Raw genomic sequence first — 55856 nt, forward strand, 5'->3', positions numbered from 1 at the left:
ACTTGGCCGAGTCCGGCAGGGAGGCGAAGTTGGCGCTGGGGCCGATGACCGGGCCCATGCCCGGGCCCACGTTGGCCACGGCGGTGATGGAGCCCGAGATGGCGGTCAGGGGATCCAGCCCGATGGCGCCGAGCAGGGCGGCGATCAGCAAGATGATGGCGAAGTAGGCCAGCACGAACGAGATCATCGAGCGGATGATGGCGTCGTTGACCGGTCGGCCGTTGTACTTCTGCGGGAAGACCCCGGAGGGGTGCATCAGCTGGCGCATCTGCTTCTTGAACAGGGCGAACGCCACCTGCACCCGGAAGATCTTGAGGCCGCCGGCGGTGGAGCCGGAGCAGGCGCCGAGCGCCAGCAGCACGATGAAGATGATGCTGGTGAGCGGGCCCCAGGTGCCATAGTCACCGAGGCCATAGCCAGTGGTGGTGAGCACGGAGACGATGTTGAAGCTGCTGATGCGCAGGGCATCCGTGAAGTCGTAGGTGCCCCGCAACCAGAGATAGACAGTGACCACCAGGGTGACCCAGACCACCAGCCAGAAGAAGCCCCGCACCTGGGCATCCTTGAGCAGGCTGTGATCGCGCCGGCTCAGACTCTGCACGTAGAGCAGGAAGGGCAGGCCGCCGAGAAACATGAAGAGGGTGCCGATCCAGTGCGCCGAGTTGGAGAAGTGGGACATGGATTGATCGGAGGTGGAGTAGCCGCCGGTACTCAGGGTGGTCATGGCGTGATTGACCGCCTCGAACAGGGTCATGCCACTCACCCAGTAGGCCAGGAAGCAGAGCATGGAGAGCACCAGGTAGACCAGCACTATGTTGTTGGCCACCGTCTTGGCGCGCGGGGCACTTTTATCCGACCAGTCCGAGCTCTCGGTCTGGAACAGCTTCATGCCCCCCACGTTGAGGTAGGGCAGTACCGCTACCGCCATCACGATGAAACCCACCCCGCCCAGCCACTGCAGGATGGAACGCCACAACAGGATGCTGTGGGCCATGTTGTCGAGCCCGGACAGCACGGTGGAGCCTGTGGTGGTCACCCCCGACATGGTTTCGAAGTAGGCGTCGGTGAAGTTGATGTGGGTGATGAAGAAGAAGGGCAGGGCGCCAAAGATGCAGGCCACCACCCAGACCGAGGTGGTGAGCAGGAACATCTCCCGCACGCCGAGGTGAAACTCCGCCTTGCGGCCGTAATGAAGGCAGAGCAGGGCCGCGCCGTGGGTGATCAGCACCGACTTGAGAAACTCGACGAACCCCTCTGAACCGGTCAGCAGGGCCAGTAGGGTGGGCAGCCACATGAACAGGGCCAGTTTGGAGAGCACCAGCCCGAGGGTGAAGATGATGGGACGCAGCTTGATCATGCAAGATAACCTGGTCGTTGATTGACAAAAGACCCGGACAACCCCCTGGAGAGGCGGTGCCGGGTCTGCTTTGCGCTGCCTGGGTACATGGGCAGGTTACAGGAAGAAGGGACTTGGCTGGAACAAGCGTTCCACTTCCGGAATGTACTTCTTGTCCACTAGGAACATCACCACGTGGTCGTCCTGCTGGATCTGGGTGCGGTCGTGGGCGATCAGTACTTCATCCCCCCGAACCACGGCGCCTATGGTGGTGCCGGGCGGCAGCTTGAGCTCGCCCACCGTCTTGCCGACCACCTTGGAGGTGTTCTCGTCACCGTGGGCGATGGCCTCGATGGCTTCGGCGGCACCGCGACGCAGGCTGTAGACGTTGGCGATGTCGGCCCGGCGCACATGAGTCAGCAGGGCCGAGATGGTGGCCTGCTGGGGGGAGATGGCGATGTCGATGGAGCCGCCCTGCACCAGATCCACGTAGGCGCTGCGCTGGATCAGCACCATGGTCTTCTTGGCGCCCATCTTCTTGGCGAGCAGGGCCGACATGATGTTGGCCTCGTCCTCGTTGGTCACCGCGATGAAGACGTCGATCTGGTCGATGTGCTCCTCCGCCAGCAACTCCTGATCCGCCGCATCGCCGCAGAAGACGATGGTGTGCTCCAGCACCTCGGAGAGCTGCTCCGCCCGCTTCTGGCTGCGCTCGATGAGCTTCACGCTGTAGCGCTTCTCCAGCTGACGGGCGAGGCCGGCGCCTATGTTGCCGCCGCCGACGATCATGATGCGCCGGTAGGGGCTCTCGAGGCGCTGCAGCTCCGACATCACGGCGCGGATATGGCCCGCTGCCGCCACGAAGAACACCTCGTCATCCGCTTCTATGATGGTGGTGCCCTGCGGACGGATGGAGCGGCCCTGACGGAAGATGGCCGCCACCCGGGTCTCGATGTTGGGCATGTGATCGCGTAGGGTGGAGAGGGCGTTGCCCACCAGCGGGCCGCCGTAGTAGGCCTTGACCGCCACCAGACCCACCTTGCCGCCGGCGAAGTCCACCACCTGCAAGGCGCCCGGGTATTCGATCAGGCGGCGCACGTAGTCGGTCACCAGCTGCTCGGGGGCGATCAGGTGATCCACCGGCACGGATTCGGGCAGGAACAGCCGATCCCGCTCCACCAGATAGGCCGGGGAGCGAATGCGCGCCACCTTGTTCGGGGTGTTGAACAGGGAATAGGCCACCTGGCAGGCGATCATGTTGGTCTCGTCGCTGTTGGTGACGGCGACCAGCATGTCGGCATCCTGGGCGCCGGCTTCGCGCAGCACCTTGGGATGGGCGCCGTGGCCGTTCACAACCCGCAGGTCAAACTTGTCCTGCAGCTCGCGCAGCCGATCGCTGTCGGTGTCGACTATGGTGATGTCGTTGTTCTCGCCGGCCAGGTTCTCGGCCAGGGTGCCGCCGACCTGACCGGCGCCCAGAATGATGATCTTCATAGAACAGCCTCATGGACGTCACCCTTGCCAGCTCTGCCTGTGTGCGCGGGGACAGTCATCAACATCATGAATCTCATAGGGAAAACGTGCTCGATATTGGGCAGTAACGGGTGCCGACCGGCGGCACCCCCGTACTTGCGGCCCTGCTTAGCGCTTGCTCAGCCTGGCGTAGTAGAAGCCGTCCATCTCGGCCTCGCCCGGCAGGAACTGGCGACCCGGGCACTCCGGTGTGTCCTCAGCGTGCAGGGGCACCAGGGTGGCATCCGGCGTGGCCGCGAGGAAGGCGCGGATCTGATCGCGGTTCTCTTCCGGCAGCACGGAGCAGGTGGCGTAGAGCAGAGTACCGCCGCTTTTCAGTTTCGACCAGAGGGCGCCGAGGATGCGGCGCTGCAGCTCGGCCAGCTCGCGAATGTCCTGATCCCGGCGCAGCCACTTGATGTCGGGGTGGCGGCGGATGACGCCGGTGGCGGAGCAGGGAGCATCCAGCAGGATGCGATCGAACTGCCCCTCTGGCCACCACTGATCCGGCGTGCTGGCATCGCCGTGGATCACCTTGGCGCTGAGGCCGATGCGATCCAGGTTCTCCTGCACCCGCTTGAGGCGGTTCTCGTCGGCATCGACGGCGACCACGCCGGCCAGCGCGGGTTGGCGCTCCAGCAGATGGGCTGTCTTGCCGCCGGGGGCGGCGCAGGCATCCAGCACCCACTCGCCCGGTTGCGGGTCGAGCAGGGCGGCCGCCTGTTGTGCTGCGCCATCCTGTACCGAGCAGTCGCCGACCTCGAAGCCGGGCAGCTTGGTCACGTCGCAGGGACGCTCCAGCAGGATGCAATCCTCGCCCTCTTCACCGGCCACCGCATTGATGCCGGCGTCGGCCATGCGGGCCAGCATCTGCTCGCGGCTCTGGCGCTGGCTGTTGTTGCGGATCCACATGGGTGGGCGCTGGTTGTTGGCCTCCATGATGAACTCCCACTCATCCGGATAGGCCTGACGCAGACGCTTGGTAAGCCACTCGGGGTGGCCGAGGCGCACGCTCGGCACGCGGTCGATACGCAGCAGAATGACTTCGGCGCTGCGCTGGAAGTTGCGCAGCACGCCGTTGATGAGGCCGCGCAGAGAGGTACCTTTGAGCAGCTTGACGGCGTTGACGGTCTCGGCCACCGCGGCGTGAGCCGGAATGCGGGTGTAGATGAGCTGATAGAGACCGACCAGGATCAGGTAGTGGAAGATGCGGCTCTTGTTCTTGAGCGGCTTGTCCATCATCTCGCCGACCGCCGCATCGAGGCGGGGCAGCCAGCGCAGGGTACCGTAGCAGAGTTCTTGCAGGAGGGCGCGATCGCGGGGCGCAACCTTCTCCTGGGCAGCAGGCAGAACGGCTGAGAGGGACTGGCCCTGATCCAGCACCTGTTGAATGACGAGAGCAGCCTGTGCGCGTGTTTTCATAGTGTTACCTTAGATGCGCAAGTCGGGGCCTGGGCCCCGCCTTGTGTCAATTCAGTTCAATTCAATTGCGTGCCGGGTTCAAACCAGTCGCGGCGAGAGTTGAGCAGATCCGTCACGGACATCGCCTTCTTGCCGGGCGGCTGCAGGGTCAGCAGGCGCAGTACCCCCTTGCCGGTGGCGACATCGATCCCCTGCTTGTCGGCCTTGAGCAGGGTGCCGGCGCGCTGGCCGTGATCCTGTGTGATGACCTCGGCCTGCCATACCTTGACGGTCTGGTCAGCCACCTCGAACCAGCTAATGGGCCAGGGATTGAAGGCGCGGATGCAGCGCTCGATAGCGGCTGCGTCCATCGACCAGTCGATGCGGGCCTCTTCCTTGGAGAGCTTCTCGGCGTAGTTGGCCAGCGCATCGTCCTGCGCCTCGGCGGCGATGTCGCCGGCGGCCATGGCATCGATGGTGTCGACCAGCGCCTGCGGGCCCAGCTCGGCCAGCTTGTCATAGAGGCTGGCGGAGGTCTCGTCGGCGGCGATGGGGCAGCTCATCTTGCGGATCATGGCGCCGGTATCCAGCCCCACATCCATCTGCATGATGGTCACGCCGGTCTCGGCATCGCCCGCCCAGATGGAACGCTGGATCGGGGCGGCGCCGCGCCAGCGCGGCAGCAGGGAGCCGTGCACGTTGATGCAGCCCAGACGCGGGGTATCGAGCACCACCTTGGGCAGGATCAGGCCGTAGGCCACCACCACCATCAGGTCGGCGCCAAGGGCAGCCAGTTCGGCCTGGGCCTCTTCCTTGCGCAGGCTAGCCGGTTGATAGACCGGCAGATCGTGCGCCAGCGCCAGCTCCTTGACCGGGCTGGCGGTGAGCTTCTGGCCGCGGCCGGCGGGCTTGTCCGGCTGGGTATAAACGGCGACGACCTCGTGGTCGGAAGACAACAACGCCGCCAGGTGACGGGCGGCGAAGTCGGGAGTACCGGCAAAAATCAGTTTCAGCTTATTCAATGGGGCAGATCCTCAGAGGACTTTGCGATCTTCACGGGCCATCTTTTCCAGCTTCTGGCGAATGCGTTGGCGCTTGAGCGGGGAGAGGTAATCCACAAACAGCTTGCCGACCAGATGGTCCATCTCATGCTGGATGCAGATGGCGAGCAGATCGTCTGCTTCCAGCTCGAATGCCTTGCCGTGGCGATCCAGTGCGCGCACCTTGACCCACTCGGCGCGGGGCACCAGGGCACGGCTGCCGGGCACGGAGAGACACCCTTCCTCGATGCCGGTGCTGCCGGCCTGCTCGATGATCTCGGGGTTGATCAATACCAGAGGATCTTCACGGTTTTCAGAGACATCGATCACTATGATGCGCTGATGAATGTCGACCTGAGTGGCGGCGAGGCCGATGCCTTCCTCCGCGTACATGGTTTCGAACATATCATCTACAATGTGTTGTAACTCGGGTGTAAAGGTCTCGACAGGGGCTGCGACGGTACGCAGACGCTCATCGGGGAAACGCAATACATCTAGAATGGCCATAGTTTTTTCTTTAGTTTCGTATAAATGCAGTCAATATTGGCGTAATTCTAGTCATTTACGCCGACAAAAAACAGCAACACTTTGCGCGCAGAAGTAACAGGGAGTGTTATGTATCTGAAGCAAACCATCCTCGCCTGCCTGTTGGCCACGTTGAGCCAGGGAGCTCAGGCCGACCAGCTCAAACTGAAGGCAGGCTATCCCGAGACCTATGTGGTGCAAAAAGGCGACACCCTCTGGGATATTTCCGGCCAGTATCTGGCAGAGCCCTGGCTCTGGCCAAGGCTCTGGAACATCAACCCGCAGATCGCCAATCCCCACTGGATCTACCCGGGTGACGTGCTGCACCTGAGCTGGGTCAATGGCGAGCCGCGGCTCGGCAAGGCGACCCAGGGCGGCAAGCAGGTGATCCGCCTCTCTCCCAAGAGCCGCTACGAGAACAAGGCCAATCCCATTCCGACCCTGCCGCTCAGCGAGATAGGCCCCTTCCTGCAGACCGACCATATTCTGGCAAACAGCCAGCAGGCGAAGCAGTTGCCCTACGTGCTCGGCAATGATGAGGCCCATATTGGCATGCTGGAGGGCGATACCCTCTACGTGCAGGGTTCGCTGATCCCGGGCCAGGATTACGGCATCTACCACCCTGGCGCCATCTACAAGGATCGGAAAACCGGCGAGCAACTTGGGCAGGAGGCGGTCTTCGTCGGTACGGCCAGGGCGGAGGCCCTGCTGCCGGATGGTCGTACCCGGGTCACCCTCAGCCACAGCAAGCGGGAAGTGTATCAGGGAGACAAGCTGATGCCGTTCCCGCCGCAGGAGAGCCTCTCCGCCGTGTTTACACCCAAAGCGGCCCCCGTCATCTCGCCCGGCTATATCGTCGATCTGCCGAGCAAGGCCCGGGGGGGCGGCAAGTTCGATGTCGTGCTCATCAACAAGGGTCTGCGGGATCAGGTGGCTCCCGGCGATGTGCTGGAGATCCTGCGACCCGGGACCCGGCTGGTGAGCAAGAATGGCAAGGTCGCCTATCGGGAGTACTCTTCCGTCTATGACAAGGCCTTCTATTCTGCCGGCAAATCACCGCTCCCCTCGGAGGCGGTGGCGCGGGTCATGCTGTTCAAGGTGTATGACAAGTTGAGCTACGGGCTGATCCTGCAAAGCCAGAACATGGTCGGCACCGGCTATCAGGTCAGCAACTTCTGACGTGACGCTTCCATCCGGGCGACTCGCGCTGTGGCTGACACTGGATGCCGTCACCGGTATCGGCCCGGTCACTGCCGCTCGTCTGCTCGCCCATTTCGGCGGCGACATCGCCGCCCTGTTCGACTCGGAAGATGGCACCTTGCGAGAACTGGGTCTGCAAAGTGCCCAGATCCGGCAGATGCGATGGCCTCTGCCGGTGGTCGAACAGGGGCTGAGCTGGGCAGCCGAGCCCGGCAATCATCTTCTCTGCCCCGACGATCCCGCCTATCCACCTCTGCTCAAGGAGATCCCAGCCGCCCCTCTGTTGCTCTACTGCCGCGGCAATCTGGCAGCACTGTCTGTTCCCCAGCTGGCGATGGTCGGCACGCGCCACCCGACCTATGCCGGCAAGGAAAATGCTGCCCGCCTCTGCAGCGAGCTGGTCGCGTGCGGATTGGCCATTACCTCAGGTCTGGCGCTTGGCATCGATGGGATTTGTCATCAACAGGCGCTGACAAACGGGGGGATCACCCTGGCAGTGCTGGGTTCAGGGCTCGACAGCCTCTACCCCAAGCGTCATCAGGGGCTGGCAGAGCAGATCCTGGCGCAGGATGGTGTGCTCATCTCCGAGCTGGTGCCCGACAAGGGGCCGCTGGCGGAACACTTTCCACGGCGCAATCGCATCATCAGCGGCCTGTCGCTGGGAACCCTGGTGGTGGAGGCGGCCGAGCAGAGCGGTTCGCTCATCACTGCCCGTTACGCGCTCGAACAGGGGCGGGATGTCTTCGCCGTGCCGGGGGCACCGCAGAACGGGCAGGCGCTGGGCTGCAACAAATTAATCCAGCAGGGGGCCAAACTTGTGTTGAGCGCGGCCGATATAGTGGAAGAGCTGCCGGGATTCTGTGCCCTGAGCCATCTAGGGACGGATATGTCTGAGCAGCAGCATAATAGCGAATTGCCTTATGCCGATTTGTTGGATAACGTAGATTACGAGACCACGAGCGTGGATACCGTTGCCGAGCGGACCCAGCTTCCTGTCGAAGTGGTATTGGGCAGGTTGGTTGAGCTGGAGCTGGCCGGAGCAGTGATGGCGGTAGCCGGTGGATACGTCAGAGCGAGGAGGGCGAATCATGTTTGATGTATTGATGTACCTTTTCGAGACCTACATCCACAGCGATGCAGATGTGACGGTCGAACAAAACGAACTCACCGATGAACTGAGCCGCGCCGGTTTCGACAAGGAGGAGATCGAGAAGGCACTCGACTGGCTGGAAAGATTGGCCAATCTGCACGACAGCGAGCGGGAGGTCTACGTGGCCGCCAGCACGCAAGGCTCGATGCGTATCTATGCCCCGCAAGAACTGGCCCGTCTAAGCACCGAGTGCCGCGGCTTCCTGCTGTTTCTGGAGCAGGCCCAGGTGCTCAACGCCGAAACCCGCGAAATCTGCATCGAGCGTTTGCTCGAGCTGGACAAGCCGGATATCGAGCTGGATGACCTGAAGTGGGTGGTCATGATGGTGCTCTTCAACGTTCCCGGCAGTGAAAACGCCTACCAGCAGATGGAAGAGCTGGTGTTTGACGAGTCAGATGGAGTCATCCACTGACAGCCCGCAGCCGCGCTGGTAGAATCCGGATCATCTGGATTTCAAGGCGCGGCCCATGTCAAAGATCGATCACCACCTCTTTTCTGCCCACGAGCATGCGCTTGAACGTGAGCCATGCCCGCAGTGTGGTGCCGAGCTGGTGATCCGCCAGGGCAAGCACGGCCCTTTTCTGGGCTGTTCCGCCTACCCTGCCTGCGACTTCATTCGCTCCCTGACCCCCTCCGGCCGTGACATCGAGAAAGTGCTCGAGGGCTCTGCCTGTCCGGACTGTGGCCAGCCGCTGGCGATCAAGAAGGGGCGCTATGGGTTGTTCGTGGGCTGTACCCAATATCCGGCCTGCCAGCACATCGAATCCCTGCAGGAGAGTGACGATACCCAGGTACTTTGTCCCGAGTGCGGCAAGGGTCATCTGATCAGTCGGACCTCGCGTTATGGCAAGCAGTTCTACTCCTGCGACGGCTATCCCCACTGCAAATACGTCGTCAATGACAAGCCGGTTGCCATGCCTTGCCCGCAGTGCGGCTGGGGCATCATGGTGGAGAAAAAAGTGCGGGGGAGCGTGCGCTGGATCTGTCCGCAAAAGAAATGCGGCCACCAGAGCGAGCGGGTATAATCGCGCCGCCTTGAGCGAATTGAAACGTTTTCGGCAACCTTCCACCCCCCACTTGGAGTAAGGAAATTCCCGCCATGACTAAACCTTTCGTTGCCGTATTGATGGGCTCTGATTCCGATTTTCCCGTGATGCAGACCACTCTTGAGGTTCTCAAGTCGTTCGACATCGCGGTGGAAGTGAAGGTGACTTCCGCACACCGTACCCCGGCAGCGACCCACCAGTACGTAACCGATGCCGAAGCCCGTGGCTGCAAGGTCTTTATCTGCGCCGCCGGTCTGGCCGCTCACCTGGCAGGTGCCGTGGCTGGCATCACTACGCGTCCCGTGATCGGCGTGCCCATCGATGGTGGCCCGCTCAAGGGGCTGGATGCCCTGCTCTCCACCGTGCAGATGCCGGGTGGTGTGCCGGTGGCAACCGTGGCTATCGGTAAAGCCGGTGCCAAAAATGCCGGCTATCTGGCCGCCCAGATGCTGGCGGTGGCCGATGATGAACTGGCGGCCAAGGTTCGGGCCGAGCGCCAGAAGAATGCCGACGAGGTGCTGGCCAAGGATGCCGCCCTGCAGGCTCAACTCAAGTAAGCCCCGAGACGGCAACCACGGTCAGCTTCGCTCTGTTGTTGGCAGGGGGATGAAGGGGGCTACAGTGGTTGCCACCCTGCGGGGTCAACCTTAATTGATGATGAGGCGACAGCCCGGCTGTCGCATTTTTTATGTCCAAAGAATTTGAACTTGCTGTTGCCGCACTCCAGCACGATGGGGTGATTGCCTACGCTACCGAAGCGGTTTTTGGCCTGGGATGTGATCCCGATTCCGAAGCGGCGGTACAACGCCTGCTGGCGATCAAGCAACGACCGGTAGAGAAAGGGTTGATCCTGATTGCCGCCGATCTGGCCCAGCTGCAGGATTACATCGATTTGGACCAGCTCACCAGCGAGCAGCTGGCCAGGGTGGAGGCCAGCTGGCCCGGTCCCTTTACCTGGATCATGCCGGCTCGTCCCGATACGCCGGCCTGGCTGACCGGACAATTTGACACCCTGGCCGTGCGCGTCACGGCACATCCACAGGTACAGGCGCTGTGTCGTGCCTTTGGCAAGCCGCTGGTCTCCACCAGTGCCAATCTGACTGGCGAGGAGCCTGCCCGCCGGCTGGCCGACATCGGCGAATTGCTGGCCAGCCAGCTGGCCTATATCCTGCCCGGCGAGGTGGGGGGGCAGGCCAACCCATCCGAGATCAAGGATGCCAGAACCGGTGCCGTCATTCGCCCCTCCTGAGCGGCGTTGGTGACGAGGTCTGGTGGCTATGCGGACGGGCGGAGTGCCGGTTCGAGGACATCACAATAATAGGGTCAGGCGACGATCCTGGCTGACTGGAGACAAGATGAGCAAACCGGATGTAGCCCAGGTCAAGGCCTTCCTGCTGCAGTTGCAGGACGACATCTGCCGTGGACTGGAGCAGGCTGACGGTGCCGGGCACTTTGTGGAGGATGCCTGGCAGCGTGAGGGGGGCGGCGGTGGTCGTACCCGGGTGCTGCGCCATGGTGCTGTGATCGAGCAGGGCGGGGTCAACTTCTCCCATGTGTATGGCGATGCCATGCCTGCTTCCGCCACGGCACATCGCCCCGAGTTGGCCGGCCGCAGGTTCGAGGCCATGGGGGTGTCGCTGGTGATCCATCCGCACAACCCCTACGTGCCGACCAGCCATGCCAATGTGCGCTTCTTCATCGCGGAAAAGGAGGGGGAGGCGCCCATCTGGTGGTTCGGAGGGGGCTTCGATCTGACGCCCTTCTATCCGTTCGCAGAAGACGTTCGGCACTGGCATCAGGTTTCCCACGACCTCTGCCAGCCATTTGGCGACGACATCTATCCCGAGTTCAAGTCCTGGTGCGATCGCTACTTCTTCCTCAAGCATAGAGGCGAGACCCGTGGTGTCGGCGGTCTCTTCTTCGACGATCTCAATCGCTGGCCGTTTGCCGACAGTTTTGCCTTCATGCGAGCGGTGGGTGAAGGCTACCTCGCCGCCTATCTGCCGATTGTCGAGCGACGCAAAGGAGATGCCTATGGCGAGCGGGAGCGGGAGTTCCAGCTATATCGCCGCGGTCGCTACGTGGAGTTCAATCTGGTATATGACCGCGGTACCCTGTTTGGTCTGCAGACGGGGGGGCGCACCGAGTCTATCCTGATGTCGATGCCGCCACTGGCCCGCTGGGAGTATGACTGGCAACCGGAGGCTGGCAGCCCGGAGGCGCAGCTCTACACCGACTATCTCAAGCCGCGTGAGTGGCTGTGAAGCAAGGGGCCATCGCGGCCCCTTCTTGTTGCCGATATTCGACTTGTTCCCGCGGGGGAAAACCCGTTAAATCGGGAGATTGCCCTCTAAAGGAACGCCTTGATGGATCGTTATCTGGTTTTTGGCCACCCGGTGCGCCACAGCAAATCCCCCTTCATTCATACCCTCTTTGCCCGGCAGACCCAGCAAGAACTGGAATATGGTCTGGCCGAGCCGGCAGTCGAGGAGTTCGCCACCGCATTGCGTGCCTTCTTTGCCCAGGGCGGCAAAGGGTGCAACGTCACTGTCCCCTTCAAGGAGCAGGCATTTGCCCTGGTCGACCGGCTGAGCCCCAGGGCCAAACGGGCGGGGGCGGTCAATACCATCAAGTTGACCGATGACGGCGTATTGCTGGGGGACAATACAGATGGGGCCGGGCTGGTGGCTGACCTCAAGTCCCACGGGATGAATTTGGCCGGCAGCAGGATCCTGCTGCTGGGAGCGGGTGGTGCGGCGCGCGGTGCGCTGGCGCCCTTGCTGGCCGAACTGCCGACCGAAGTGGTGATCGCCAACCGGACCCACGCCCGGGCCGAGCAGCTGGCAGCCGAGTTTGCTGATCTGGGGTCCGTCAGTGCCCAGACTTACCCACAGCTGGCCGGTCCTTTCGATCTGATCATCAACTCCACCTCCGCCAGCCTGCAGGGAGAGCTCCCGCCGCTGGATCCTGCCCTGATCCATGCCGGCATCGCCATCTACGACATGATGTATGGTGCGACGGATACCCCCTTCATTGGCTGGGCCAGACAACATGGTGCCAGCCAGACCATGGACGGGCTGGGCATGCTGGTGGAACAGGCGGCCGAAGCGTTTACCGTGTGGCGCGGAATCCGGCCAGGGACTAAACAGGTATTGAGAGAACTGCAACGCAATCTGGGGACCCTATGAATCAAGGCATCCTGTTTCCCGAGCTGGCGGACTGGCAACCGCATGAACAGCGCATCCATTTTCCCGCCCAGCAGATGGGTGCACTGGTCGACTGCTACATCAGCCGCCGGCGACTGGAAAAAATGACCGGTCTCTCCCTGGCCAGGGAGGAGGACATACTGCGGGCCTTCGAAAGCGTACGTTTTGACATCGAAGAGATGGCTGAAAAACTCATTGAAGAACAAGAGTTTGCAGAGGATGGTGCAATCTATCTGTGATTTTTACGAGTTTTTTCTCAAAGCAGCGGAACTTGTACCAAGAGACGTGGACTAACTAGATAGTTGAGGAAGTGCTAGCTAGTCACCTTTATAACGCCCCGGTATTCGTACTGGGGATTTTTTTATCTGCATGAAAAGTAAGAAAATTTATGTAATTCATTTTCCGTGAAACTAAATTACATAAATTACTTTCACTTTCTGCTGCTTTGCTATACAGTTAGCAACGTAGGGTACAGAGGTAAGATGTTCTATCTTTCAGACCTTTTATTTCACGTAATTGAATGTGGCTGAATAGCAGCCCCGGTGAGTCATCATCGGGGCGTTTTTTTATGGGTTGCGTTTAGAGTAAATGCTTTAATGTTGGTGAATATTTGTTAGAATGAAAGGGCTTCTTGAGGAAAAACCAGTCGTCTTTGTTCTCAAGATTTAGCTTCTTCCCAATTTTTGAACTGATTGTTTAAGGCCGGTACTGCATCTGCAGCACCGGCCTCATTTTTATCCCTCCGCCACAGAAAATGTAATTAAATTTCATTTTGGTACTTATTAAGCGATATCGCCGCTTTTCCTCTGCATGAATTTGAAAACGTTGCCAATGGGATGAAAAGTTAATTGTTATATAAAATTAACTATTTATCCCATTGATCAATATGGTTATTCAGATTTTTGGAGGGAGGTAAGCCAAGCGTGGATGGAGGGCAGAGAAGGGGGCTCACAGGCTGAAAGCCTTTCAATCAGCGGAGGAGCCGCTCCGCCAATTGCATGGTTGCTTGCCGCGTCAACAAGAGGGGAGTTATTCCTCGATCGACTCTTGTTCGTCGTCAATCACCTCATCAGCGCCAGCCTGATACCAGCCGGTTAGCGTCTGGGCCAGCTTTTCCACCCCGATGTTGTTCAGCGAGGAGAAGGCTTCCACCTGGATATGCGGGCCCAGTGCCGCCACGGCCTGGCGTACCTTGATGACCTGATTGTTGCGCGGGCCCGGGCTCAGCTTGTCGGCCTTGGTCAGCAGCAGCATGACAGGCAGTGCGCGGTGGGCGCTCCACTCCAGCATGTTCATGTCGGTATCTTTGAGCGGGTGACGGATGTCCATCAGGATCACCAGCCCTTTCAAGGACTCGCGACGCTGCAGATATTCAGCCAGGGACTTTTGCCACTTAAGCTTCATTTCCAGCGGAACTTGCGCATAACCGTAACCCGGCAGGTCGACCAGACGCTTGCCCGGCTCCAGCTCGAACAGGTTGATCAACTGGGTGCGACCCGGGGTCTTACTGGTACGCGCCAGGTTCTTGTGCTTGGTCAAGGTATTCAATGCAGATGACTTACCGGCATTGGAACGGCCGGCAAACGCAATCTCGACACCCCCATCATTTGGCAGGTGACGGATGTCGGGTGCGCTGGTCACAAAATGCACCTTATTGAAATTCAGAGTTTGTGTATCCAACGTAAATTCCCCATAGAGATAGAGGGTTATAGAGTTACTTTTTTGTGAAATCGTGTAAAATGGCGTCGCTTAAACGCGTTTATTTTAACATGCCTTCAGCGGCATGGGATCTGGAAGCCTAATAACGAGAAGTTGGAACGCCATGAAGAACCTAGTCATTACTCTTGCTCTGATGGTTGGCGTAACGGGGATGGCACAAGCCAAGGGCGATGCCGCTGCGGGACAAACCAAGGCTGCCGTTTGCGCGGCCTGTCACGGACCGGACGGAAACAGCCTTGTCGACATGTATCCCAAGATTGCTGGTCAGCACGCATCATATATCAAAAAGCAGTTAGTTGAACTGAAGGCTGCAGCTTCCGGCCAAACTGGTCGGGTTGCTCCCATCATGGGGCCGATGGCGCTTCCCCTGTCCGAGCAGGACATGGAGGACCTGGCTGCCTACTTCTCCAGCCAGAAGGTGACGCCGATCGCCGTGCCCGATGATGCTGTGGCGGCAGGCAAGGCGCTCTACATGGGGGGCGACATGAGCCGCGGTCTGGCTGCCTGTACCGCCTGTCATGGTCCTCGTGGTTCCGGGGTCGAGCAGGCCAAATATCCAAGCCTCTCCGGCCAGCACCCTGCCTACATCAAGGCTCAACTCACCGCCTTCCGGGCTGCCGCTCGTGACAACGATCCGAACGGCATGATGCGGGATGTGGCCAAGAAGCTGACCGATCAGGATATCGAAGTGCTATCCAAATATGTGGCGGGCCTGCACTGATTGCGGTCGTTTATCCAGCCCGTTGATATTGACGAGGAGCCAGCGGCTCCTCGTTTCTTTTTGGCCTTTAACACCATTTGGCCAATTTTTTCTCGCATTGTTGTAAGAGATCTCCCATTCATGAGCCTGGCCAGGGCTTAAAAAATTCGGGAATAATGCTTAGTAATTCATTAATTTCAATATGTTAAATGACAATAGATGGATTATTTCCGTTTGAAAACGTTCCTGGTGGATTGAGCCACTTTATTAAGTTGATACAGTGGATGCATGGAGTGGCCCGCAGGGCAGTTCACGACAGGGATGACGTGAAAGACAGGATGTCGAGGCGGCAGGACGCCACGGAGCCATGCAAGTGGCAGGCAAAGGATTGAAAAACCAGGATGGTGACCGTTCAGGAAGAGCGGGGCTGCGGGACGCAACCACCCCAGAAGATGACCGGACGTCGTCGGCATGGGTCAGGCAAGCACACGCACATTCAGGATCGACCAATTAAGGTCAGGACGACCACACACAAAGATATGATGCGCAGACGTATCACCACGGACAGGGTGATTTGCAGCCAGGGATGGGACTCGCATAAACATATCAAGGCAGCTTCGGCTGCCTTTTTTCTTTTGGGTCATTAACCCGCCCGGTCATTCTGTGTCAAAATACCAGCAACATGCCCAGAGGATGCCGATCCTGCGGTATTTGGTGGTCATTCATGGCCGGATGGGTGCGGGATCCCACTTTTTGTTTCTCGTCCATCACTCCCGGTATCAGCATCCTCCCCGGCCCACATCAGGCCGGGAACGGGTTTCAATCCAGTTATTTGTCGGAGTCAGTCATTCATGTCGGCTAAACAACCCAATCGCAAGCCCGCCGGTAAGCGCAAAGAATCAGAGGCCAGTGCCCAGGAAGGCCGTGAGCGCAAGCGCGCCGCCAAGCGCAAGGGCTTGAAGGCCGGATCCCGCCAGCAAGTCGAGCAGAGCGGCAAGAAAGGCGGTACCAAGCAGGCCAAGGACCCGCGTATCGGTTCCCGCAAGCCCGTCGCGCTGATCGTGGAAGAGAAGGGTGGCAAGCCGGTGGCGCCCAAACCCGCCAAAGAGAAGAAGCTGGTGATGACACCCGAGCAGGAGCTGGCCTCCATCGAGAATGATGATCGCCTCAATGACCTGCTGGATCGTCTGGATGCTGGTGAAACCCTGGAAGCGACCGAGCAGGCCTGGGTCGATCAGCGGGTCGATCGCTATCAGGAGCTGATGGACGAGCTTGGCATCATCGACAACGATGACGATGAAGACGACATGGACTTTGATGATGCCGACTTTGACGAGCCGAACCAACCTGCCTCCGAAGAGGAGCTGTGGGATCGTTTCACTCAGGTTGACTATCAGCCGGAGCCCAAGCCTGAGCCGAAGAAAAAGTGATGAGTGGATGGATGCTGGCCGCCCTGTTGGGCGGCCTGATTTTGTTGGGGCTGGCCTTCTATGCCGGTTCCCTGCTGGCCCGTCTCAAGCGCCAGCACGACAGTCAGCAGCAGGCCATCGCGGCCCGCAATGAGCGTATTCTCGAGAGCGTCAGGGTCATCGCCCACGCGGTACGAGACGGCCAGTGCGACTACTCCGAGGGTGCCATCCGGCTGACCAACCTGCTCGATGCACTGCAGATCAAGGGCGGTCGTGCCTTTGCCGGTGAATTTCCGGGTCTGTACGGTCTCTACGAGAAGGTGAAAGAGATGCCGACCCATGAGGCGAGGCGGGCCCTCAAGCGCAATGAAATCATGAAGATGGATCTCGAACGCAGTGGCTATGAGGCCGAGCTGGAGGCGCAGATCCTCAAGGATGTGGCCCGACTGAAGGATTTTCAGTTAAGCCGGTGAGCCAATAACAACAAGAGGAAGCAAGCGTGCAAGCAGAACAGATTGTGTGGGATCAGGCCCTGATCGAAAAATATAATTACAGCGGCCCGCGTTATACCTCCTATCCCACTGCGCTGGAGTTCAACGAGGGCTTCGGTTATCCGGACTTCGTCCAGGCCGCGAGCCAGTATCCGGCGCGCAACCTGTCGCTTTACGTGCACATCCCCTTCTGTCACAAGCTCTGCTACTACTGCGGTTGCAACAAGGTGATCACCCGTCACCGCCACAAGGCTGACCAGTACCTCGATTACCTCGAGCAAGAGATCAAGGCACAGGCCCCGCTGTTCAAGGAGCGGCTGGTGACCCAGCTGCACTGGGGCGGCGGCACGCCCACCTATCTGGATGAACCCCAGACCCGCCGGCTGATGGCCATGTTGCGGGAACATTTCAACTTCGCCACAGAGGGCGAAATCAGCATCGAGGTGGATCCGCGCGAGATCGAGCTCTCCATGTTGGACGTGCTGCGGGAAATCGGCTTCAACCGCATCAGCCTCGGCGTGCAGGATTTCAACAAGGAGGTCCAGGTCGCGGTCAACCGCGAGCAGGACAACGACTTCATCCGCGCCATGCTGGAGCGGGCCCGCGAACTGGGTTTTCGTTCCACCAATCTGGATCTCATCTACGGCCTGCCGCACCAGAACCGGGAGAGCTTCCACCATACCCTGGAAGAGGTGCTCAAGACCGACCCGGCGCGCCTCTCCATCTTCAACTATGCCCACCTGCCGAGCCGTTTTGCCGCCCAGCACAAGCTGAAGGAGGCGGACATGCCGGCGCCGCAGGAGAAGCTGGCCATGCTGCAGGACACCATCGCCTTCCTGACCGGTCAGGGTTACCAGTTCATCGGCATGGATCACTTCGCCAAGCCGGACGACGAACTGGCGGTGGCCCAGCGTGAGGGCAAGCTGCATCGCAACTTCCAGGGCTATACCACCCAGGGGGATTGCGACCTGCTGGGGCTGGGGGTCTCCTCCATCAGCATGATCGGCGATGCCTATTCCCAGAACCAGAAAGAGCTCAAGGCCTACTACGCCCAGGTGGAAACGCTGGGGCACGCCCAGTGGAAGGGGTGTTCCCTCAATCGGGACGACCTGATCCGCCGCGAGGTGATCAAGCGCCTCATCTGCGATTTTTCCCTGAACTTTGCCGCCGTCGAGCAGGCCCATGATCTGGTGTTCAATGAGTACTTCGCCGAGGACCTCAAGCTGCTGCAGACCTTCATCGATGACGGACTGGTGTGCATGACCGAAGAGGGGCTGGAGGTGGTCTCCACCGGTCAGCTGCTGATCCGCAATATCTGCATGTGTTTCGATGTTTACCTGCGGAGCAAGGCGCGCCAGCAGCAGTTTTCCCGGGTGATCTAAGCCGGTCGATGCTGTTGGAAAATAAAAAAACCGCCGAGAGGCGGTTTTTTATTGGGCTTGGCTGTACTCAGCGCTGGGCTGCGCGGGCGCTCAGCTCGGCCTTTTCGCTCTCGCTCAGGAAGGCCAGGGTCAGGCCATTCTGCTGGGCGGTGCGGATCTCGCTCATCGTCATGCCGGCGGCCGGAGCGGCTACTTCATATTCGTGGGGCAGGTCGATCCCCTCGACCGCCGGGTCGTCGGTGTTGAGACAGGCCAGCACGCCGGCGGCCAGGAACTGGCGGATCGGGTGCTCGATCAGGCTCGCCACCGTGGTGGTTTGAATGTTGGAGGTGAGGCAGGATTCGATGCCGATGCGGTGCTCGGCCAGATAGGCCATCAGGGCTGGATCCTGAATCGCCTTGACGCCGTGGCCGATACGTTCGGCCCCCAGCTCGCGAATGGCCTGCCACATGCTTTCGGGGCCGGCGGCTTCACCGGCGTGCACGGTGACGCGCATGCCCGCATCGCGCACCCGGCGGAAGTGCTCGGTGAACAGCTCGCCCGGGAAGCCCAGCTCGTCGCCGGCCAGATCGATGGCAACCAGCTTGTCGCGATGAGCCAGGCAGGCATCCAGCTCCTGCTTGCACTGCTCGGTGCCGAAGGTACGGCTCATGATGCCGATCAGGTTGGTCTTGATGCCGAAGTCGCGGCTACCGGCCGCTACGCCATCGATGATGGCTTCGACCACGCCCTGTGGGTGCAGCTTGTGAGCCATCGCCATGTAGGCCGGGCTGAAGCGCAGTTCGGCATAGTCGATGCCAGCGCGCAGCAGATCTTCCACGTTCTCGTAGGCCACCCGGCGGCAGGCATCGTAGTCGGCCAGCACGGCCACACCCCAGTCCAGTTTCTTCAGGAAGGCGACCAGGCTCGGTTCATTCTCGACGATCTGCACATGAGGACGCAGCGCCTCCAGCTCGAAGGCGGGCAGTTGAATGTTGTGCTGACGGCCCAGCTCGAGGATGGTCTGCGGGCGGATGTTGCCGTCCAGATGGCGGTGCAGGTCGGTCAGGGGGAGGGATCTGTCAATCATGATGGCGCCTTCTTCGAGTCGGGTGTGAAAGCCTGCCATTCTAGGCGGGGCTTCCAAAAAAGATACCCCGTTTGAAATCAAACGGGGTCTTATTGGTCGGCGATTTGCCAAGGCGTGATGGGAATCGTTTTTCCCAAGGACTCAGGAGAGGTCGAGCTCCTTCAGCTTGCGGGTCAGAGTGTTTCGCCCCCAACCGAGCAGCCGGGCCGCCTCCTGTTTGTGGCCATGGGTATGGTCCAGCGCGGTTTCCAGCATGATCCGCTCGAACTGGGGTAGGGCATCGGCCAGGATGTCGGTCTCCCCCAGCGCCAGCTTGGCGGCGACCCAATCCTGCAACTGCTGCTGCCAGCCGCCGGACAGCGCCGGCTGGCCCGGCTCGGCGGTGCTGGTGATGGGGGTCAGCAGCTCGGTGGGCAGGTCGCTCACCAGCACCTCCTGCCCCGAGGCCATCACGGTGAGCCAGCGACAGACGTTCTCCAGCTGGCGCACGTTGCCGGGCCAGGGCAGGCGGCTGATATAGGCCTGGGTATCCGGATGCAGGCTCTTGGCCTCCACGTTCAGCTCCTTGGCTGCCCGCAGCAGAAAGTGACGGGCCAGTTGGGGAATGTCTTCGCGCCGCTCCTTGAGGGCGGGAATGTGGATGCGGATGACGTTGAGGCGGTGGAACAGGTCTTCCCGAAACTCGCCGTCGGCCACCCGCTTCTCCAGATTCTGGTGGGTGGCGGCGATGATCCGCACATCCACCTGTACCGGCTGATGGCCACCGACCCGGTAGAACTGGCCATCGGCCAGCACCCGCAGCAGTCGGGTCTGCACATCCAGCGGCATGTCGCCTATCTCGTCGAGAAACAGGGTGCCACCGTCGGCTTGCTCGAAGCGGCCGTGGCGGATGTTGTTGGCGCCAGTGAAGGCCCCTTTCTCATGACCGAACAGTTCCGATTCGATGAGATCTTTCGGGATGGCCGCCATGTTGAGGGCGATGAAGTTCTTGTGGGCGCGCGGGCTGTGCTTGTGCAGGGCGTGGGCGACCAGCTCCTTGCCGGTGCCGCTCTGGCCGTTGATCAGCACCGAGATGCTGGAGCGCGACAGCCGGCCGATGGCGCGGAATACCTCCTGCATGGCCGGCGCCTCGCCGATGATCTCGGGGCTGCTGGCCGGATCCTGCTGGCGAGCCTTGCGCTTGGTGCGCTGCTCCTTGAGGTGATTCTCGGCGCGGCGCACTAGAGTCACAGCCTCGTCGATGTCGAACGGCTTGGGGAGGTATTCGAAGGCGCCGCGCTGGTAGGCGTTGACTGCGCTGTCGAGATCCGAGTGGGCGGTCATGATGATGATGGGCAGGTCGGCCTGGCGGCGATGGATCTGCTCAAGCAGGCTGAGGCCGTCGATGCCGGGCATGCGGATATCGGAGAGGATCACGTCCGGCGAGCGCATCTCCAGCGAGCTCAGCAGCGCCTCGCCATCGGCGAAGCTTTCGCATTCGAAACCTTCACTGCCGAGGGTGCGCTCCAGCACCCAGCGGATAGAACTGTCGTCATCGACGATCCACACTTTTGCTGTCATGACGTTCCCTTATTTGCGAAGCGGTAGAAAGATGGTGAATTCGGTGTGGCCGGGCCAGCTGATGCAGTCGATCCGCCCCTTGTGCTGGTCGATCAGGTTCTGGGCAATGGAGAGGCCGAGCCCGGTGCCCCCCTCCTTGCCGGTGATCATCGGATAGAAGAGGGTGTCGCGGATGGCATCCGGGATGCCGGGGCCGTTGTCGATGATCTTGATCTCGGCCGCCAGCCGGTAGCGCTGGCCGTGGATGGTGATCTGGAACGCGGTGCGGGTCTTGATGCGGATGAGGCCGGTCTGTTCACCGATGGCCTCGGCGGCGTTGCGCACCATGTTGAGAAAGGCCTGTTGCAGCTGATCCGGCTCCATCTCGAACTCCGGGATGCTGGGATCATAATCCCGCTCGATGCGCACCGTTGGCGGTAGCTCCAGCTCCACCAGCCTACGCACCTGCTCCAGCACCGAGTGCACGTTGTGCATCTGGTGGCGACCGGGCCGCTGGGGGCCGAGCAGCCGGTCGACCAGCACCCGTAGCCGGTCGGCCTGCTCGATGATGATGCCGGTGTATTCGCGCAGGGCGGGGTCGGGCAGCTCCTTTTGCAGCAGCTGGGCCGCGCCGCGCAGACCGCCGAGGGGATTCTTGATCTCGTGGGCCAGGCCGCGTACCAGCTCCTTGGCCGCCTGCTGCTGGGCATGTTGCTGCAACTCCTGGCTGATCTTCTTCTGCTGGTCGATCTTGCGCAGCTCCACCACCATCAGCCGCTGTTCGTGGTCGGCCAGTGGACTGACGCTCATCTCCACCAGTCTGGGCTCCCCTTCCACCACCAGGGTGACTTCGCTGTCGGTGAAGCCCTGCCCCGAACTGAGGCACTGCTTGAGGCGCTGCAGATCGAGGGAGATATGTTCCAGCAGATGGGGCAGCTCGATGCCGATCAACCGGCGCTGACTGAGGGAGAGCAGCTGCTCGGCGGCGGGGTTGACGAACTGGATGCAGAGCCGTTCATCCATCAGGATGACGGCAGTCAGCAGGTTGTCGAGCAGTATCCTGGCTTGATCCGGGCGGGTTGGCACTGGTTTCTCCCTAAAACGGTGCTATACACCAGCTATGCACCAATGTGGTGCATTTAGTCTACCCGTATCGAGGCACAGGATCACCCCTTGTTGTTGAGCGGGGTCGCTTTGGGGGCTGAATTGATGCTGGCCCGGTGCAGGTAGAAGGTGACTGCCTTGGATTTAGCAAGGATCGTACCGTCTTTGGCGAGCAGCTCGAGCTGGGCCTCGTGGGCACCGCGATCCAGGTTTTCGACCCGGATGGCGAGGGCGTTGTTGACGAGGGGGGCCGCCTTGCCGTCCAGGGTCAGGCGCACGTCATACTGGGTGGGCGGCTGGGGCCTGACCTGGCCCTGGAACACCACGTTGCCTGTGTTGTCGCGCAGGGTGCTGCCCTGTTCCGGGGAGAGCAGCTCGATCACCAGCTTGGCTGCTTCCTTCTCTTTTTTGGCATCGACACCGGTCAGGCTGTTGAAGTTGTCCACCTGGACCGAGCGGGGGGCAGTGCCGATGAAGGGGGCGACGCGCAGATCGACCTCCTTGGCCTTCTGTCCCGGGGGCGGTGCATCCGTGTAGTGAACGACCCCCTGGTTGTCGGTCCAGGAGTATACCTTGGCGGCCTGGGCGGCACTGGTGGCCAGCAGCAACAGGCTCAGCATCCATACTGGGTAGGCGGTTTTCATCCATCTCTCCTTGACGGGATTCTGCTTAATCCTATCAGAGAAAAAACCCGCCTGTCGGCGGGTTTGGTCAAGTTCTGAGCTGGGATCCGGATTAAACGGAGTAGTACAGTTCAAATTCCAGCGGGTGCGGGGTCATGCGCACACGGTCAACGTCTTGCTGCTTCAGCTCCAGGTAGGAGTTGATGAAGTCGTCGCTGAACACGCCACCGCGGGTCAGGAACTCGCGATCCGCATCCAGCGCGGCCAGGGCTTCGTCCAGAGAGCCGGCCACGGTCGGCACTTCGGCTGCTTCTTCCGGCGGCAGATCATACAGGTTCTTGTCCATGGCATCGCCCGGATGGATCTTGTTGATGATGCCGTCCAGACCGGCCATCAACTGGGCAGCGAAGGCCAGGTACGGGTTGGCAGCCGGATCCGGGAAGCGGACTTCGATGCGGCGCGCTTTCGGGCTCGGTACCACCGGGATACGGATGGAGGCAGAGCGGTTGCGGGCGGAGTAGGCCAGCATGACCGGTGCTTCATAACCCGGAACCAGACGCTTATAGGAGTTGGTGGTCGGGTTGGCGAAGGCGTTGATGGCCTTGGCGTGCTTGATGATGCCGCCGATGTAGTGCAGCGCCATCTCGGACAGACCGCCGTACAGGTCGCCGGCGAACAGGTTGACGCCGTTCTTGGCCAGAGACTGGTGGCAGTGCATGCCGGAGCCGTTGTCACCGAACATGGGTTTCGGCATGAAGGTGACGGTCTTGTTGTAGGCGTGGGCCACGTTGTGGATCACGTACTTCAGCACTTGTACTTCGTCAGCCTTCAGGGTGAGGGTGTTGAAGCGGGTGGCGATCTCGTTCTGACCGGCAGTGGCCACTTCGTGGTGGTGAGCCTCAACGACCTGGCCCATCTCTTCCAGCACCAGGCACATGGCGGCGCGGATGTCCTGGGAGGAGTCGACCGGGGCAACCGGGAAGTAACCGCCCTTCACGAACGGACGGTGGCCTTTGTTGCCGTGCTCGTAGTTGGTACCGGAGTTCCAGGCGGCTTCTTCGGATTCGATCTTCACGAAGCTGTGACCCATGGTGTTCGAGAAGGTGATGTTGTCGAACATGAAGAATTCCGGCTCCGGCCCGAACAGCACGGTGTCGGCGATGCCACTGGCTTTCAGGAAGTCTTCGGCACGCTTGGCGATGGAGCGCGGATCGCGGTCGTAACCCTGCATGGTAGCGGGTTCCAGCACGTCACAGACGATGTTCAGGGTGGTCTCTTCGGTGAACGGGTCCAGCTTGGCAGAGGCAGGATCCGGCATCAGCACCATGTCGGATTCGTTGATGCCTTTCCAGCCGCCGATGGAGGAGCCGTCGAACATCTTGCCGTCTTCGAAGAAATCTTCGTCGACCTGGTGGGCAGGGATGGATACGTGCTGCTCTTTACCCTTGGTATCGGTAAAGCGCAGGTCGACAAACTTGACTTCGTGTTCCTGGATCAGGGCCAAAACGTTCTGGGCTGACATGCTAAGTAACCTCCGGTGTTAAAACTCTTAGGGTGAATGCGTCATCACATTCACATAAGCCAGTATCGTGCCAAGTTTGTGACAGCTTGATTTCAGGGCATTTGCGACTACGGGCCTGCCCCGAGACTCGCTATCTCAGCGCGTTACGCCTCAAAGTAGTGCAACCTTGGATCGTTTTGGTGCACTAAAATGGTGCGTGGTATACGGTCGGCCCCTATCTAAGCAGGCTTTGATGAGAAGGTCTATGATCCTGATCCCCTGTTATGCGCGAATGTACTGCAATTCTGCTAGGCAGATCACAAAGGCGAGAGTACAATTAGCGCCCAATTTTACCCGGTGATTTGAGGCGAGAATGTTAGAGAATTTACGCAATATTGCGATTATTGCGCACGTTGACCACGGCAAAACCACGCTGGTGGACAAGCTGCTGCAGCAATCCGGCACTCTGGATCGCACCAGCGAAGGTCAGGAACGGATCATGGACTCCAATGATCTGGAACGGGAACGTGGCATCACCATTCTCGCCAAGAACACTGCGATCCGCTGGAACGACTACCGCATCAACATCGTGGATACCCCGGGTCACGCCGACTTCGGTGGTGAAGTTGAGCGTGTGCTCTCCATGGTTGACTCCGTACTGCTGCTGGTTGACGCCGTTGACGGCCCGATGCCGCAAACCCGTTTCGTGACCCAGAAGGCGTTCGCCCAGGGTCTGAAGCCGATCGTGGTCATCAACAAGATCGACCGTCCGGGTGCTCGTCCTGACTGGGTAATGGATCAGGTCTTCGATCTGTTCGACAACCTGGGCGCCACCGATGAGCAACTGGACTTCAAGGTTGTTTACGCCTCTGCACTGAACGGTTGGGCCACCCTGGATCAAGACGTCGAGTCCGAGAACATGGAACCCCTGTTCCAGGCCATCGTCGACAACGTGGAAGCGCCTGCCGCGGACACCGACGGTGCCTTCCAGATGCAGATCTCCCAGCTGGACTACAACTCCTACGTGGGCGTTATTGGTATCGGCCGCATCACCCGTGGTCGCGTCAAGACCAACCAGCAGGTGACCGTGGTGGGTGCCGATGGCAAGACCCGTACCGGCAAAGTTGGCCAGGTACTGGGCTACCTGGGTCTGTCCCGTACCGAAGTGGCCGATGCGCAAGCTGGCGACATCATCGCCATCACCGGTCTGGGCGAGCTGAAGATCTCCGACACCATCTGCGACAACGGTGCCGTTGAAGCGCTGCCGCCGCTCTCCGTTGACGAGCCGACCGTGAACATGACCTTCCAGGTCAACACCTCTCCGTTCGCCGGTAAAGAGGGCAAGTTCGTGACCTCCCGCAACATCCTGGAGCGTCTGAACCAGGAGCTGGTCCACAACGTGGCCCTGCGTGTGGAAGAGACCGACGATCCGGACAAGTTCCGCGTCTCCGGCCGTGGTGAACTGCACCTCTCCATCCTGATCGAAAACATGCGTCGCGAAGGTTACGAGCTGGCGGTATCCCGTCCGGAAGTTATCCTGCGCACCGTGGATGGCGTTCTGCAAGAACCGTTCGAAACCGTAACCGTGGACGTGGAAGAAGCGCACCAGGGTTCCGTCATGGAGCAACTCGGCCTACGTAAGGGCGAGATGACCAACATGACCCCGGATGGCAAAGGCCGTGTCCGTCTCGACTTCATGATCCCGAGCCGTGGCCTGATCGGCTTCCAGACCGAGTTCATGACCCTGACCTCAGGTACCGGTCTGCTGTACCACACCTTCGACCACTACGGTCCGCACAAGGGTGGCAGCATCGGTGAGCGTCAGAACGGCGTGTTGATCTCCAACGCTACCGGCAAGGCGCTGACCTATGCCCTGTTCGGTCTGCAAGACCGTGGTCGTCTGTTCATCGGTCACGCGACCGAAGTGTACGAAGGTCAGGTGATCGGTATTCACTCCCGTTCCAACGACCTGACCGTCAACTGCCTGAAGGGCAAACAGCTGACCAACATGCGTGCCTCCGGTACCGACGAAGCCCAGGTGCTGACTCCGCCGATCCGCATGTCGCTGGAACAGGCTCTGGAGTTCATCGACAACGACGAACTGGTTGAAGTCACTCCGAAGAGCATCCGTATCCGCAAGAAGCTGCTGACCGAGCTGGACCGCAAGCGCGCCGGTCGTGCTTGATCCGCTGCATCAGCGATGAAAAGAGGCCTGCGGGCCTCTTTTTTTATGGTCGTTTCCCGCAGAAGGGGCCACAGTCGCGCCCGGACGAGTCGCATCCGGCCGGCTCGCGGGTGGTCAAACGGTGACGGAATCTGACACAATGTCGACATGATGAAGACATCGGGAAGCACAATGCAGCTGAAATCCGGTGGCCGTCTCGGTCACGCCCTCTCTTTCTTGCGCCATGATGGGCGCCATTTCGCCCAGTTCGTCTGGGGCCGTTTCCAGCAGGACAGGCTGACGGTTACCGCTGGCTATCTGGCCTATGTCACCCTGCTCTCCCTGGTGCCCATGATCGCCGTGGTGTTCGGCATGATGTCGGCTTTTCCGGTGTTCCAGAGCCTGAAGCAGGCAATGGAGCAGTTCGTCTATCACAACTTCGTACCCACCGCCGGCGAGATGCTCAAGGAGTACATCGACGGCTTCGTGGCCAACGCCACCAACACCACGGCAGTTGGCATCGGTGCCCTGATCGTGGTGGCGCTGATGTTGATCTCGGCCATCGACAAGAATCTCAACTACATCTGGCGCTCCACCCAAAGCAGGCCACTGGCCCAGGCATTCGCCATGTACTGGATGATCCTGACTCTGGGTCCGGTGCTCATCGGGGCCAGTATCGCCATCTCCTCCTATATTTTCTCGCTGCGGCTGTTCGGGGCCGAGAGCCTGTTCGGCATAGGCTATCTGCTGCTCCGCGGCCTGCCATTCCTGTTCTCTGTGCTCACTTTCCTGCTGGTCTATACCGTGGTGCCCAACTGCAAGGTGCGGCTGATGCACGCCTTCATCGGCGCCCTGGTGGCGGCCACCCTGTTCGAGCTGGCCAAGCGTGGTTTTGCCATCTATATCACCAACTTCCCCTCCTATCAGGCCATCTATGGTGCCCTGGCGACCATCCCCATCCTGTTTGTATGGGTCTACCTGAGCTGGCTGGTGGTGCTGCTGGGTGCCGAGACCACCGCCTGCCTCGGCGAATATGAGCGACCGGGTGCCGATGAGTTGGCCTGACCCGGCCCCTTGCTGTTAGCATCGACGACCGCCCCCATCAGCAGATGGGGGCGGTCGTTCCGTTTTGAGAGGAGAGGGATGTGATTGCACTGATTCAGCGGGTCAGCGAGGCCAGCGTAACGGTAGAGGGCGAGGTGACCGGGGCCATAGGCCGGGGTCTGCTGGTGCTGCTCGGGGTGGAGCAGGGGGATGACGAGGCCAAGGCCGACAAGCTGCTGCACAAGGTGAGCGGTTACCGCATCTTCTCCGATGAGAATGGCAAGATGAACCTCAACGTTAGCCAGGCCGGCGGCAGCCTGCTGGTGGTTTCCCAGTTCACCCTGGCGGCGGATACCAACAAGGGGATGAGACCCAGCTTCTCCGGCGGTGCTCATCCGGTCGAGGCCGAGCGGCTGTACGACTACTTCGTAGCGCGGGCCGCCGCCAGCGGCATACCGACTGCCACCGGCCGCTTCGCCGCCGACATGAAGGTGGCGCTGGTCAATGACGGCCCGGTCACCTTCTGGCTACAGGTCTGACGCCAGCGGATCGCGCGGGCTGGTGTGCAGCAGTATGTTGCGCAGCCCCGGCACCGGGTAGGGGATGGTGGGGCCGACCCACTGCTCCAGCAGCATCAGCACCCGGGTCAGCTCGAGGCGGGTGCGCGGCAGCAGGTTGATGATGAGCTCGCCGTTGAGGCGGGGGGCCAGCGCCTGATAGATACGCTCCTGGAACAGCAGCGGCGGATTGCCGTCCTGGCTGAACAGATCGAGCAGGATGAGGTCGTACTGCGCCTCGCTCTGCTCCAGAAAGACGAGGGCATCGGCCTGGTGCAGGGTCGGCGTGCGCTGGCTGCCTTGTTCGGGCTGAAAGAACAGCTGATAGAGAGTGATCACCTCTTCATCGAGGTCGACGCACTCGTGGCGGGCATCGGGCCAGCGTCGACGCAGATGGCGAGTGAGATCGCCGCCCCCCAGCCCCAGTTCGAGGATGCTGGCGGCCTGTTCGGGCAGCAGGCAGGCGATCACCTGTTGGTGCGGCAGGCAGAGGGTGGCGGGCTCGGCCAGAGACATGGCCGACTGCACCACGCCGTCGATCTCCAGCCAGCGGTGGTGGGCATTTTCCTGCACGGTGAGCCGGCGCAGGGGCTTGGCGCTGAGGTGCAATAAGTGGTCGGCTTGGTACGCTTGCAGATTGAAGTCCATGAATTTGCACGGCAAGATGGTTTTCGACCAGTGTAACTCAAGGATGGAACTATGTACCGGATGGTCACCCCCCAGACGGAAGCCGAGCTGGATGCCCATTATCAATTGAGCTGGGAGGCATGGGTGCGCAAGCCCTTCACTCTGTCCGTCGGCACCAACTCAAGGATCGCTTTATGTACCGGGTAGTCACTCCTCAAACCGACGCCGAGCTGGATGCCCATTATCAATTGAGCTGGGAGGCATGGGTGCGCAAGCCCTTCACTCTGTCCGTCGGCGCCAACTCAAGGATCGCTTTATGTACCGGGTAGTCACTCCTCAAACCGACGCCGAACTGGATGCCTACTACCAGTTGCGCTGGGAACTACTGCGTAAACCCTTCAATCTGCCTCTCGGTTCCGAGCGGGACGAATACGACACCGTCGCCATTCACCGGCTGATGCTGGCCCCCGACGGCACACCCATCGCGGTGGGGCGGCTGTTTGTCGGCGGTGACGAGGCGCAGATCCGCTTCATGGCGTTGCGCCCCGAATTTCGCGGCCAGGGGCTGGGTGCCCGCATGGTGCAGGATCTCGAACAGCTGGCCTGCAGCGAGAAGGTGAAGCGACTGGTGATGAATGCCCGCCAGGAGGCGGTGGAGTTCTACCGCAAGTGCGGCTTTCTCGAGGTGGGGGAAGGCCCCGTCTCCTTCGGCCGCATCCCGCACCGCCAGATGATCAAGTCTCTGAGCCCGCTGCAGACCATCCAGTACCGCCCCGAGTGGTGCCAGGATCTCACCACCCGCTGGTCGCAGGGTATTCCCATCAGCGAGAAGATGGGGGTGCACATCACCCACTACGACGGTCAGACCTTCCACCTCAAGGCCAATCTGGCGGCCAACCTCAACGTGCATGACACCATGTTCGCCGGCAGCATCTACAGCCAATGCGTACTGGCGGGCTGGGGCCTGATCTGGCTGCAACTCAAGGAGGCGGGGCTGGTGGGAGATACGGTGCTGGCGGAGGGCAACATCAAGTACTACCGGCCGGTCAAGGAGGAGCCGGAGGCGCGGGTGGCCCGCGAAGGCATGCCTGCCGTACTCGAGCCGCTCAAGGCCGGTGAGTCCGCCAAGTTCAGCCTCAAGATCAAGCTGTTCAGCGGCGACAAGCTGGCCGCCGAGTTCCTCGGTCACTACGTGGTGCAGCCGGTCAAGCGGCCGGGTCAGTAGCGGCGCGCGGGCTCCCATCAAACAACAAGGCCTCATCACGAGGCCTTGTTGCTTTTTATCGGCTAGCCGTTGGCCGCCTGTGTGGCCGGGGCCTTCGGCGCCGGTCGCCAGAGCGGGCTGCCGTTGCCCTGAGGCGGGTAGCGCACGCCGGTCTCCCAGCCACAGCCGTCCGGTTTTTGCTGGAAGCCCCAGCTGAGGGTCGGCTCGGCGAGCGGCCCGCGCCACTGACCGAGCAGCTCGGCGCAGTGCTGGCCGTTGAGCACGCCCAGATCCAGCTGCCACTGCTCATTGACCAGATCGACGCTGCCCTGCAGCCCCAGCAGGTGGGTGATGGTGGAAGCGCCGGCTTGCTCGATCTTCAGCTGGCCCTGGGCCACCTTGCCCTGCAGCTTGATGCGATAGAAGGGGGTGTCGCCCTCCTGCATAGCCTGCCAGAGCTCGGCCGGGGTGAGGGTCGGCGCCGCCGCCTGCTTGAACCACTGATCCAGCAGCGGATCTATCTTCACCTTGTCCCAGAAGGGTTCGGTGGCATCGAGGGCAAAATTCCCCTGCAGGGAGCTGCGCCAGGCGCCCGGGGTGCCGCCGTGCAGCGCCTGCAGATCGGCGCTCAGGTCCAGCTTGCCGGCGAAGGAGACGGGGGAGTGGAGGATCTTGCCCCACTGCACCAGATCCAGTTTCTCGCCCTTGAGCTGCACCCGGCTGGTCTGGCCCGGCTCGCGTCCCCACTGGCCGCTCAGGCTGAGGCTGCCCTCATCCGGCAGCGAGCTGGTGAGCTTGTTGAGCTGCCAGGAGCCGGCACTCAGCTCGCCATCCAGTTCGCCGTTGCGGGCGCTGAGGCCGTCCCACACCAGTTCGAACCAGGCGCTCTCGAGGCGGGCCCGGCCCAGCAGCGGCCCTGGCTGATTGCCGCGCAGGCTGAGGTCGGTCAGATAGAACTGCCAGCCGGTCAGGGAGAGGGGCAGGGTATCGTCGAAGGAGAGCACCTTGAGCTTGTCGAAGGCCAGCTTGCGGATGTCGATCTGCTGCGGGCGCCAGCTTTGCCAATCCTGCCACCATCCTTCCGGCAGGCTGATGTCCATGCCGCTCAGCGCCATGTCCTTGAGGGTCAGCTTCTGCTGCAGGGGATCGAAGGAGAGCTCCAGGTTGAACTCCCCTTCATAGGCCTTGCCCTGCAGCTCCGCATCCAGCTGCTGGGGCGAGAAGGCGACCTTGCCCTGAATGGCTTCCAGCTGGAACAGGCCGCGGCCAAGATCGCCGAGGGTTCCCGAGAAGTAGCCGCTGGGCGTGCTGCCGGCCTGCCAGTTGAAGGCGGTCAGCTGGCCGCTGAGGTTGTTGAGGGCCAGCTCCTGCTCGATGTCGTTGAAGCTGAGATCCCGGATCTGGCCGAGATCCAGGCTGACCTGGCGCAGGGGGGATTCGGCTTTGGCAAGGGTGCCCCACTCGATGCGCATGCCCTGAGTCTTGAGGTTGTTCAGCCGCAGGCTGCGGGCGGGCCAGTCCAGCACCATGCCGGTCTCGAGCAGACCGTCGAACAGGTTGGCGGTCAGCTTGTCGGTACTCAGCACCTGCCCCTCCAGTCGACCGGCCAGGTTGAGGCGGGAGAGGGCCCAGGCCGGGGTCGCCAGCTCAGTGATGTTGAGGGTCAGGTTGGCCTGGGGCGGGCGCACCGGGTTGAGCAGCTGCCAGTCGCTCAGGGTGGCGTTGAGGCCGCGCAGGGTCAGCCCGTCGCTCTCCAGGCTGAGCCGGTCTATGGTGCTGTCGGCGATGGTGAGGGAGTGCACCGGCAGGCTCGGCAGCTGGTTGGGCAGCGGCAGCTTGATGGCCGGGCGAATGAGGTCGAGATGGGCGATGCGCACGTCCCGGTTCAGCCAGTCGATGCTCTCTATCTCGAGATAGATCTTGTCGAGGGTCACGGCGTTGCCGTAACTCACCTGCTCTGCCAGCAGGGTGTAGGGGTGAAGCGGGTTGAACACCAGTCGGCCTATGGTGACGGGTACGCCGGTCTGCTGGCTGAGCCAGCCGGCGATGGGCCCCTTGGCCCGCTCGGCGTCGAACAGGCCGAGCCCGACCCAGACAAACAGCAACAGGAAGGCAAGGGTGTAGAGCAGGCCGCGCAGCCAGGAATTCATAAGCGCTTTCCTCCTGTATTGGTTGAGTGATCAGGCGTTGGCAGCGTGATCCCGCAGGTCAGGCATTGGAATAGTGATCCCGTAGACCGAGCCAGCGGCGGATCAAGGGTTCGACATGGCCTGGGTGTCTATCCATCAGGCAATGTGTCCATCTTCTGCCTCTGCCTTGGTCAGGCATTGGAGTAGTGATCCCGCAGGCCGAGCCAGCGGCGGATCAAGGGTTCGACATGATCTGGGTGGCGGTCCATCAAGAAGCGCGCCATCTTCTGCACTTGCGGGATGAGCGGTTGATCCCGCACCAGATCGGCGATCTTGAGGTCGGCCAGGCCAGTCTGGCGGGTGCCGAGCAGCTCGCCCGGGCCGCGCAGTTCCAGATCGCGCTGGGCGATGAGGAAGCCGTCGTTGGTCTCCCGCAGCACCCCGAGCCGGCTCTGGGCCGTCTTGGACAAGGGGGCATGATAGAGCAGCACGCAGTGGGAGGCCACCGAGCCGCGCCCGACCCGGCCGCGCAGCTGGTGCAGCTGCGCCAGCCCCAGTCGTTCCGGGTTTTCGATGATCATCAGGCTGGCGTTGGGCACGTCCACCCCCACCTCGATGACGGTGGTGGCGACCAGCAGTTGCAGTATGCCCGCCTTGAACTCCTCCATCACCCGCTGTTTCTCGACCGGTCGCATCCGGCCGTGCACCAGCCCTATGTGCAGGCCGGGTAGCCGATTTTGCAGCTCGGCGGCGGTGTCTTCGGCGGCCTGGCACTCCAGCACCTCGGACTCCTCGATCAGGGTGCAGACCCAGTAGGCCTGCTTGCCCTCCTCGCAGGCCAGTCTGACCCGTTCGATCACGTCCTGGCGGCGGCTGTCCGGCAGCGCCACCGTGGTGATGGGGGTGCGGCCCGGCGGCAGCTCGTCGATGATGGAGGTATCGAGGTCGGCATAGGCGGTCATCGCCAGGGTACGGGGGATGGGGGTGGCGGTCATGATGAGCTGATGGGGATGTACCCCTTCCCGCTCCCCTTTCTCCCGCAGGGCGAGGCGCTGATGCACACCGAATCTGTGCTGTTCGTCGATGATGACCAGGGCGAGGCGCTGGAACACCACCTGCTCCTGGAAGATGGCGTGGGTGCCCACCACCATCTTGACGCTGCCGTCGGCGATGGCGGCCAGCGCCTCCTCCCGCGCCTTGCCCTTCTGCTTGCCAGCCAGCCAGCCCACCCCGATGCCGAGCGGTTCCAGCCACTTGGCGAAGTTGATGGCGTGCTGTTCGGCCAGCAGCTCGGTCGGCGCCATCAGCCCCACCTGACAGCCGTTGCCGATGGCCTGCAGGGCGGCCAGCGCAGCGACCAGGGTCTTGCCGGAGCCTACGTCCCCCTGTACCAGCCGCATCATGGGGTGGCTCTGTTGCAGATCCCGGCCGATCTCCGCCACCACCCGGTTCTGGGCGCCGGTGGGGGTGAACGGCAGGGCGCCGAGCAGCTGTTCGACCAGCGCCGGGGCCGGCTTGAGGGCGCGGGCCAGCTGGGTTTGTGCCTGGGCCCGTACCTTCAAGACCGAGAGGTTGTGGGCCAGCAGCTCCTCCAGCACCAGCCGCTGCTGGGCCGGGTGCTGGCCGCTCTCGAGCAGGGCCAGCGCCACCGAGGGGGGCGGACGGTGCAGCAGCTTCAGGGCCGCGGCCAGATCGATCTGCTGGGGATAGAGGCCGGCGGGCAGCAGCTCTTCCACGCCGTAGAGGTCGAGCTGGGCCAGCGCCTGATCGGTGAGGCTGCGCAGGGTGAGCTGGCGCAGCCCCTCGGTGGTCGGGTAGACGGGGGTGAGCGCCTCTTCGGTCTGGCCGGCCTGCTCCTCGCCGAGCAGCTTGTACTCGGGGTGGGCCATCTCCAGCCCGTACTTGCCGGGGCGCACCTCGCCGAAGCAGCGCATCAGCCGGCCCGGGCTCAGGCTGTTCTTCTGGGCGGCGGTGAAGTTGAAGAAGCGCAGGGTGAGGGTGCCGGTGCCGTCGCTGATACGGCAGACCAGCATGCGGCGACGCCCCATCACCAGCTGAGTGTCCTGGATCTCCCCCTCGACGGCGCCGTGCAGGCCGGGCGGCAGATCGCCGATGGGCCACACCTGGGTGCGGTCCTCGTAGCGCAGGGGGAGGTGGAACAGCAGATCCTGCACCGTGGCCAGCCCCAGCCGCTCGAGCTTTTCCTGCATCTTGCAGCCGACGCCCTTGAGGCTGTCGAGGGAGATTTTATCCAATTTCATCAATTAGATGCCCGAAAACACTGTAAATATGTCCAGATGATAGGGTTTATTGCCGTCCCGACGCAAGCCGCGTCGCGCGGTTGGGGGTCGGCCCGTGGGATCGGGGGGCTGGAATGAAAAAGGCCTGCCGAGATGCGGCAGGCCCTTGCAAAGATCCTGAGGGCGCGATGCGCGCGGTCAGATGATGCGTTTGAGCAGGATATGGGCCTTGACCCTGTGGATCCGGGCCAGCAGCTTGCGCACCTGATCCGGGTAGTCCTGGATCTGCTCGATCTGATCGAAGTGGCTGATGCGCTTGGTGTTGGTCAGGATGTTCTCGCGCTCGGCATTGAACTGGGGCCGCAGCAGGTGGCGGCGATCGTAGACCAGCAGGCCGTTTTCCAGATCCAGCGCCCAGGCGCGGGGATTGAGGTTGTTGCCGGTGAGCAGGGCCCACTCGTCATCCACGAAGATCCCCTTGAGGTGGTAGGAGTTGCGCTCGCAGCACCAGAGCATCAGGTTGAGACGGCCGGCATCGATATGATGCTGGTTGCGCTCGGCGAACTTGCGCAGGTTGGTCTCGTACAGATAGGGCAGACCGCCGATGGTGGAGAATTTCTCCTCCGGCGGAATGAAGAAGTCGTTGGCTGTCTTGTCGCCCACCACGATCGTCACCTTGCAGCCGCGCTTGAGCAGGGCCTCGATATCCTTGTTCAACTCCTTGGGCGGGTTGAAGTAGGGGGTGCAGATGAAGATCTCCCGCTCGGTGGCCCGCACCAGGGTGCGGATCATCTTGTTGAGCTGGTTGCCGCGCTTGCCCAGGCCGCTCATCGGGGTGATGGCCACCTCCTGGCTGTTGACCGGCATGGTGTCGAAGCGGTACTGACCGAGGCGCAGGTTGTGCTTGAAGCGGCGGATCGGTCCCTTCAGCTGCTTGGCGCTGGGGATGTCGGTGCGATCCAGCCGTTGCACCGCCTCGCTGCGCAGGAACAGGTCATCCACGTAGTTGACCATGCTGCGGGTCAGCTCCGGGCTGGTGATCTGGTGATAGCGGTCGAAACGGTAGCGATCCTGCTGGTGCAGGTAGATGTCGTTGAGGCTGGCACCGGAGTAGAGCAGGGTGTCATCGAAGATGAACCCCTTGAGGTGCAGCACTCCGAGCAGTTCACGGCCTTTTACCGGCACGCCATAGATGGCGATCTGGTGCTCGTGGCGAGCGGCCATCTCCTGATACATCAGGTGGTTGCCACCCTGCTTGCCCTTGCCGATCAGGCCGCGCTGGGCACGGTGGAAGTCGACGAACACCTTGACGTCGAGGGCCGGGTTGCGCTGTTTGGCGGCATAGAGGGCGGCGAGGATCTCCCGTCCCGCCTCGTCATCCTGCAGATAGAGCGCCACCAGATAGATGCGGCGAGTCGCGCTGGCGATGAGCGAAAGGATCCGGCTCTTGAAGTCCTTGGCGCTGCTGAGCACTTCAAACTGGTCTGCGGCGACGGCGATCTGGGGCAGGCGCGCCAGCAGCTGTCGATAATGTGCCGATGAATGCATAGAGAAACCTGAAATCACTGCGTTAAGCGTTCCACTCGGAGCGATGGATAGGCGATTCTAGCAATCTCGCCCTGTTAGCCAAAGAAAGAATCGTCATAAAGATGAAAAAGGCCTCACATCGGAGGCCTTTTTCTGCATGGTCGCGATCAGAGGAAGCTGTAGATCAGTATGGCCATCACGCCGCCCGTGGTGCCGATGATGGTTTCCATTACGGTCCAGGTTTGCAGGGTCTGCTTCTCGGTGAGACCGAGGTAGCGGTTGGCCAGCCAGAAGCCGGAGTCATTGACGTGGGAGAGCACGATGGCTCCGCCGCCGATGGCGATGGTGACCGCCGCCAGCTGGGCGCCGCTGAGGCCGAGCGGCTCCAGCATCGGCAGTACCAGGCCGCAGGCGGTCAGCATGGCGACGGTGGCGGAACCCTGAATGACCCGTACCGCAGCGGCCAGGATGAAGGCCAGCGCAACGATGGGCAGGCCGGAGTCCGCCAGCATGTTGCCGAGGGCGGCGCCGACGCCGGAATCCACCAGCACCTGCTTGAACACGCCACCGGCACCGGTTACCAGGATGATGACGCCGGCCGGCTGGATGGCGCTGTTGCAGACGTTCATCACCTCGTCACGGGACATGCCGCGACGGATCCCCAGCAGGTAGAAGGCGGCCAGGCAGGCGACCATGATGGCGGTGAAGGGGTGGCCGATGAACTCCAGCCAGCCGTGCAGAGGCGTGCCAGCATCGACGAAGCGGCCGACGATGGTCTTGAGACCGATCAGCAGCAGCGGCAGGCCGATGAGGCCCATGGCCAGCCCGAAGGAGGGCAGGTTCTGGCCGTCGTCGTGGGCACTGCTCTGGGCGTCGGCCGGCAGCGGCACGTCGACCACCTTGCTGATCAGCTCGCCAAACAGCGGGCCGGCCAGGATCAGGGAAGGCACGGCGGCGATCAGGCCGAACAGGATCATGTAGCCGAAGTCGGCCCCCAGCTGGGACGCCACCAGGATGGGGCCCGGCGCCGGGATCAGGAAGGCCTGGCAGGTGGCGATACCCGCCAGCAGGGCGATGCCGATCTTCACCACGCTGCCGCCACCGCGGCGGACGATGGCGAAGGCGACGCCGATCAGCAGCACCACCGCCACGTCGAAGAACAGCGGCAGTGCGCAGACGAAGCCGGTCAGCGCCATGGCCCAGTTGGCGCGCTTGACGCCGAACTTGCCGAGCAGGGTGTGGGCCACCCGGTCGAGGGCGCCGGTGACTTCCATCACCTTGCCGAACATGGCGCCCAGTGCCACCACCACGGCGACGAAACCGAGGGTGCCGCCCATCCCTTTCTGGATGGTAGCGGCGATGTCGGCCGGGTTCATGCCGGCGGCGAGCCCCGCCACCATGGAGACCAGGATGAGGGAGACGACCGCGTGCAGGCGGGCCTTCATCACCAGAAAGAGCAGCAGCACGATGGAGCCGGCGGCCGTCATGATCAGGGAGAGGTCAGACATTGTTGTGCATTCCTTGTTCCAAGTTCAGTATCGACACCCTGCCGATCCGTCGGCAGACCATATCTTTATGATTTATTTAGATTTATGGCCGGGGATCAAACTCGCTTGCCCAGGTGACTATGAGTGCGCTCAGTCTGTGGCAGACTTCACAATTCTTGTTGTTACCGGTAACATGTTACCGGTAACGTGCTAAGTTAGAACCCATCGGCAGCACGTTTTTTGAAAAATGAGATAGAGGTCAAACAATGGCGGGTAAGAGCATTATCGTGATGGGTGTGTGTGGTAGCGGCAAGTCCAGCGTGGGCCTCAAGGTGGCCAGCGTGCTGGGCGCCAAGTTCATCGACGGTGATGATCTGCACCCCAGGGCCAACATCCAGAAGATGGCCGGTGGCAACCCGCTCAACGACGAGGACCGCGCCCCCTGGCTGGAGCGGATCCGCGACGCGGCCTACAGCCTGGAACAGAAGAACGAGATGGGCGTCATCGTCTGCTCGGCCCTCAAGAAGCAGTATCGCGACCAGATCCGCGAGGGCAACGAGTCGGTCAGCTTCCTCTTTCTCGACGGCAGCCAGCCGCTGATCCTCGAGCGGATGCGGGCCCGCAAGGGCCACTTCATGCGCGAAAGCATGGTACAAAGTCAGTTCGATACCCTGGAGCGCCCGGATGGCGAAGCCGGTGTATTCCACATCGATATCGACGGCACCTTCGAACAGGTGGTTGATCGCGCCGTCACCGCATTGGAGCAAGCCCAATGATCCATCAGGTTATTTCCAGCGTCACTGCCCGCATTCGCGAGCGCAGTGCCGCCCGTCGCCAGGCCTTCCTGGTCCGCATCCAGCGCCAGGCCGATCAGGGCAAGACCCGAGCCGCGCTGGCCTGCGGCAACCTAGCCCATGCCGTGGCAGCCTCCAGCTGTGACGAGAAGGGTCGCATCCTCGACATGACCCGCGCAAACGTCGGCATCGTCACCGCCTACAACGACATGCTGAGCGCCCATCAGCCCTATCAGGGCTACCCGGACATCATCAAGGCCGCGCTGGCCGAGCTGGGCCACAGTGCCCAGGTCGCCGGCGGTGTGCCCGCCATGTGTGACGGCGTGACCCAGGGCCAGCCGGGGATGGACATGTCCCTGTTCTCCCGCGATCTGATCGCCCAGGCGACCGCGTTGTCGCTCTCCCACAACACCTTCGATGCCACCCTGCTGCTCGGCATCTGCGACAAGATAGCGCCGGGCCAGATCATGGGGGCACTCTCCCACGCTCATCTGCCCACCGCCTTCGTGCCGGCCGGCCCGATGGCGAGTGGCATCAGCAACGACGAGAAGGTGAAGGTGCGCCAGCAGTACGCCGCCGGCGAAGTGGGTCGCGATGCCCTGCTCAAGATGGAGTGCGGCGCCTACCACGCGGCCGGCACCTGCACCTTCTACGGCACCGCCAACACCAACCAACTGGTGTTCGAGGCCATGGGCCTGATGCTGCCGGGCTCCGCCTTCGTGCACCCGCACAGCGAGCTGCGCCGCGCCCTCACCGAGGAGGCGGCCCGCCGCATCAGCGCCATGATCCCGGGTTCCCCGGCCTATCGCCCCCTGAGTGCGGTGATCGACGAGCGCTCGCTGGTCAACGGGCTGGTGGCCCTGCTCGCCTCCGGCGGCAGCACCAACCACAGCATCCACATGGTGGCGCTGGCCCGCGCCGCCGGTCTGGTGCTGACCTGGGATGACATCAGCGATCTCTCCGACGTGGTGCCGCTGTTGGTACGCATGTACCCGAACGGCCCGGCCGACGTGAACGCCTTCGAGCAGGCGGGTGGCGTGCCCGGCCTGATGCGCCGGCTGGCGCAAGAGGGGCTGATCCACCTGGATGCCACCCCGGTCTTCGGCGAGATGCAGGATTACCTCAGCCGTCCGGCACTGGTGGATGGCAAGCTGGTATGGCAGCCGGTGGGCGAGAGCAGTGATGCGAGCGTGCTGTCGCCTTCCGGTAGCCGGTTCCAGGCCACCGGCGGCACCAAGCTGCTCTCCGGCAATCTGGGCCGCGCCGTGGTCAAGGTCTCTGCCGTGGCCCCCGAGTATCGGGTGATTGAAGCTCCGGCCCGGGTCTTCTCCTCCCAGCATGCGGTGGAAGCGGCCTACAAGGCGGGGGATCTCAATCAGGACGCCGTCATCGTTGTGCGTCACAATGGCCCGGCCGCCAACGGCATGCCGGAGCTGCACAAGCTGATGCCGGTGCTCGGCAACCTGCAAAAAGCCGGTCACAAGGTGGCGCTGGTCACCGACGGCCGCCTCTCCGGCGCCTCCGGCAAGATCCCGGCTGCCATCCACGTCACCCCGGAAGCGCTGCACGGCGGGGCCATCGGCCTGCTTGCCGATGGCGACTTGCTGCGGGTGGATGCGGTAACCGGCAGCCTCGACTGCCTGACCGATTTGAGCGGCCGTACCCAGGCCGAGATCGACCTCACTCTGGAACAAGAGGGGTGGGGCCGTGAACTGTTCAGCGTGATGCGTCGCGCGGTATCGAGCGCCGAGTGCGGCGCCACCATCTTTGATTAAGAGCTGACTAAGGAAGAGCTATGCAGAACTGGAAAGTGACCCCGGCCGAGGTGTTTGCCGCCTCCCCGCTGGTACCCGTGATGGTCATCAATGAGCTGGAGCAGGCCCTGCCGATGGCCAAGGCGCTGCTGGACGGCGGCATCTCGGTGTTCGAGATTACCCTGCGCACCCCGGTAGCGCTGGAGGCCATCGCCCTCATCGCCAAGGCGATGCCGGACGCCATGGTCGGTGCCGGTACCGTGCTCAACTGCGCGCAGTTTGACGCCGCCGTGGCCGCCGGTGCCCGCTTCGTCATCTCCCCGGGGATGACCCCGGCCCTGCTGGCCCACGCGGCCAACAGCACGGCGCCGCTGATCCCGGGCGTGGCCACCCCGTCCGAGGTGATGCAGGCGCTGGAAGCGGGCTACGACCACCTCAAATTCTTCCCGGCCGAAGCGAACGGCGGCACCAAGGCGCTCTCCGCCATCGCCGCGCCGTTGCCCCAGGTGAAGTTCTGCCCCACCGGCGGTATCGGCCCGAAAAACGTGGCCGACTACCTGGCGCTCAAGTGCGTCGCCACCGTTGGCGGCTCCTGGATGCTGCCGGCAGAAGCCGTCAAGAACGGTAACTGGGAAGAGGTGACCCGCCTCTCCCGCGAAGCCGTCGCCCTGGTCGCATCCTGATTTGACGCCGGCGTGAGCCGGACCTTCCGTTTGCCAAGCAAGCAGGCCACCCTCGGGTGGCCTGCTCTGTGATGGCAGAATGGCGGGGATGTGCGTCGTCAGCCCAGGCTGTCACCTTCGTAGAGGGAGAAGCCCATGTCGAGCCGGGTGTCGGCCAGCGGCTGGCCGTTGAGGCGGGCCAGCAGCATGGTGGCGGCCGCACGGCCGATCTCCTTGCGCGGTGTGACGATACTGGCCAGCTTGGGGGTCATGGCGTGGCCGATATCGAGGGCGTTGCTGCCGGCGATGGCGATCTGCTGGGGGACGGGTATCCACTTGGCCTGACATTGCAGCAGGGCGCCCACCGCCAGGTCATCGTTGGTGCAGAACAGGCCGTCCAGATCGGGATAGCGCACCAGCGCCTGCTCCAGCAGCTGGCCACCGAGGGTGAAGCTGGAGGATTGCTCGGTCAGCAGGTGCTGGCCGGTGAGGCCGAAATCCTGCATCGCCTGGTAGTAGCCTTCCATCCGCAGCTGGGTGCGCACGTCGAGCCGTGCGCCGAGATAGACCAGCTTGCGTCGGCCCCGGCGCAGCATCTCTGTTACCATGGCCCGGGCGGCCGCCCGGTGATCCATGCCGACCACCATGTCGATGGGGCTCTGTGGCAGATCCATGGTCTCCACCACCGGGATACCGGCGGTGGCGATCATCTTGCGGGTGCGCTCGGTGTGCTGGCTGTCGGAGAGGATCAGCCCATCCACGTGATAGGAGAGCAGGGAGGCGATCTGCTCCTCTTCCCGCTCAGGGCTGTAGCCGTAGTGAGCCAGCAGGGTCTGGTAGCCGGCGGGCCGGGTCACCGACTCGATGCCGTGCACCACGGCGGAGAAGACCTGGTTGGAGAGGGAGGGGATCAGGATGCCGATCGCCTTGCTGGTGGCGTTGGAGAGAATGTCCGGCGCCCGGTTGGGGATGTAGCCGAGCTCTTCCACCGCGGCGGCGATCCGCTCGCGGGTGCCCTCGGCCACGGCTTGCGGGTCGCGCAGGTAGCGGCTGACGGTCATCTTGGTGACCCCGGTCAGGTCGGCTATGTCCTGCAGGGTGGGGCGGCGCTTGCGGGTATCGTTCATCTCTGGATCCGGGACAAATGTTACGTGTAACATTACCGTTTTTTTGTAACAAAGTCAGCATATGACGCCGTCAACAAGGGGAATCTCAGGATGATCAAGGCCAAGTGCTTTGAGGGTGTGCGCTTCGAGCAGCAGGACCTGGCCGGGGAGCAGTTTCAGGGATGCCGTTTCATCGGCTGCAACTTCTCCAGGCTAGATCTCGGCGAGAGCCGTTTCGTCGACTGCAGCTTCTACGATCGGGAGAGCGAACAGAACTGTTTGCTGCAGGGCTGCAATCTGCGCGAGGCGAGTTTTCTGCGCTGCGATCTCACCATGGCCGACTTCAGTCACAGCCAGTGCCTCGGGCTCGAGCTGCGCGACTGCCAGGCGATGGGGATCAACTTCTCCCGCGCCAGCTTTGCCAACCAGATCACCGTCAAGAGCTACTTCTGCGAAGCCCATCTCACCGGCAACAACTTCAGCTACGCCAACTTTGAGGGCTGTCTGCTGGAAAAATGCGAATTGAGCGGCAATCGCTGGCAGGGGGCCAACCTGTTCGGCGCCTCGCTGGCGGGCTCGGATCTCAGCGGTTCCGAGTTTGGCCAACTGGACTGGAGCCGCATCAACCTGCAGGGCTGCGATCTGCGTCAGTGCGATCTGCCCGGGCTGGATCTGCGGCGGGTCAATCTGCACGGGGTGCAGATCAACGAAGATCAGCAGCAGGCCTTGCTGGAGCAGATAGGGCTGGTCGTCTTCCCTTGAACAGCCTGAAAAAGAGGTAATTTTTCACCAAAGGTAGCGCGTCGCCGCGCGCTGCCGGAGGGATGACAGCCTGCGCAAGGCAGGCTGTCGGGGGAGGAGGCAAGTTGGCGTCAGCGCTTGGCCAGCCACTTGGTCGGGTTGATGGCCTCGCCCTGGTAGCGAATTTCGAAGTAGAGGCCGGGTCTGTCCTGGCCGCCACTGTCACCGACCAGCGCCACCGGTTCACCCTGTTCCACGTTCTGGCCCACCTGGCGCAGCAGCGACTGGTTGTGACCGTAGAGGCTCATGTAGCCGCGGCCGTGATCGATCACCAGCAGCATACCGAAGCCGTCCAGCCAGTCGGCATAGACCACCTGGCCCGGTGCCACCGCCTTGACCTGGGTCCCTTCGCTGGCGCCGATCAGAGTGCCCTTCCACTTCAGCTCGGCGGTGCGTGGCGAGCCGTAGGCGATGAGGATCGGCCCCTGTACCGGCCAGCGCAGGCTGCCATTGGTCTTGAGGCCGCTGTAGTAACCGGCGCTGCTGATGCCGGAGCCCCGCTCAGGCTTGCTGGTGGTGCTCTCCCGGCTGGCGGTCTGCTGCTGGGCCGCCTTGCTCTGCTGGGCGGCGAGCCGCTCCTGTTCGGCGCGGCGTTGTTCGGCCAGCTTGCGTTGCCGCTCCTGTTCCGCCTTCAGCTTGGCAAGGCGCTCCCGCTCGCGACGCTCCTGCTCTTCCCGCTGGCGGCGCAACTCTTCCAGCCGGGCCTTCAGCGCTTTCTCCGCCTTGACCAGCTTGGTCAGCTTCTGTTCGTCATCCTGTACCGACTGCTGCAGCTGGTTGCGCACCTTGGCACGGCTCTGCTGGCTGGCCAGCAGACTTTGATGGTGTTGCTGCTGTTCGGTGAGCAGGGATTGCAGCCGGCTTTCGGTCTCTTTGGTGGCCTGCTGGTTTTTGGCCAGCTTGGTGCGGGTGGCCCGCAGGGCTTCGATGGCCTCGATGCGTGCCTTGTTGAGGTAGTCGTAGTAGTCGAGGGAACGGCTCAGTTTGGCCGGATCCTGCTGATTGAGCAGCAGTTTGAGGTAATCGTGGTTGCCGGCGGTAAAGGCGCTCTCCGCCTGTTTGGCCAGCAACTGCTTCTGGTGGCTGGCCTGCTGCTCCAGATCCAGCTTGTCCTGTTGCAGCCCCACCAGCTTCTGCTGGTTCTCTCTGAGCCGCTGTCTGGTCTGGTCGAGCTTGGCGGCGGCGGCCGAGATGGCCTGCTCATCGGCCTTGAGCTGGGTGTTGAGCTTGGCCAGCTCCTGCTTGCTGAGCTTGATGGTCTGCTGCTGTTCCTTGATCTGGGACTGCATGGCGCCCAGCTGCTGGTTGGCAGCCCAGGCCTTGCCCGGCCCGAACGACAGACAAAAAAACAGCGCGCCGGCCAACAGGCCGACGCGACTGGTTTTGGTTGAAATCACTTCGCATCCCCGCATGGGGAAGGATTATTTCAGAATCATCAGGGGCTTGCCAGTCATTTCCGGCGGTACCGGCAGACCCATAAGAGTCAGCATGGTGGGGGCCAGATCGGACAGTTTACCGCCTTCCAGCACCTCGGCCTTGCGACCGAAGTAGATGAGCGGAACCGGCAGATTGGTGTGGGCGGTATGGGCCTGACCAGTCTCTTCGTCCATCATCTTCTCGGCGTTGCCGTGGTCGGCGGTGATCAGGCACTCGCCACCCACTTCGGCCAGGGCCTCGGTGACGCGACCGATGCAGTGGTCAACGGCTTCACAGGCTTTGACGGCCGCATCGAACACGCCGGTGTGGCCGACCATGTCGCCGTTCGGGTAGTTGCAGATGATGACGTCGTATTTGCCGCTCTTGATGGCGCCAACCAGCTTGTCGGTCAGCTCTTCGGAGCTCATTTCCGGCTGCAGGTCGTAGGTGGCCACTTTCGGGCTGGCAACGATCTCGCGATCCTCGCCAGTGAAGCAGGCCTCTTCGCCGCCGTTGAAGAAGAAGGTGACGTGGGCGTACTTCTCGGTCTCGGAGATGCGCAGCTGGGTTTTGCCCTGCTTGGCCAGCCACTCACCCAGAGTGTTGACCAGGGCGGTCGGCGGGTAGGCACAGGCGGTCTTGATGTCGGCTGCGTACTCGGTCAGCATCACGAAGTTCAGCGCCGGGGTAGCGGTGCGGGCGAAGCCGGTGAAGTCGCTGTCAACGAAAGCGCGGGTGATTTCGCGGGCGCGGTCGGCACGGAAGTTCATGAAGATCAGCGCGTCGCCATCCTGCATGGGGGCGGCTTCGCCGATACGGGTCGCCTTGACGAACTCGTCGTTCTCGTCGCGAGCATAGGCGGCGGCCAGGGCTTCGCTGGCGCTGTCGGCGGTGAACTCGCCCTTGCCTTGAGTCATCAGGTCATAGGCTTGCTGTACGCGATCCCAACGGTTGTCACGGTCCATGGCGTAGTAACGGCCGATCATGGAGGCGAAACGACCCTTGCCCAGACGGGCGAACAGGGCGTCGAACAGCTCGATGGAGGACTGGGCGGAGCGCGGCGGTACGTCGCGGCCATCCAGGAAGGCGTGGAAGTAGATCTGCTCGGCGCCACGCTTGGCGGCCATCTCGATCATGCCCATGATGTGCTCTTCGTGGCTGTGTACGCCACCCGGGGACATCAGGCCCATGATGTGCACGGCCTTGCCCTTGCTCACGGCAGTGTCAACAGCCTTGGCCAGCTCGATGTTCTCGAAGAAAGGGCCGTCCTGGATGTCTTTGGAGATGCGGGTCAGTTCCTGATAGACGATGCGACCGGCGCCGATGTTGACGTGGCCCACTTCGGAGTTCCCCATCTGACCGTCCGGCAGACCCACGTCCAGGCCGGAGCCGGAGATCAGGGTGCTGGTGTAGTCACGGGCGAGACGGTCGAGGTTGGGAGTCTTGGCGGCAGCGACGGCGTTGTGCTCTTGCTTGGTGCTGTAGCCCCAACCGTCCATGATGACCAGAACCAAAGGTTTCTTAGCTGTTGACATAAGGCTATGTCCTCTCGGATAGGAATGAATTGCGGGAAGTGAAACTAGCGTAATATTACTACATCTGCCGAAATAGTCACCTGATAGCCAAGCCCCGTCCGGCGGGGCCCGCACCCTGTTGCCGACCTGTTTCTCCTTTGTCGCCGGCTTGTCGCATTGCACGACGAATCCTCGGTCAGGCCTGCCCGATACCGCTTTTTATGTTGCTGTCGCATCCCGTTTCCAGCCGATGGGAGCCGGCTCCCGCTTTGCCGCCAAGATGGCTGATCTTGGCTGGGTCCCCATGTATACTCGGGCACTTGTCTTGGTCCCTGGATAGTAGAAGATGCAAGAGTATTTGGATTTTGCGGCCCGCAACCCGCTGCTGACCGCAGCCTGGTTCGGCCTGGCGGGCACCCTGGTTTACACCACGGTGCGTGCCCGTTTTTCTCCGGTCAAGTCGGTGAACAACCACACCGCCACCCTGCTGATCAACCGTGAAAACGCCACCGTGGTGGACATTCGCAGTCAGGAAGAGTTTGCCAAGGGCCATCTGGCCGGTGCCCAGCACCTGCCGCTCAGCCAGATTCAGAGCAATAACCTGGGCCCGGTTGAAAAGCATAAAGATGCCCCCATCATAGTGGTGTGCGAGTCGGGGATGACCGCTGGTGGCGCGGGTCGCCAACTGAGCAAAGCCGGCTTCAAGCAGGTGTATGTGCTCAGCGGTGGCATGGCCCAGTGGCGTGCAGAAAATCTGCCGGTGACCAAAAAACGCTGATTTAAGGGCCTGCGCCCACCTATTTTCATAAAAAGGAATCAAACAAAATGGCTGAAGAGATCAACAACCAGGAAGTACAACCGGAATTCCACATCCAGCGCGTCTACACCAAGGACGTCTCCTTCGAAGCGCCGAACACCCCGCACATCTTCCAGAAAGAGTGGCAGCCGGACGTCAAGCTGGACATGGACACCAAGACCAACATCCTGGCTGACAGCGTCTATGAAGTGGTACTGACCCTGACCGTCACCTGCAAGCTGGAAACCGAGACTGCCTTCCTGTGCGAAGTTCAGCAGGCCGGTATCTTCACCATCGGCAACCTGCCGGAGCCGCAACTGGCCCACTGCCTGGCTGCCTTCTGCCCGAACATCCTGTTCCCGTATGCCCGTGAAGCGGTGGCCAACCTGGTGAGCAAGGGTTCCTTCCCGCAGCTGAACCTGGCACCGGTCAACTTCGATGCCCTGTTTGCCCAGCACATGGCACAGGCTCAGGCCCAGCAGGCGACTGCGGAAGCCTGATAATGGCCGACCAGATCGCTATCTCGGTCTTGGGGGCGGGGTCTTACGGCTCCGCCCTTGCCATTTCTCTGGCGCGCAACGGTCATCCGACCCTGCTGTGGGGTCACGACCCTGCCCATGTCGCCGAGCTGGAGCAGGATCGCTGCAACAAGGCATTCTTGCCGGATGTCCCCTTTCCCGCCGATCTGCAGCTGACTGCGGATCTGCAACAGGCGGTGCAAGCCGCCCCCGTACTGCTGCTGGTGGTGCCGAGCCATGTGTTCGGCCAGGTACTGGCCCGGGTCAAACCCTTCCTGCGCCCCGATACCCGTATCGCCTGGGCCACCAAGGGGCTGGAGCCGGACAGCGGCCGCCTGTTGCAGGACGTGGCCCGCGAGGTGCTGGGTGACGAGATGCCGCTGGCGGTCATCTCCGGCCCTACCTTCGCCAAGGAGCTGGCCGCCGGTTTGCCGACCGCCATCTCGGTGGCCTCGACCCACGACGACTTCGCCGACGATCTCTCCCTGCTGCTGCACTGTGGCCGCTCGTTCCGGGTCTATACCAATCCGGACTTCATCGGTCTGCAGCTGGGCGGGGCGGTCAAGAACGTCATCGCCATCGGCGCCGGTCTCTCCGACGGGCTGGGTTTTGGCGCCAACGCCAGGACTGCGCTCATCACCCGTGGCCTGGTAGAGATGCAGCGCCTCGGCGCCGCGCTCGGGGCCGACGCCAAGACCTTCATGGGGATGGCAGGGCTCGGGGATCTGGTGCTGACCTGTACCGACAACCAGTCGCGCAACCGTCGCTTCGGGTTGGCCCTCGGGGCTGGCAAGGATGTGAACACCGCCATGACCGAGATCGGTCAGGTGGTGGAAGGCTATCGCAACACCAAGGAGGTGCATCTGCTGGCGGCCCGCTGTGGCGTCGAGATGCCCATCTGCGAGCAGATCTTCAAGGTGCTGTACGAAGGCAAGAATCCGAAAGAGGCGGCCATTGCCCTGCTGTCGCGAGACAAGAAGGACGAATAATCTGCCTGCCGCAGAATGCAAAAGGCCCCGCCAGCTGGCGGGGCCTTTTCTTTGCAGCATGTTTTTACCACAAGGGCAGCAAATCAGTAGTAGGAGTGATCGCCGCGCTGGTGCTCGGTGGCATCCTTGACGCCGTTGAGCTCGCCCGGGAATTTTTCCAGCAGCTGCTTCTCGATCCCCTCTTTCAGGGTGTAATCGACCATGGAGCAACCGTTGCAACCACCGCCGAATTGCAGGATGGCCAGCTTGTCCTCGGTCAGTTCGACCAGGGTGACTTTGCCACCGTGACCGGCCAGCATGGGGTTCACCTCGGACATCAACACGTACTCGATACGGTCGATCAGCGGGGCGTCGTCGGCCACTTTGCGCATCTTGGCGTTCGGGGCTTTCAGGGTGAGCTGGGAGCCCATCTGATCGGTGACGAAGTCGATGGTGGCATCCACCAGGAAGGGGGCGCTCAAGGGATCGACCATGCAGTCGAAGCCGCTGAAGGGCAGGTGTTGATCTTCCGGATCGACCGCGTCGGGTGGGCAATATGATACGCCGCACTCGGCATTCTGGGTTCCCGGATTGACCACAAACACCCGGATATTGGTGCCGTCAGGCTGTTTTTCCAGCAATTTACGGAAATGGGCCTGGGCGGTGTCGGAAATGCTGATCATCACTATCCTCATAAACCTGAGTGTACGACTAGGGTATTCATGATAACTCTGTTGGCAAGGCTTGGGTAGCGTGCCGTTGGCTACTTGAGGTGCTTGAGGGTACGACAGATGGCCCACACTTCCACCTTTGTGACTCCGCTCTCATGCAGTAGGCGGGTGAGGTGGCCGGCGGTGGCGCCCGTGGTGACCACATCATCGAGCAGCGCCACGTGCTGATAATCATGGGGGCGGATCTGGAAGGCGCCGCGCAGATTGCGCCGCCGTTGGCCCGCACTCAACTTGGTCTGCTGCGGCGTTGCCCTGACCCGGCGCAGCAGCCGATTATCGCAGGGGATGCCGGTCAGCTCGCCGAGGGCGCGGGCTATCTCTTCCGCCTGGTTGAAGCCACGCCACCACTGGCGCCACCAGTGCAGGGGGACCGGAATGATGGCCTGTGGCGGCTCGCGGCAATCCAGATGATCCGCCAGCACCCTGGCGAGCAGAGGGGCCAGCAGAATCTGGCCGGAATACTTCAGCCGTGGGATCAGCATGGGGTAGGGTGGTTGGTAGTCACCTATGACCTGCAGTCGCTCCCATGGCGGCGGCCTGCGCTGGCAGCGACCGCAGATCGGCTCGCGCGCTTCATCCCGTGCCGGCAAGGGGGCAGCACACAAGCGGCAGCTGTGGTCAACCTGCTGCAGGGCCTGTCGGCACCAGCTGCACAGCAAGGGGTCAGCATCGCAAGGTTGCTGGCAGAGCAGGCAGCTGCCTTGCCAGTCGGCATGACTGCCGAGGATCGGACTTGCTTTGGCGAGTAGCCGCTTTAACATGCTGACCCCAACAGAGTGAACAGGATCTTGAGTCTAGATGAGCGTATCGGTAGAGCGGTTTGGTCAGGGGCCCGATCTGGTGCTGTTGCACGGATGGGGAATGAATGGCGCGGTCTGGCACGGTATTGTGCCGGCCCTGGCGGCTCGCTATCGCGTCCATCTGGTGGATCTGCCAGGCTTTGGCAATAGCCCGCTGGTGGGTGAGGCCGAGTACAGTCTGCCCTGGCTGGCGGAACAAGTTGCTGCCATCCTGCCGGAGCAGTGCCATTTGTTGGGTTGGTCCCTCGGTGGTCTGGTGGCCAGCCAATTGGCCTTGAACCATCCCGAGCGACTGCACTCCTTGATCACGGTGGCCAGTTCCCCCTGTTTCATGGCCCGCGACGAGTGGCCGGGGATCGCCCCCAAGGTGCTGACCGGGTTCAACCAGATGTTGGCGGGGGACTTCAAGCAGACCATTGAACGCTTCCTGGCGATCCAGGCCATGGGCAGCGAACACGCCAGAGACGACATCCGTCAGCTGCGCCACTGGCTGGCGGAGCGTCCTGCTCCACAGCTGGCCGCGCTGGAGGCGGGGCTCGGTTTGCTGGCCGATGTCGATCTGCGCGATGAGCTGGTGCAGTTGAACCTGCCCTGGCTGCGGGTCTACGGCCGGCTGGATTCGCTGGTGCCCAAAGCCTCCATTCCTCTGCTGGACGAGCGCTACCCGGCCAGCCGCAGTGTGGTGCTGGAAAAGGCCTCACACGCGCCCTTTATTTCTCATCCACAGCAGTTCATTGAAATCATTGAACATTTTGTAGGTTGAAAAATAGCCAATTTGCTTCATTAATCCTCTGGGGTGACGGATAATTAATCCAGTGTCAGAGGAGAATTGTCATGCGTATAGATTCTGCATTGAACAGCGGTGTACAGGGGTTCCAGCGTGCGGAGCAGATCGCCGACAAGGCATCCAATCAGATCGCCAGGCTCAACACCCCGAGCGGTGACAAGGTGCAGTTGCCCGAGGAACTGGTGAACCTCAAGAGTGCCGAGGTGCAGGCCGGTGCCTCCGCCAAGGTGATCCAGACCGCCAGCGACATGATGGGAACCCTGATCGACATCCGGGTGTGACATGAACATCAATGTCAGTCTGCCAACCATCATTCCCAACCAGCTGCAACCGCAGACGGAATCGGCACGTACTGACAATCGCCGCGCAGCCCTCATCCCCCAGAGCCGCCAGACCGAGGCCTTCAATGCCGAGCCCGAGGTCGGCTCCCAGAAAGACAAATCCAGATCCACTCAGGCCAACGCCAATCAGACCTCCCAGCAGGCACGGGAGGGCTCCCAGACCGGCAACCCTCAGGCTGCCGTCGACAACCGTTTCGTCGAGGCCACCGGTGAAGACGGCCAGCGCAACAAGCAGCAGGATCCCAAACAACAAGAACAGCAGCAGAAACAGGAGCTGCAGGTCAAGGAGCTGGCAGACAGGGATCAGGAGGTGCGAACCCACGAGCAGGCTCATCAGAGCACTGGCGGTCAGTATGCCGGCAGCCCGACCTACCAGTTTGCCATGGGGCCGGATGGCAAGCGCTATGCCACCGGTGGCGGCGTTTCCATCGACATCAGCGTCATTCCCGGCGACCCCAGGGCCACCATCGCCAAGATGCAGCAGGTTCGTGCCGCCGCACTGGCGCCGGCACAACCCTCCTCCCAGGACCTGAGTGTGGCAAGGAGTGCCGCGGCCAAGGAGGCGCAGGCCCGCAAGGCGCTGATCTCTGCCGATCCGGACTCCACCTTGAAGGCCGATGGCAGTGCCAAGACCGGGGTGTTGAATGGCTACATGGAGCAGCGCAACCAGGTCATTGCCCAGCGCTATCAGCAGGCGGTCAAGCCAGCGACTCCGCAGAGCTTCAACCTGAGCGTCTGAGCCTGGCAATTCCCCCTGTTTTTCCCCCGCACGCGACTATTTGCAACTACTCTGAGGGGTAATCCCATCCACACTCACAGGAGTCGTCATGCACTTTGATGAAGTCAAACCGGAAGATTTTGCCACCTTCTCCCGTGTCCCTCCGCCGCACCTCCAGATGGAGCAGTTTTTGATGCAGCTCGGTGGGGGCGGTACCGAAGGCACCCATTTCAAGAAAAAGGTGATGCTGGCGGCAGGGTGGAGTCATACCGGCGTCGTCTCTTATGGCAAATATCCACAAGAGGCCTGCAAGGCATTCAACCGGCTGCGGGAGGTGCTGGCGGCCCATCAGGAGGCCGACGCCATTCTGAGCGCACTGGCCGAGTGAAGCGGCTGCACCACCGGCACAAAAAAGCCCCTCGCGGGGCTTTTTGCATTCTGGGGCTTATTTCTTCAGTTTGGAGAGAGCGGCTGCGAAGGCGTTGCCCATGGCGCCGTCGGTCGGGGTGCTCTGACGGGGGGCCTGTTTCGACTTGGCGTTGTTACCGGTGTGACGCGGCTCGGCCGGTTTGCGCGCCGGCTGGCCGGCCTTCTCATCCAGACGCATGGTCAGGCTGATGCGCTTGCGCGGTACGTCCACCTCCAGCACCTTGACCCGGACGATGTCGCCGGCCTTGACCACCTCGCGAGGATCCTTGACGAAGCGAGCGGTCAGGGAGGAGATGTGCACCAGGCCATCTTGATGGACGCCGATGTCAACGAAGGCGCCGAAGTTGGTGACGTTGGTGACCACCCCTTCCAGTACCATCTCGGGCACCAGATCGCTGATTTTCTCCACCCCCTCCTTGAAGGTAGCGGTCTTGAACTCGGGGCGCGGGTCACGGCCCGGCTTGTCCAGCTCGCCGATGATGTCGGTGACGGTGGGTACCCCGAACTGCTCATCGGTGTAGTCGGCGGGCTTGAGGGTGCGCAGCAGGCTGCTGTTGCCCAGCAGGCTGTCCACGGTTTGCTCCAGCTTGGCGAGGATCCGCTCCACCACTGGGTAGGATTCCGGGTGCACTGCGGAGCCGTCCAGCGGGTTGCTGCCGCCGCGAATGCGCAGGAAGCCGGCGCACTGCTCGAATGCCTTGGGGCCGAGCCGGCTCACTTTCAGCAGTTGTTGACGGTGCTGGAAGGCGCCGTGTTCGTCGCGGTAGGCGACGATGTTCTGGGCCAGGGTCTGGGAGAGGCCGGAGACCCGGTTGAGCAGGGCGACCGAGGCGGTATTCACATCCACTCCGACCGCGTTCACGCAATCCTCGACCACCGCATCGAGCCGGCGGGCCAGCTGGCTCTGGCCGACGTCGTGCTGGTACTGGCCGACGCCGATGCTCTTGGGGTCGATCTTGACCAGCTCGGCCAGCGGATCCTGCAGCCGGCGGGCGATGGAGACGGCGCCGCGCAAGGAGACGTCCAGATCCGGAAACTCCAGGGAGGCAAGTTCGGAAGCGGAGTAGACCGAGGCCCCTGCCTCGCTCACCACAATTTTCTGGGCCTTGGTGGCCGGGTAGCGCTCGAACAGATCGCTCACCAGGCGGTCGGTTTCCCGCGAGGCGGTGCCGTTGCCGATGCTGATGAGTTCGACCTTGTGCTTCTGGCACAGCTCGCTCAGGGTCTTGAGGCTCTGGTCAACCTGGCGCTTGGGTTCGAACGGATAGATGGTCGCGGTATCGACCAGCTTGCCGGTGGCATCCACCACGGCCACCTTGACCCCGGTACGGATGCCGGGATCCAGCCCCATGGTGCAGCGCATGCCGGCCGGTGCCGCCATCAACAGATCCTTGAGGTTCATGGCGAACACCTTGATCGCCTCCTCTTCCGCCGACTCGCGGATGCGGCCAATGAGCTCGGTCTCCATCTGCAGGGAGAGCTTGATCTTCCAGGTCCAGCTCACCACCCCCTGCAGCCACTTGTCGGCCGGGCGACTCTGCAGGTTCAGTCTGAGGTGATGGGCGATGATCCCCTCGCAGGGGCTGGCGCTCTCGTCGTCACCGGTGACCAGCGCCAGGTTGAGGATCCCCTCGTTGCGGCCGCGCAGCATGGCCAGCACCCGGTGGGAGGGGGCCTTGTGCAGCGGCTCGTCGTGCTCGAAGTAGTCCTTGAATTTGGCCCCTTCCTGCTCCTTGCCTGCCACCACGCGGGCGCGCAGGGTGGCGTTTTGCCACACATAGTCCCGCAGCTTCTCAAGGAGAGCCGCCTGCTCGGCGAAGCGCTCCATCAGGATGTAGCGGGCACCGTCGAGGGCGGCCTTGTTGTCGCTGATCCCCTGCTCGGCATTGAGGAAGCGGGCCGCCTCCTGTTCGGGATCTTTCATCGGGTCACCCAGCAGCAAATTCGCCAGTGGCTCCAGCCCCGCCTCGATGGCCATCTGCCCCTTGGTGCGGCGCTTGGGTTTGTAGGGGAGGTAGAGATCTTCCAGCCGGGTCTTGCTGTCGGCCTCGTTCAGCTCGCGGGCCAGCTCGGGGGTCAGCTTGCCCTGCTCTTCGATGGAGCGCAGGATCACCTGGCGGCGATCCGCCAGTTCACGCAGGTAACCGAGACGGCTCTCCAGGGTGCGCAGCTGGCTGTCGTCCAGACCGCCAGTCACCTCTTTGCGGTAACGGGCGATGAAGGGGACGGTGGCGCCTTCGTCCAGCAGGCGAACGGCGGCCTGCACCTGTTCCGGGCGGGCATTCAGCTCACCGGCAATCTGATGTTCTATTACGTGGCTTTGCATCGAGGGTCTCTGTAGTCGGGTCCAGAACAACGGGCTGGCGCGAGGGCGATGTCGCCGGGCAAGAGGCTGTCAGGGCGGTACTCAAGGTATCAGCCAGGCCACTGCCGCGCGGGCCGGTTAGCGCCGCAAGGCGCCGGGTGTGAGCACTATATGGGCTCGGGCAGCGGGATGCCAGCCCTGGTAGAGAGGGCGGTGTCCGCCCTGGATGAGAGGCGGAGCAAACCCATGCTGGCTGTGGTAGCCGGTTGGCAGGGCAGGTGGCTGTGGCGTGACGCCGGCTTATTTGGGATAGCTGATCTCATTGATGTACCAGCAGGCGTCACCGACTGGCGTACGCACTATGGCCTCGTCACCCACCTCTTTCTTGAGCAGGGCGCGGGCCATGGGGGAGTCGATGGAGATGTAATCCTTGCGCTCGAAGATCTCGTCATAGCCGACGATGCGAAAACGCTTGGTCTCTCCCTCCTCGTTTTCCACCTCGACCCAGGCGCCGAAGAAGACCTTGCCCTCCTGGGCGGGGGAGTAGTCGACGATCCCCAGCTCCTCGAGGCACTTGCGCAGGTAACGGACCCGCCGATCGATCTCCCGCAGCCGCTTCTTGTTGTACTGGTAATCCGCATTCTCGCTGCGATCGCCGAGGCTGGCCGCCCAGGCCACTTTGCGAGTGGTCTCGGGGCGCTCCTCGCGCCAGAGGAAATCGAGCTCCTGCTTGAGCTTGTTGTAGCCTTCACGGGTGATCAACTTGGTCTTCATGGCGGGTCCCTGTGTCGATGGGGCGGATGAGCCTCTTATGGCTCGGCAGATCTTATCCGCTGTCGCCTTGCTGTCGAGCAAAAACTGGCGGGCCGGATGACGTTGGGGGCAGGGGAAAAGTGGCGTCATGCCGGCAGCACGGGCAATAACCGGTAACATATTTATGCTTTGCCGTTACGAGTCCGGGCTCTAGTATTGGCAGCATATCGAGAGGAGAGGCAAGCAATGAGTCAGCAATACAAGGTTCTGGTCGTCGACGATGATTTGAAATTACGTTCCCTGCTGGAGCGCTACCTGACCGAACAGGGGTTCGTGGTTCGGGGCGTCGCCAATGGCGAACAGGCCGACCGCCTGCTGACCCGAGAGAACTTCAGCCTGATGGTGCTCGACCTGATGCTGCCGGGGGAAGACGGCCTCTCCATCTGTCGCCGCCTGCGCGAGGCTGGCAACCAGATCCCGGTGCTGATGCTGACCGCCAAGGGGGATGAGGTGGACCGCATCGTCGGCCTCGAGATGGGAGCCGATGATTACCTGCCCAAGCCGTTCAACCCTCGTGAGCTGCTGGCCCGGATCCGCGCCGTGTTGCGCCGCCACACCGTCGAGTTGCCGGGCGCCCCCTCTACCGCCGAGAAGGTGGTGAGCTTTGGCAGCTACCAGCTCAACCTGGCGACCCGTGAGTTGAGTCGCGATGGTGATCCGGTGGCACTGACCAGCGGCGAATTCGCCGTGCTCAAGGTGCTGGTGAGCCATCCGCGCGAGCCTCTCTCCCGCGACAAACTGATGAACCTGGCCCGCGGTCGCGAATATACCGCCACCGAGCGCAGCATCGATGTGCAGGTCTCCCGCCTGCGCCGCCTGCTGGAGCAGGACCCGGCGCAGCCCCGTTATCTGCAGACCGTCTGGGGTCTGGGCTATGTGTTCGTGCCGGACGGTGACGGCGAATGAAGAAAGTGAGCAGCATGTTCTCCCGCATGCTCTGGTTTTTGGCCGCCGTGCTGGTGGTCTATCAGTTTGTCTCCTATGCCACCTTCTACAACTATCTGCTGGCGCCGACCGTCAAGCAGATCAGCCACCTGCTGGCCAATCAGGTCAAGCTCATCTTCCCGGTCGAGAGCAACCAGCTGGCGCTCAGTGAAGATGCCGAGGCGCTGGTTTACGTGGCGACCGGCAGCGACATCTATACCCAGACCGAGGCGGAGCAGCACGGGCTCAAGGAGTCCAAGCCCTACACCTATCTGGAAGAGAGCATCAGTCGCGAGCTGGGGGGCAAGACCAAGGTGCGGGTCGAGATCCAGGACCACTACATCATCTGGATCCAGCCGCCCCAGGCCAACAAGGTGTGGGTGCGCATCCCGCTGACCGAGATCGAAGATGACGACATCGAGCCGCTGATCCTCTACATGAGCGTGCTGCTGGTGGTGACCCTGTTCGCGGCCTGGCGCTTTGCCCGCCAGCTGGTGCGGCCGCTGGAGGAGCTGGAGGCGGGGGCCGTGGCGGTTGCTCGCGGCAACTTCCCCGATGCGCTGGGGGAGCAGGGCTCGCGGGAGGTGCGCCGGCTGACCCGCACCTTCAACCACATGTCGAGCTCCATCAAGAGCCTTATCGAAGAGCGAAACATGATGATGGCGGGCGTTTCCCACGATCTGCGTACGCCGCTGACCCGTATCCGGCTGGCGACCGAGATGATGTCCTCCGGGGATGAGTATCTCA

Annotated in this window: 54 protein-coding genes (2 of these 54 only partly in view); 31 read left to right on the forward strand and 23 right to left on the reverse strand. The window is 62.1% G+C overall.

Annotated elements, in window-relative coordinates:
* From AB5Y95_RS18095 to def, 5 genes are all read right to left on the reverse strand, one after another.
* A protein-coding gene (locus tag AB5Y95_RS18095; RefSeq protein ID WP_005307750.1) for a TrkH family potassium uptake protein crosses the window boundary here: on the reverse strand, nucleotides 1-1357 show its 5' portion. It extends 86 nt beyond the left edge of the window; 1357 of the gene's 1443 nt are visible here — the first part of the coding sequence; its start codon is at nucleotides 1355-1357; its stop codon lies off the left edge, out of view.
* 96 nt (nucleotides 1358-1453) lie between these two features.
* On the reverse strand, nucleotides 1454-2830 hold the full coding sequence (gene trkA, locus AB5Y95_RS18100) for a Trk system potassium transporter TrkA (RefSeq protein WP_005307752.1): 1377 nt from the start codon (nucleotides 2828-2830) through the stop codon (nucleotides 1454-1456).
* A gap of 147 nt (nucleotides 2831-2977) precedes the next feature.
* A complete protein-coding gene (gene rsmB, locus AB5Y95_RS18105; RefSeq protein WP_017785240.1) occupies nucleotides 2978-4270 on the reverse strand; it encodes a 16S rRNA (cytosine(967)-C(5))-methyltransferase RsmB in 1293 nt (430 codons plus the stop codon).
* A 56-nt stretch (nucleotides 4271-4326) separates the two neighbouring features.
* Entirely contained in the window at nucleotides 4327-5271 is a 945-nt protein-coding gene (gene fmt, locus AB5Y95_RS18110; protein ID WP_139752459.1) for a methionyl-tRNA formyltransferase, read from the reverse strand.
* Nucleotides 5272-5283: 12 nt separating this feature from the next.
* Nucleotides 5284-5796 (reverse strand): peptide deformylase, encoded by a 513-nt coding sequence (gene def / locus AB5Y95_RS18115; protein WP_011704266.1) that lies wholly within the window; start codon nucleotides 5794-5796, stop codon nucleotides 5284-5286.
* A gap of 108 nt (nucleotides 5797-5904) precedes the next feature.
* Here def and AB5Y95_RS18120 point away from each other — a divergent pair, with 108 nt between their 5' ends.
* The 9 genes from AB5Y95_RS18120 (at nucleotide 5905) to AB5Y95_RS18160 (ending at nucleotide 12655) form a co-directional block, all read left to right on the forward strand.
* A complete protein-coding gene (locus tag AB5Y95_RS18120) occupies nucleotides 5905-6993 on the forward strand; it encodes a LysM peptidoglycan-binding domain-containing protein (RefSeq protein WP_368161775.1) in 1089 nt (362 codons plus the stop codon).
* Between the two features lies 1 nt (nucleotide 6994).
* A complete protein-coding gene (dprA, locus tag AB5Y95_RS18125) occupies nucleotides 6995-8110 on the forward strand; it encodes a DNA-processing protein DprA (protein ID WP_368161776.1) in 1116 nt (371 codons plus the stop codon).
* Nucleotides 8103-8576, forward strand: a complete 474-nt coding sequence (locus AB5Y95_RS18130) for a DUF494 family protein (protein WP_005307774.1) — start codon at nucleotides 8103-8105, stop codon at nucleotides 8574-8576. Before dprA ends, AB5Y95_RS18130 begins: the two co-directional genes overlap by 8 nt.
* Nucleotides 8577-8631: 55 nt before the next feature.
* On the forward strand, nucleotides 8632-9189 hold the full coding sequence (locus tag AB5Y95_RS18135) for a type I DNA topoisomerase (RefSeq protein WP_005307777.1): 558 nt from the start codon (nucleotides 8632-8634) through the stop codon (nucleotides 9187-9189).
* 74 nt (nucleotides 9190-9263) lie between these two features.
* The gene (gene purE / locus AB5Y95_RS18140; protein ID WP_005307779.1) at nucleotides 9264-9767 is read left to right on the forward strand and encodes a 5-(carboxyamino)imidazole ribonucleotide mutase; all 504 of its coding nucleotides are present in this window, start codon (nucleotides 9264-9266) and stop codon (nucleotides 9765-9767) included.
* A gap of 131 nt (nucleotides 9768-9898) precedes the next feature.
* Entirely contained in the window at nucleotides 9899-10459 is a 561-nt protein-coding gene (locus tag AB5Y95_RS18145) for a Sua5/YciO/YrdC/YwlC family protein (RefSeq protein WP_005307782.1), read from the forward strand.
* Between the two features lie 106 nt (nucleotides 10460-10565).
* Nucleotides 10566-11474 carry an oxygen-dependent coproporphyrinogen oxidase gene (gene hemF, locus AB5Y95_RS18150; RefSeq protein WP_024941522.1) on the forward strand — a complete coding sequence of 303 codons (909 nt, stop codon included), beginning with the start codon at nucleotides 10566-10568 and terminating at the stop codon, nucleotides 11472-11474.
* A gap of 102 nt (nucleotides 11475-11576) precedes the next feature.
* Nucleotides 11577-12398, forward strand: a complete 822-nt coding sequence (gene aroE, locus AB5Y95_RS18155) for a shikimate dehydrogenase (RefSeq protein WP_244364441.1) — start codon at nucleotides 11577-11579, stop codon at nucleotides 12396-12398.
* Nucleotides 12395-12655 carry a DUF1488 domain-containing protein gene (locus AB5Y95_RS18160; RefSeq protein ID WP_005307791.1) on the forward strand — a complete coding sequence of 87 codons (261 nt, stop codon included), beginning with the start codon at nucleotides 12395-12397 and terminating at the stop codon, nucleotides 12653-12655. The genes aroE and AB5Y95_RS18160 overlap by 4 nt, the downstream gene beginning before the upstream one ends.
* A gap of 790 nt (nucleotides 12656-13445) precedes the next feature.
* Here the strand turns inward: AB5Y95_RS18160 and yihA are convergent.
* Entirely contained in the window at nucleotides 13446-14096 is a 651-nt protein-coding gene (gene yihA, locus AB5Y95_RS18165; RefSeq protein WP_005307794.1) for a ribosome biogenesis GTP-binding protein YihA/YsxC, read from the reverse strand.
* 142 nt (nucleotides 14097-14238) lie between these two features.
* Here yihA and AB5Y95_RS18170 point away from each other — a divergent pair, with 142 nt between their 5' ends.
* The 4 genes from AB5Y95_RS18170 to hemN all read left to right on the forward strand — a co-directional run bounded on the left by AB5Y95_RS18170 (nucleotide 14239) and on the right by hemN (nucleotide 18117).
* Nucleotides 14239-14856 carry a cytochrome c gene (locus AB5Y95_RS18170; protein WP_005307797.1) on the forward strand — a complete coding sequence of 206 codons (618 nt, stop codon included), beginning with the start codon at nucleotides 14239-14241 and terminating at the stop codon, nucleotides 14854-14856.
* Nucleotides 14857-15686: 830 nt separating this feature from the next.
* The gene (gene yihI, locus AB5Y95_RS18175; RefSeq protein WP_005307800.1) at nucleotides 15687-16265 is read left to right on the forward strand and encodes a Der GTPase-activating protein YihI; all 579 of its coding nucleotides are present in this window, start codon (nucleotides 15687-15689) and stop codon (nucleotides 16263-16265) included.
* 11 nt (nucleotides 16266-16276) lie between these two features.
* Nucleotides 16277-16717: a DUF2489 domain-containing protein gene (locus tag AB5Y95_RS18180; RefSeq protein WP_005307801.1), complete on the forward strand. Its 441-nt coding sequence runs from the start codon at nucleotides 16277-16279 to the stop codon at nucleotides 16715-16717.
* A 26-nt stretch (nucleotides 16718-16743) separates the two neighbouring features.
* Nucleotides 16744-18117 (forward strand): oxygen-independent coproporphyrinogen III oxidase, encoded by a 1374-nt coding sequence (gene hemN / locus AB5Y95_RS18185; protein ID WP_368161777.1) that lies wholly within the window; start codon nucleotides 16744-16746, stop codon nucleotides 18115-18117.
* A gap of 67 nt (nucleotides 18118-18184) precedes the next feature.
* On the opposite strand, the gene add is transcribed toward hemN, so the two are convergent.
* The 5 genes from add to glnA form a co-directional block, all read right to left on the reverse strand.
* Complete coding sequence (add, locus tag AB5Y95_RS18190; RefSeq protein WP_368161778.1) at nucleotides 18185-19186, reverse strand: adenosine deaminase; 1002 nt, start codon at nucleotides 19184-19186, stop codon at nucleotides 18185-18187.
* A 141-nt stretch (nucleotides 19187-19327) separates the two neighbouring features.
* Nucleotides 19328-20746: a nitrogen regulation protein NR(I) gene (gene glnG / locus AB5Y95_RS18195; RefSeq protein WP_005307804.1), complete on the reverse strand. Its 1419-nt coding sequence runs from the start codon at nucleotides 20744-20746 to the stop codon at nucleotides 19328-19330.
* 9 nt (nucleotides 20747-20755) lie between these two features.
* Nucleotides 20756-21811, reverse strand: coding sequence for a nitrogen regulation protein NR(II) (gene glnL, locus AB5Y95_RS18200; protein ID WP_005307805.1), 1056 nt, complete (start codon nucleotides 21809-21811; stop codon nucleotides 20756-20758).
* An 80-nt stretch (nucleotides 21812-21891) separates the two neighbouring features.
* A complete protein-coding gene (locus AB5Y95_RS18205; protein ID WP_005307806.1) occupies nucleotides 21892-22473 on the reverse strand; it encodes a DUF4124 domain-containing protein in 582 nt (193 codons plus the stop codon).
* Between the two features lie 91 nt (nucleotides 22474-22564).
* Nucleotides 22565-23974 carry a glutamate--ammonia ligase gene (glnA, locus tag AB5Y95_RS18210; RefSeq protein WP_005307807.1) on the reverse strand — a complete coding sequence of 470 codons (1410 nt, stop codon included), beginning with the start codon at nucleotides 23972-23974 and terminating at the stop codon, nucleotides 22565-22567.
* 352 nt (nucleotides 23975-24326) lie between these two features.
* On the opposite strand from glnA, the gene typA reads away from it, so the two are divergent.
* The 3 genes from typA to dtd all read left to right on the forward strand — a co-directional run bounded on the left by typA (nucleotide 24327) and on the right by dtd (nucleotide 27700).
* Nucleotides 24327-26138 (forward strand): translational GTPase TypA, encoded by a 1812-nt coding sequence (typA, locus tag AB5Y95_RS18215; protein WP_005307808.1) that lies wholly within the window; start codon nucleotides 24327-24329, stop codon nucleotides 26136-26138.
* Between the two features lie 171 nt (nucleotides 26139-26309).
* A complete protein-coding gene (locus AB5Y95_RS18220) occupies nucleotides 26310-27182 on the forward strand; it encodes a virulence factor BrkB family protein (protein ID WP_010635440.1) in 873 nt (290 codons plus the stop codon).
* Nucleotides 27183-27262: 80 nt separating this feature from the next.
* Complete coding sequence (gene dtd / locus AB5Y95_RS18225; protein WP_054543880.1) at nucleotides 27263-27700, forward strand: D-aminoacyl-tRNA deacylase; 438 nt, start codon at nucleotides 27263-27265, stop codon at nucleotides 27698-27700.
* On the opposite strand, the gene AB5Y95_RS18230 is transcribed toward dtd, so the two are convergent.
* Nucleotides 27689-28366, reverse strand: a complete 678-nt coding sequence (locus AB5Y95_RS18230) for a spermidine synthase (protein ID WP_368161779.1) — start codon at nucleotides 28364-28366, stop codon at nucleotides 27689-27691. The genes dtd and AB5Y95_RS18230 overlap by 12 nt on opposite strands.
* A gap of 51 nt (nucleotides 28367-28417) precedes the next feature.
* Between AB5Y95_RS18230 and AB5Y95_RS18235 the strand changes: the two genes are divergently transcribed.
* Together AB5Y95_RS18235 and AB5Y95_RS18240 are read left to right on the forward strand one after the other, a co-directional pair.
* Nucleotides 28418-28552: a hypothetical protein gene (locus AB5Y95_RS18235; protein ID WP_368161789.1), complete on the forward strand. Its 135-nt coding sequence runs from the start codon at nucleotides 28418-28420 to the stop codon at nucleotides 28550-28552.
* A gap of 109 nt (nucleotides 28553-28661) precedes the next feature.
* The gene (locus tag AB5Y95_RS18240) at nucleotides 28662-29570 is read left to right on the forward strand and encodes a bifunctional GNAT family N-acetyltransferase/hotdog fold thioesterase (RefSeq protein WP_005307835.1); all 909 of its coding nucleotides are present in this window, start codon (nucleotides 28662-28664) and stop codon (nucleotides 29568-29570) included.
* Between the two features lie 62 nt (nucleotides 29571-29632).
* Here AB5Y95_RS18240 and AB5Y95_RS18245 read toward each other — a convergent pair whose 3' ends face one another.
* The 4 genes from AB5Y95_RS18245 to gntU form a co-directional block, all read right to left on the reverse strand.
* Nucleotides 29633-31699, reverse strand: coding sequence for an AsmA-like C-terminal region-containing protein (locus AB5Y95_RS18245; protein WP_368161780.1), 2067 nt, complete (start codon nucleotides 31697-31699; stop codon nucleotides 29633-29635).
* A 170-nt stretch (nucleotides 31700-31869) separates the two neighbouring features.
* Nucleotides 31870-33939: an ATP-dependent DNA helicase RecG gene (gene recG, locus AB5Y95_RS18250; RefSeq protein WP_368161781.1), complete on the reverse strand. Its 2070-nt coding sequence runs from the start codon at nucleotides 33937-33939 to the stop codon at nucleotides 31870-31872.
* Between the two features lie 177 nt (nucleotides 33940-34116).
* Nucleotides 34117-35466, reverse strand: coding sequence for a CDP-diacylglycerol--serine O-phosphatidyltransferase (gene pssA / locus AB5Y95_RS18255; RefSeq protein ID WP_005307852.1), 1350 nt, complete (start codon nucleotides 35464-35466; stop codon nucleotides 34117-34119).
* 146 nt (nucleotides 35467-35612) lie between these two features.
* A complete protein-coding gene (gene gntU, locus AB5Y95_RS18260; protein WP_368161782.1) occupies nucleotides 35613-36953 on the reverse strand; it encodes a gluconate transporter in 1341 nt (446 codons plus the stop codon).
* 245 nt (nucleotides 36954-37198) lie between these two features.
* Between gntU and AB5Y95_RS18265 the strand changes: the two genes are divergently transcribed.
* The 3 genes from AB5Y95_RS18265 to AB5Y95_RS18275 are packed head-to-tail and all read left to right on the forward strand — an operon-like array spanning nucleotide 37199 to nucleotide 40163.
* A complete protein-coding gene (locus AB5Y95_RS18265; protein WP_368161783.1) occupies nucleotides 37199-37708 on the forward strand; it encodes a gluconokinase in 510 nt (169 codons plus the stop codon).
* The gene (edd, locus tag AB5Y95_RS18270) at nucleotides 37705-39501 is read left to right on the forward strand and encodes a phosphogluconate dehydratase (RefSeq protein ID WP_368161784.1); all 1797 of its coding nucleotides are present in this window, start codon (nucleotides 37705-37707) and stop codon (nucleotides 39499-39501) included. The genes AB5Y95_RS18265 and edd overlap by 4 nt, the downstream gene beginning before the upstream one ends.
* Before the next feature lie 20 nt (nucleotides 39502-39521).
* Nucleotides 39522-40163: a bifunctional 4-hydroxy-2-oxoglutarate aldolase/2-dehydro-3-deoxy-phosphogluconate aldolase gene (locus AB5Y95_RS18275; protein ID WP_043162453.1), complete on the forward strand. Its 642-nt coding sequence runs from the start codon at nucleotides 39522-39524 to the stop codon at nucleotides 40161-40163.
* Nucleotides 40164-40261: 98 nt separating this feature from the next.
* On the opposite strand, the gene AB5Y95_RS18280 is transcribed toward AB5Y95_RS18275, so the two are convergent.
* Nucleotides 40262-41269: a substrate-binding domain-containing protein gene (locus AB5Y95_RS18280; RefSeq protein WP_368161785.1), complete on the reverse strand. Its 1008-nt coding sequence runs from the start codon at nucleotides 41267-41269 to the stop codon at nucleotides 40262-40264.
* A 90-nt stretch (nucleotides 41270-41359) separates the two neighbouring features.
* Here AB5Y95_RS18280 and AB5Y95_RS18285 point away from each other — a divergent pair, with 90 nt between their 5' ends.
* A complete protein-coding gene (locus AB5Y95_RS18285; protein WP_017778597.1) occupies nucleotides 41360-42010 on the forward strand; it encodes a Qnr family pentapeptide repeat protein in 651 nt (216 codons plus the stop codon).
* Between the two features lie 110 nt (nucleotides 42011-42120).
* Here AB5Y95_RS18285 and AB5Y95_RS18290 read toward each other — a convergent pair whose 3' ends face one another.
* Together AB5Y95_RS18290 and gpmM are read right to left on the reverse strand one after the other, a co-directional pair.
* Nucleotides 42121-43461: a peptidoglycan DD-metalloendopeptidase family protein gene (locus AB5Y95_RS18290; RefSeq protein WP_017788649.1), complete on the reverse strand. Its 1341-nt coding sequence runs from the start codon at nucleotides 43459-43461 to the stop codon at nucleotides 42121-42123.
* A gap of 9 nt (nucleotides 43462-43470) precedes the next feature.
* Entirely contained in the window at nucleotides 43471-45000 is a 1530-nt protein-coding gene (gene gpmM / locus AB5Y95_RS18295) for a 2,3-bisphosphoglycerate-independent phosphoglycerate mutase (protein ID WP_024941540.1), read from the reverse strand.
* Between the two features lie 325 nt (nucleotides 45001-45325).
* On the opposite strand from gpmM, the gene AB5Y95_RS18300 reads away from it, so the two are divergent.
* The 3 genes from AB5Y95_RS18300 to gpsA are packed head-to-tail and all read left to right on the forward strand — an operon-like array spanning nucleotide 45326 to nucleotide 47282.
* Complete coding sequence (locus AB5Y95_RS18300; RefSeq protein WP_005307875.1) at nucleotides 45326-45757, forward strand: rhodanese-like domain-containing protein; 432 nt, start codon at nucleotides 45326-45328, stop codon at nucleotides 45755-45757.
* Nucleotides 45758-45804: 47 nt separating this feature from the next.
* On the forward strand, nucleotides 45805-46275 hold the full coding sequence (gene secB / locus AB5Y95_RS18305) for a protein-export chaperone SecB (protein WP_005307878.1): 471 nt from the start codon (nucleotides 45805-45807) through the stop codon (nucleotides 46273-46275).
* Nucleotides 46276-46277: 2 nt separating this feature from the next.
* A complete protein-coding gene (gene gpsA, locus AB5Y95_RS18310; RefSeq protein ID WP_024941541.1) occupies nucleotides 46278-47282 on the forward strand; it encodes an NAD(P)H-dependent glycerol-3-phosphate dehydrogenase in 1005 nt (334 codons plus the stop codon).
* Between the two features lie 83 nt (nucleotides 47283-47365).
* Here the strand turns inward: gpsA and nfuA are convergent, their stop codons facing one another.
* Both nfuA and AB5Y95_RS18320 read right to left on the reverse strand, forming a co-directional pair.
* Nucleotides 47366-47944: a Fe-S biogenesis protein NfuA gene (nfuA, locus tag AB5Y95_RS18315; protein WP_005307891.1), complete on the reverse strand. Its 579-nt coding sequence runs from the start codon at nucleotides 47942-47944 to the stop codon at nucleotides 47366-47368.
* A gap of 80 nt (nucleotides 47945-48024) precedes the next feature.
* Nucleotides 48025-48753: a ComF family protein gene (locus tag AB5Y95_RS18320; protein WP_368161786.1), complete on the reverse strand. Its 729-nt coding sequence runs from the start codon at nucleotides 48751-48753 to the stop codon at nucleotides 48025-48027.
* Nucleotides 48754-48790: 37 nt separating this feature from the next.
* Here AB5Y95_RS18320 and bioH point away from each other — a divergent pair, with 37 nt between their 5' ends.
* From bioH to AB5Y95_RS18340, 4 genes are all read left to right on the forward strand, one after another.
* On the forward strand, nucleotides 48791-49555 hold the full coding sequence (bioH, locus tag AB5Y95_RS18325; RefSeq protein WP_139430981.1) for a pimeloyl-ACP methyl ester esterase BioH: 765 nt from the start codon (nucleotides 48791-48793) through the stop codon (nucleotides 49553-49555).
* A gap of 71 nt (nucleotides 49556-49626) precedes the next feature.
* Nucleotides 49627-49860 carry a flagellar basal body rod C-terminal domain-containing protein gene (locus AB5Y95_RS18330; RefSeq protein WP_005307918.1) on the forward strand — a complete coding sequence of 78 codons (234 nt, stop codon included), beginning with the start codon at nucleotides 49627-49629 and terminating at the stop codon, nucleotides 49858-49860.
* 1 nt (nucleotide 49861) lies between these two features.
* The gene (locus AB5Y95_RS18335; protein ID WP_017778594.1) at nucleotides 49862-50659 is read left to right on the forward strand and encodes a putative metalloprotease CJM1_0395 family protein; all 798 of its coding nucleotides are present in this window, start codon (nucleotides 49862-49864) and stop codon (nucleotides 50657-50659) included.
* A gap of 88 nt (nucleotides 50660-50747) precedes the next feature.
* Nucleotides 50748-51026: a hypothetical protein gene (locus AB5Y95_RS18340; protein WP_005307922.1), complete on the forward strand. Its 279-nt coding sequence runs from the start codon at nucleotides 50748-50750 to the stop codon at nucleotides 51024-51026.
* A gap of 57 nt (nucleotides 51027-51083) precedes the next feature.
* Here AB5Y95_RS18340 and AB5Y95_RS18345 read toward each other — a convergent pair whose 3' ends face one another.
* A complete protein-coding gene (locus AB5Y95_RS18345; protein WP_368161787.1) occupies nucleotides 51084-53393 on the reverse strand; it encodes a Tex family protein in 2310 nt (769 codons plus the stop codon).
* A 279-nt stretch (nucleotides 53394-53672) separates the two neighbouring features.
* On the reverse strand, nucleotides 53673-54146 hold the full coding sequence (greB, locus tag AB5Y95_RS18350) for a transcription elongation factor GreB (RefSeq protein WP_011704309.1): 474 nt from the start codon (nucleotides 54144-54146) through the stop codon (nucleotides 53673-53675).
* 225 nt (nucleotides 54147-54371) lie between these two features.
* Between greB and ompR the strand changes: the two genes are divergently transcribed.
* Nucleotides 54372-55091: a two-component system response regulator OmpR gene (gene ompR / locus AB5Y95_RS18355; protein WP_005307934.1), complete on the forward strand. Its 720-nt coding sequence runs from the start codon at nucleotides 54372-54374 to the stop codon at nucleotides 55089-55091.
* Nucleotides 55088-55856, forward strand: partial view of a two-component system sensor histidine kinase EnvZ gene (gene envZ, locus AB5Y95_RS18360; protein ID WP_010635419.1) — the 5' portion only. It continues 542 nt past the right edge of the window; the window shows 769 of its 1311 coding nt (coding positions 1-769); its start codon is at nucleotides 55088-55090; the stop codon falls past the right edge of the window. The genes ompR and envZ overlap by 4 nt, the downstream gene beginning before the upstream one ends.

Source organism: Aeromonas sp. R5-3 (genome assembly GCF_040908225.1).
Classification (GTDB): domain Bacteria; phylum Pseudomonadota; class Gammaproteobacteria; order Enterobacterales; family Aeromonadaceae; genus Aeromonas; species Aeromonas dhakensis.

Bases quoted from the DNA above. Each gene is read 5' to 3' on its own strand.
- trkA (WP_005307752.1), bottom strand. From the start codon at position 2,830: ATGAAGATCATCATTCTGGGCGCCGGTCAGGTCGGCGGCACCCTGGCC.
- rsmB (WP_017785240.1), bottom strand. From the start codon at position 4,270: ATGAAAACACGCGCACAGGCTGCTCTCGTCATTCAACAGGTGCTGGAT.
- def (WP_011704266.1), bottom strand. From the start codon at position 5,796: ATGGCCATTCTAGATGTATTGCGTTTCCCCGATGAGCGTCTGCGTACC.
- AB5Y95_RS18120 (WP_368161775.1), top strand. From the start codon at position 5,905: ATGTATCTGAAGCAAACCATCCTCGCCTGCCTGTTGGCCACGTTGAGC.
- AB5Y95_RS18130 (WP_005307774.1), top strand. From the start codon at position 8,103: ATGTTTGATGTATTGATGTACCTTTTCGAGACCTACATCCACAGCGAT.
- AB5Y95_RS18135 (WP_005307777.1), top strand. From the start codon at position 8,632: ATGTCAAAGATCGATCACCACCTCTTTTCTGCCCACGAGCATGCGCTT.
- purE (WP_005307779.1), top strand. From the start codon at position 9,264: ATGACTAAACCTTTCGTTGCCGTATTGATGGGCTCTGATTCCGATTTT.
- AB5Y95_RS18145 (WP_005307782.1), top strand. From the start codon at position 9,899: ATGTCCAAAGAATTTGAACTTGCTGTTGCCGCACTCCAGCACGATGGG.
- hemF (WP_024941522.1), top strand. From the start codon at position 10,566: ATGAGCAAACCGGATGTAGCCCAGGTCAAGGCCTTCCTGCTGCAGTTG.
- aroE (WP_244364441.1), top strand. From the start codon at position 11,577: ATGGATCGTTATCTGGTTTTTGGCCACCCGGTGCGCCACAGCAAATCC.
- AB5Y95_RS18160 (WP_005307791.1), top strand. From the start codon at position 12,395: ATGAATCAAGGCATCCTGTTTCCCGAGCTGGCGGACTGGCAACCGCAT.
- AB5Y95_RS18170 (WP_005307797.1), top strand. From the start codon at position 14,239: ATGAAGAACCTAGTCATTACTCTTGCTCTGATGGTTGGCGTAACGGGG.
- yihI (WP_005307800.1), top strand. From the start codon at position 15,687: ATGTCGGCTAAACAACCCAATCGCAAGCCCGCCGGTAAGCGCAAAGAA.
- AB5Y95_RS18180 (WP_005307801.1), top strand. From the start codon at position 16,277: ATGCTGGCCGCCCTGTTGGGCGGCCTGATTTTGTTGGGGCTGGCCTTC.
- add (WP_368161778.1), bottom strand. From the start codon at position 19,186: ATGATTGACAGATCCCTCCCCCTGACCGACCTGCACCGCCATCTGGAC.
- glnG (WP_005307804.1), bottom strand. From the start codon at position 20,746: ATGACAGCAAAAGTGTGGATCGTCGATGACGACAGTTCTATCCGCTGG.
- AB5Y95_RS18205 (WP_005307806.1), bottom strand. From the start codon at position 22,473: ATGAAAACCGCCTACCCAGTATGGATGCTGAGCCTGTTGCTGCTGGCC.
- glnA (WP_005307807.1), bottom strand. From the start codon at position 23,974: ATGTCAGCCCAGAACGTTTTGGCCCTGATCCAGGAACACGAAGTCAAG.
- typA (WP_005307808.1), top strand. From the start codon at position 24,327: ATGTTAGAGAATTTACGCAATATTGCGATTATTGCGCACGTTGACCAC.
- AB5Y95_RS18220 (WP_010635440.1), top strand. From the start codon at position 26,310: ATGCAGCTGAAATCCGGTGGCCGTCTCGGTCACGCCCTCTCTTTCTTG.
- AB5Y95_RS18230 (WP_368161779.1), bottom strand. From the start codon at position 28,366: ATGGACTTCAATCTGCAAGCGTACCAAGCCGACCACTTATTGCACCTC.
- AB5Y95_RS18235 (WP_368161789.1), top strand. From the start codon at position 28,418: ATGTACCGGATGGTCACCCCCCAGACGGAAGCCGAGCTGGATGCCCAT.
- AB5Y95_RS18240 (WP_005307835.1), top strand. From the start codon at position 28,662: ATGTACCGGGTAGTCACTCCTCAAACCGACGCCGAACTGGATGCCTAC.
- AB5Y95_RS18245 (WP_368161780.1), bottom strand. From the start codon at position 31,699: ATGAATTCCTGGCTGCGCGGCCTGCTCTACACCCTTGCCTTCCTGTTG.
- recG (WP_368161781.1), bottom strand. From the start codon at position 33,939: ATGAAATTGGATAAAATCTCCCTCGACAGCCTCAAGGGCGTCGGCTGC.
- pssA (WP_005307852.1), bottom strand. From the start codon at position 35,466: ATGCATTCATCGGCACATTATCGACAGCTGCTGGCGCGCCTGCCCCAG.
- gntU (WP_368161782.1), bottom strand. From the start codon at position 36,953: ATGTCTGACCTCTCCCTGATCATGACGGCCGCCGGCTCCATCGTGCTG.
- AB5Y95_RS18265 (WP_368161783.1), top strand. From the start codon at position 37,199: ATGGCGGGTAAGAGCATTATCGTGATGGGTGTGTGTGGTAGCGGCAAG.
- edd (WP_368161784.1), top strand. From the start codon at position 37,705: ATGATCCATCAGGTTATTTCCAGCGTCACTGCCCGCATTCGCGAGCGC.
- AB5Y95_RS18275 (WP_043162453.1), top strand. From the start codon at position 39,522: ATGCAGAACTGGAAAGTGACCCCGGCCGAGGTGTTTGCCGCCTCCCCG.
- AB5Y95_RS18280 (WP_368161785.1), bottom strand. From the start codon at position 41,269: ATGAACGATACCCGCAAGCGCCGCCCCACCCTGCAGGACATAGCCGAC.
- AB5Y95_RS18285 (WP_017778597.1), top strand. From the start codon at position 41,360: ATGATCAAGGCCAAGTGCTTTGAGGGTGTGCGCTTCGAGCAGCAGGAC.
- AB5Y95_RS18290 (WP_017788649.1), bottom strand. From the start codon at position 43,461: ATGCGGGGATGCGAAGTGATTTCAACCAAAACCAGTCGCGTCGGCCTG.
- gpmM (WP_024941540.1), bottom strand. From the start codon at position 45,000: ATGTCAACAGCTAAGAAACCTTTGGTTCTGGTCATCATGGACGGTTGG.
- AB5Y95_RS18300 (WP_005307875.1), top strand. From the start codon at position 45,326: ATGCAAGAGTATTTGGATTTTGCGGCCCGCAACCCGCTGCTGACCGCA.
- secB (WP_005307878.1), top strand. From the start codon at position 45,805: ATGGCTGAAGAGATCAACAACCAGGAAGTACAACCGGAATTCCACATC.
- gpsA (WP_024941541.1), top strand. From the start codon at position 46,278: ATGGCCGACCAGATCGCTATCTCGGTCTTGGGGGCGGGGTCTTACGGC.
- nfuA (WP_005307891.1), bottom strand. From the start codon at position 47,944: ATGATCAGCATTTCCGACACCGCCCAGGCCCATTTCCGTAAATTGCTG.
- AB5Y95_RS18320 (WP_368161786.1), bottom strand. From the start codon at position 48,753: ATGTTAAAGCGGCTACTCGCCAAAGCAAGTCCGATCCTCGGCAGTCAT.
- bioH (WP_139430981.1), top strand. From the start codon at position 48,791: ATGAGCGTATCGGTAGAGCGGTTTGGTCAGGGGCCCGATCTGGTGCTG.
- AB5Y95_RS18330 (WP_005307918.1), top strand. From the start codon at position 49,627: ATGCGTATAGATTCTGCATTGAACAGCGGTGTACAGGGGTTCCAGCGT.
- AB5Y95_RS18335 (WP_017778594.1), top strand. From the start codon at position 49,862: ATGAACATCAATGTCAGTCTGCCAACCATCATTCCCAACCAGCTGCAA.
- AB5Y95_RS18340 (WP_005307922.1), top strand. From the start codon at position 50,748: ATGCACTTTGATGAAGTCAAACCGGAAGATTTTGCCACCTTCTCCCGT.
- AB5Y95_RS18345 (WP_368161787.1), bottom strand. From the start codon at position 53,393: ATGCAAAGCCACGTAATAGAACATCAGATTGCCGGTGAGCTGAATGCC.
- greB (WP_011704309.1), bottom strand. From the start codon at position 54,146: ATGAAGACCAAGTTGATCACCCGTGAAGGCTACAACAAGCTCAAGCAG.
- ompR (WP_005307934.1), top strand. From the start codon at position 54,372: ATGAGTCAGCAATACAAGGTTCTGGTCGTCGACGATGATTTGAAATTA.